Consider the following 57,545-nt stretch of genomic DNA (forward strand, 5'->3'; position numbering starts at 1 on the left):
GACAGCTCCACTCCACAACCGGAGGCCTTCACCCGTCCAGAGTCAGATCAACTCGTCACACCACCTCGACCAACCTCCCTGGACAGCACACCTAGGCCGCCCCGGACCTCGGTCTCCTGACCGAAGAAGTCGCCGGTCAGCATCGGCATGGCCGTCGCGATGGCGGCGCGGGTCTCGGGGAGCTTGAGTGAGTCGTCGTGGTGCTGCTTCGACTCCCAGACCTCGCTCACCCAGATCGTGACGTCGTCGGTGGTGGCGGCGCTGACCAGGTACAGGTGGCAGCCGGCCGCCCGCAGGCCGTCGGCGCCGCCCACGAGCAGGTCGATGACCTCGTCGCGGCGACCGGGCTGGGTCTTCATCGAGGCGATGTATCCGTACGGCATTCCCGCATCCTCACACGTCGGGAAGAGCACGGCCGTGGCGGGTACGCTCCCGGACGAGGCGATGATCATTTGACCGGCGCGCCAACGCCGAGATCGGCAGTGCGCTCTTCCTCAGTCCCCGGACCGTGGCATGGCATCTGCGCGAGGTCTTCGCCAAGCTCGGCGTCACGTCACGTCGCGCCGGGAGCCGGCTTCCGCCCTTCCCTGATCCGGGCCTCGGTCGGCGCGAGGGCCGCGGTCAGCGTACGGGCCGTGTCGATCAGCGGGACGTGGCTGAACGCCTGCGGGAAGTTGCCGACCAGGCGGCCGGCCTCCGTGTCGTACTCCTCGGAGAGCAGGCCCACGTCGTTGCGCAACGCCAGCAGGCGGCTGAAGGTCTCCCGCGCCTGGTCCGCGCGGCCCATCAGCGCGTAGTTGTCGGCCAGCCAGAACGTGCAGGCCAGGAACGCGCCCTCGCCCGGCGGCAGGCCGTCCACGTCCGTGCCGGAATGCTGGGTGTAGCGCTGCACGAAGCCGTCGACCAGCAGGTTCTCCTCGATCGCGGCGACCGTGCCGATCACCCGCTCGTCGTCCGCCGGCAGGAAACCGACCAGCGGAACCATGAGCAACGCCGCGTCGAGCTCGACGGAGCCGTAGTACTGGGTGAAGGTCCGCCGTTTCTTGTCGTACCCCTTGGCCAGAATCTCGGCATGAATCTCGTCGCGGAGCTTCACCCAGCGCTTCAGCGGGCCGGGCAGGCCGAACTCCTGGACCGCCTTGACCGCCCGGTCGGCCGCCACCCAGGCCATCAGCTTGGAGTGCACGAACTGCTTGGGGCCGCCGCGCACCTCCCAGATGCCCTCGTCCGGGTCGCGCCAGTGCTGTTCGACGAATTCCATCAGCTTGCACTGCAGGCCCCACGCCGGGTCGTCGGCCTTCAGCCCGGCGCGGCGGCCCTGGTGCAGGGCGTCCATCACCTCGCCGTAGACGTCGAGCTGGAACTGCCCGGCGGCGGCGTTGCCGATCCGGACGGGATTGCCGTCGTAGCCGGTGAGCCACGTCGCCACGTACTCGTCGAGGCGGCGTTCACCGGCCACGCCGTACATGATCTGAAGCTCGGCCGGGTTGCCGGCGATGGCCCGCAGCAGCCATTTGCGCCAGGCCGTGGCCTCGCTCTGGAAACCCGAGAAGAGCAGGGATTGCAGCGTGATGGTGGCGTCCCGCAGCCAGCAGAACCGGTAGTCCCAGTTGCGGACGCCGCCCAGTTTCTCCGGCAGCGAGGTGGTCGCCGCGGCGACGATGCCGCCGGTCGGCGCGTACGTCAAAGCCTTCAGAGTCAGCAGCGAGCGGACGACGGCGTCGCGCCACTCGCCCTCGTAGGTGCACGCGGAGACCCAGCCCCGCCAGTACCCCTCGGTGACGCCGAGTTCTCTGACCGGGTCGACCGGCTCGGGTGGTGGCAGGTGCGAAGGCCGCCAGGTCAGTACGAACGGGACGGTCTCACCGGGCCCGACGGTGAACTCGGCCCGCGTGGCCATGTTCTCGCCGCGCGTCCGCACCGGCGTCCGCAGCCAGGCGGCGTCCGGGCCGGCGACCGCCACCAGGTCGCCCCGCTCCTGATAGACCCACGGGACGACCTGCCCGTAATCGAATCGCAGGCGCAGCACCATCGTCATGTCGACGCGCCCGCGGACGCCGGTGACGATCCGTACCACCGAAGGCGCCTCGGTGTCGCGGGGCGGCATGAAATCGGTCAGGCGCGCCACGCCGCCGGCGGTCTCGAACTCGGTCTCCAGCACGAGCGTCTCGCCGGCGTAGCGTCGCCGGACCGTGAACTCGCCCTCGGGGGCGATGCTCCAGTGCCCGTTCTCCTCGTCGCCCAGCAGCGCCGCGAAGATCGCCCCGGAGTCGAAACGCGGCACGCACAGCCAGTCGATGGTGCCGTCGCGGCCCACCAGCGCGGCGGTCTGCGTGTCGGCGATGATCGCGTAGTCCTCGATCGGCAGCGCCATGACGACATTGCTTACCCGCGTGCGGCGCCCGCCTACCATGGGCGCGATGACTTCCCTCGGACAGGCCGGCCGCGGCCTGGCGGCGGCGACCCTGGTCTCCCGCGTCGCCGGGTTCGCCCGGATCCTCGTGGTGGCCTCGGCCCTGGGGCTCGGCGGCCGGCTGCTCGACGCGTACAACGTCGCGGGGCCACTTCGCCGCCCCCGCGTGGGCTCCGCTGGCCAACAGCGTCCTCGTGATCGCCGTGGGACTGCTGTACCTGGCGGTACCCAGCCTGACCCTGCTGGCCGCCGGCACCACGGCCGGCGTCTTCGCCCAGATGGCGCGACGGCTTCCCGCTGCGCCCGCGGCTCGACCCGCGCGGCCTCGGCCTGCGCCGGATAGCCCGCCTCGGCGGCTGGGTGCTGCTGTCGGTGGCCGCCGCGCAGGTGCTCCTCGCCGTGGCCACCCGCGCCGCCTCCCTGAGCGGCGACGGCGGCGTCAGCGTCTACCAGAACGCCTCGGCGATCTTCCAGGTGCCGTACGCGGTGATCGCCCTCTCGGTGATGACCGCCATCCTGCCCCGCCTGTCGCGCCACGCCGCCCGCCACGACCTGCCCAGCGTCACCGACGACCTGTCCCGCGCCGTGCGCCTGGCCGTGGTCGTGATGGCCCCGATCGCGGCCGCCATGCTGCTGGGCTCGCGGATCGCCGCGCTGCTGTTCGCCCACGGCAACAGCTCCCCGGCCGCGGTCGACCAGCTGGGCCTGACGGTCGCCGCGTTCGGGGTGGCCCTGGTGCCGTTCACGGCGTACGCCATCCTCCAGCGCGGCTTCTACGCCCTGCAGGACACACGCACCCCGGCCCTGATCACCACCGGCGTCACCGCGGTCGGCGTCCTCGGCTGCCTGGTCGCCGGCGGGACGCTGCCGCCGGCCCGGGTCGTCGTCGCGATCCCGGTGGCGTACGCCCTCGCCTACACCTGCGGCCTGCTCGCCTCGGCCCTCATCCTGCGCCGCCGCCTGGGCCGCCTCGACGGCCACCGCCTGCTGCGCACCCACGCCAAGGTGGCCATCGCCACCGGCGCCGCCAGCATCGCGACCGCGTTGTTGACCGCGGCGGACCCGTTCGCGTGGACGATGGCCGCCGCGGTCCTGTTCCTGGCCGTGGCCAAACTGCTGCATCTGACCGAGATCCGCCAGCTGTACCGGTTGGCCGGCATGTCCTGGCTGCGCGCCTAGCAGTCCCGCCGTTCCCCTGCCGGTCGCTTGGTGTGATGGTTTGTGGCGCAGCGCTACCAGGTCGGACCGGCCGCCGGGTTACGCCTTTCACCTCGAGAAGCTGGCTTCCCGGGACGAGGAGCACTACAGGAATCGCTACGGGACGCCGCACGACGCGTACGAGCGGGTGATGCGGCTCGAGCGCCCTGCCCCGGTGGGCCCGCCCGGGCGGAGGGTTCGTGAACGGGCCTCAACGGTTTGTCAGGCTGAAGTGCATGTAGTCCTTGAGGCTGCGCCAATATCCGCCCCAGTGGTAGCCGTTCCACAGGAACGCTCGGGCCGCGCCCTCCGGGTGGAGCATGCCGACCTGGTACTGGTCGCGGTTCAGGTAGAAGGCGCTGTTGGCGGGGGAGACGCTGGTGCCCCTGATCATCGGGTTCTGGTACGGGTTGATGTCGATCGCCACGCCTGACGCGTGTTCGGAGAGGACCCTGGTGCCGCCCACGTTGCGGCAGCTGTAGGCGGCCGTCACCGTCGCCATGTTCTTCTGGGTGGGGTTGTTGACGCGCATCGGGGCCATGCCGGTGATCCGGAAACGCCAGTTGTACAGGGTGTGGAAGATGTTCTGGACGCGGCGGGCCGCGTCCACGCGGACCACGATGCTGCCGTCGTGGTGGACGCCGGCGAAATCGATGTAGGAGACCCAGACCTTGCGCAGGCTGGTCGGCAGGACCGGGCAGCGGCGCAGCGGGTTCCAGTTCACCATGCCCGGCGACACCGGCTCGATGTGGCTGCGCCACGGTGGGAGCAGGACCTTCGGCGGGTTGAGGCGCATCACCCCGTCCACCTGGACCGTGGTGTCCGGCGGCAGCTGGTTCCACCGGGCCAGGGTGGCCTTCGAGTGGCCGTACATCCGGGCGATGCTCGCCAGGGTGTCGCCGGGGCGGACCACGTGCCAGAGCGGGGACGCGGCGGCCGGCCGCACGTAAACGGTGAGGACGGCGGCGCACGTGAAGGCGACGAGGGCGGCCAGGGATCTCTTCAGCACGGTTTCCGACCGTACGAAGAGATCCCGGCGAGCCGCAGCGAAACGCGAAAAAATGTCAGGCCAAGGCGACGGGGCTGGGGGCCAGCGTGACCCGGACCGGCGCGCCCGCCGGCAGGGTGGCCAGGCGGTCGCTGGCGATCTGGGCCACCACCAGGACCTCGCCCACGGCGACCGTGACCTTGCTGATCGGGCCCAGGAAGCTCGTGGTCACCACCCGGCCCTCGCCCTCGTCGTGGGGTTCGACGGTGACCGATTCGGGGCGCACCAGGGCGGTGGCCTCCGCGGAGGCCGACGGGGCGATCAGCGGCAGCCGGTGGCCCAGGACCTCGATGTGCTCGCCGGCGACCGTACCGGGAAGGCGGTTGGACAGGCCGACGAACTCGGCCACGAAGGCCGAGGCGGGCGCCTGGTAGATCTCGGCCGGTGTGGCCAGCTGCTCGAGCCGGCCGGCGCGCATGACGCCGACCCGGTCCGCCACCGCCAGCGCCTCCTCCTGGTCGTGGGTGACGAACAGGGTGGTCGTGCCGATCTCGGTCTGGATGCGGCGGATCTCGTCGCGCAGCTGCACGCGGACCTTCGCGTCCAGGGCGGACAGCGGCTCGTCCAGCAGCAGCACGCTCGGTTCGATGGCCAGGGCGCGGGCCAGCGCGACCCGTTGCTGCTGGCCGCCGGACATCTGGTGCGGGAAACGGTTCTCGAAACCGGTCAGCCCGACCAGGTCCAGCATGTCGCCGGCCCGGTTGGCGGGGGCCTTGCGGCCGCGCAATTTCAGGCCGAACTTCACGTTGTCCAGGGCCGACAGGTGCGGGAAGAGGCTGTACGCCTGGAACACCATGCCCATGTCGCGCTTGTTGGCCGGCAGCGCGGTGACGTCCTTGCCGCCCACGAGGACTTCGCCGCTGTCGGCGTCCTCGAGGCCGGCCAGCACCCGCAGGGCGGTGGTCTTGCCGCAGCCGGACGGGCCGAGCAGCGCGATGAACTCACCCGGCGCGATCGACAGGTCCAGGTTGTCCAGGGCGTGCACGGACCCGAACGTCCGGCGCAGACCCTTCAGATGTACGGCGACGCCGGTCATGACGTGGATTCCTTACGCGACTTTCGGCGCTCGCCGAAGAGGGACAGCAGCAGGAGCAGGACGAAGGCCAGCAGCAGGGCGGTCAGCGACACCGCGACCGACATGGTCGCGCTGCTCTTGCCGAGGAACGCGATGGCGACCTGGAGGTTGGTCCGGTTGAGCAGCGACGCGATGGTGTACTCGCCGAGCACCAGCGCCACCGTCAGGAACGCGGCCGACAGCACCGCCGAGCGGATGTTCGGCAGCACGACCTTGCCCATCACGGTGGCCCAGCCCGAGCCCATGCTCCGGGCCGCCTCGGCCAGGGTCTTCACGTCGATGGCGGACAGGCCCGCGTCGATCGCGCGATAGGCATAGGGCAGGACGAGAATGGTGTACGCGAACACGAGCGTCACCGAGGAGCCGCCCAGGAAGTAGTTCACCCAGGCGTAGACCGGCGCCAGCCCGACGACCAGCACGATGGCCGGAATCGTCAGCGGCAGCAGGCACAGGAACTCGACCAGCCGGCGCAGACGGGGCAGCCGGAGCCGTACCCACACCGCGGTCGGTACCAGCAGAACCAGCATCAGCACCGCGGTCAGCGCCGCCTGCAGCAGCGACGCGACGATGCCGTCGGACAGGTCCGGATAGGTCTCGCTCAGCCGGGGCCAGTCGACCAGCAGCGACCACGTGTTCGCGTCCCGGGTGGAGAACTCCACCATCGCGACCAGCGGGAGCAGGAAGAAGACTCCCAGGACGGCCAGCACGGCCCAGCGGAACACGCGCTGCTTGCGGGCGCGCCGCGCGATCACCCCAGCCATTTCGCCGTCCTCTTCTGCAGCAGGGCGTACAGGCCCATCACGACCGACACCACGATCACCATGCCGAGCGCCATGGCCTTGCCGACGTTGGCCTGCCCGAGGATGACCTCGCTGGTCAGGGCGCTGCGGATCTGGAGCGGGACGATCGGGTTGCCCTGGCTGACCAGGGCGGCCGCGGTGGCGTACGCGGAAAACGCGTTGGCGAACAGCAGCAGCGTGGAACCGAGGAACGCCGGGCCCAGCAGCGGGCCCGCGACCTTGATCCAGTACTGCCAGGTGGTGCCGCCCAGGCTCTCGGTCGCCTCACGCCACTGCGGGCGGATGCCGTCGAGCGCGGGCAGGAAGACGATCACCATGAGCGGGATCTGGAAGTACGTGTAGACCAGCGTCAGTCCCGGCAGTTCGAACAGCCACACGCCGCCGGAGTAGATGTCGATCCCGTGGTCCTGGAGGAACACGGTGACGAAGCCGGACAGGCCGATGGTGGCCAGGAAGGCGAAGGCCAGGGTGACGCCGCCGAACTGGGCGAGCACGCCGGCGGCGGCGGTCACCACGCGGCGCAGGATGCCGTCGGGACGGGCGGTGACCAGGGCGTACGCCAGGACGGCGCCGAGCACGGCGCCCACGACGGCGCTGATCGCCGACAGCGCGATGCTGCGGCCGAAGGCGTCCAGGATGTACTCGTTGCCCAGCGCCTTGATGTTCTCGAGAGTGGCCCCGCCGTCGTTGCTCGCGAACGCGCCGATCACCACGACCAGGGTGGGGATGATCAGGAAGACGGCCACGTAGGCGAAGAACGGGAGCGTGCCCAGCAGGGCGGTGCCCCGCAGGCGCGGCCGGGTGGCCACGCGCTGCGGAGCGGCCGCGACGACCTCAGCCAATGGCCTTGGCCCAGCTCGCGGTGAGGGCTTCCTTGGCCTTGGTGTTCTGCGCCTCGGTCGGGATCACCGGGGTGCCCTCGATCGTGGGGAGCGCGTCGTACAGGGTCTTGTCGATCGTGCCGGCCTTCTGCATGGCCTCGGCGCGCACCGGGCGGGCGCCGCCCTTGAGCCACAGGTTCTGGCCCTGGTCGCTGTAGAGGAACTCCTGCCACAGGCGCGCGGCGGCCGGGTGCGGGGCGTCCTTGTTGATGGCCTGCACGTAGTAGGAGCCGAGGACGGCGCCGTTCGGCACGAAGGTCTTCCAGGTCTTGGTCTTGGCGGCCTGGGCGGCGTTCAGGTAGTCCCAGTCGAACACGACAGGGGTCTGGCCCGCCTCGATGGTGGCCGGGGTCGGGTCGACCGGCAGGAAGTTGCCGGCCTTCTTCAGCTTTCCGAAGAAGTCGACGCCGGGGGCGATGTCGTCGGCCGAGCCGCCGTCGGCCAGGGCGGCCATCTGCACGCCGCCGAAGGCGGAACCGGCCTGGGTCGGGTCGCCGTTGAGCGCGACCTTGCCCTTGTACTCCGGCTTGAGCAGGTCGGCCACGCTGGTCGGGGCGGGGACCTTGGCGCTGTCGTAGCCGATCGACATGTAGCCGCCGTAGTCGTTGGTCCAGGCGCCGTTCGCGTCCTTGAGGCTGTCCGGTACGTCGGCCCAGGTGCTGACCTTGTACGGGGCGAACAGCGCGGTGTTGGCCGAGGCGACCGAGCCGCCGAGGTCGAACACGTCGGGCGCCTTGTCCTGGCCCTTGAGCTGCTTGGCCGCGTTGATCTCGTCCTGGCTGGCCGCGTCGGGCTGGGCCGAGTTGACCTTGATGCCGTACTTGTCGCCGAACGCCTTGATGATCTCGCCGTAGTTGGCCCAGTCCGGCGGCAGCGCGATGACGTTGAGCGCGCCCTCCTTCTTGGCCGCGTCGACCAGGGCGTCCATTCCGCCGAGGTCGGCGGCGCTGGCCGCGGACGCCGCGCTGCTCGACTTGGCCTCGCTCTCCTTCTCCGGCGGCGAGCAGGCCGCGATCGCGGCAATCGTGGTGGCCGCCAGCGTGACAGCGACCGAGCGCTTGAATGTACGCACCGTTTTCCCTCTCTGGGCGCACCGTGCCGGTGCGCGCCGGGTGATCATGAGAGGGGTTGATGAACGGGCGGGAACGATCAAGCGCCCGGCCGACGATCAGAATTTGAAGGTGCTCACCAGCTGGCGGAGCTCGTCGGCGGTCCGCGCGACCTCGCCCGAGGCGTGCCGGGTCTGCTCGACACCCTGCACCGACGCGGCGCTGGCGGCCGAGACGTCCGAGATGTTGGCGGCGATCCGCGAGGAGCCGTTGGCGACCTCGGCGATGCTGCGGCTCATCTCGCCGGTGGTGGCGGTCTGCTCCTCGACGGCCGAGGCGATGGTGGTCTGGAAGTCGTTGATCTGCGCGATGACCTCGGAGATCCGGGAGATGACCTCGACCGCGCCGCTGGTGTCCTGCTGGATGGCGGCGACCCGGGCGCCGATGTCCTCGGTGGCCTTGGCGGTCTCCTGGGCCAGGTCCTTGACCTCGGAGGCGACCACGGCGAAGCCCTTGCCGGCCTCGCCGGCGCGGGCGGCCTCGATGGTGGCGTTCAGCGCGAGCAGGTTGGTCTGCTCGGCGATCGAGGTGATCAGCTTGATGACGTTGCCGATCTCGGCCGACGAGTCGCCGAGCTGGCGCACGGTCTCGGTGGCGCGGGCGGCCTCGCTCACGGCGACGGCGGCGATCTGCGCCGACTCGCTGGTGTTGCGGGAGATCTCGCGGATGGCCAGGCCCATCTCGTCCGAGCCGGCCGAGACGGTCTGCACGTTGCGGGAGATCTCCTCGGCCTCGGCGGCGGCCGACGAGGACTGCGCGCTGGTGTCGCCGGCCGCGTCGGCGATGGTGCCGGAGATCGCGGAGAGCTCGGCCGACGCGCCGGCCAGCTTGTCGGCGTCCGTGGCCACGGTCTCCAGCGAGACCCGGAACTTCTCGAGGGCGCCGTCGAGGTTGGCCGCCATCACGCCCAGCTCGTCGCGGCTGGTGATGCCGCTGCGCTTGGTCAGGTCGCCGTGGGCGAGGGCGTCGGCCACCTCGCCGAGCTGGCGGACCGGCTTGAGGATCGAGCGGACCAGCGGGATCGCGAGACCGATGAGCAGGATCAGGCCGCCCGCGGCGACGAGGAGGGCGAGCAGCTGGGTCGATTCTTTGGTGTCGGCCATGTCGGAGCGCTCCTGGCCGGCCGCCGCCGTGACCTTGTCCACCAGCGCGCCGAGGGCGTCGTCGGTGGTGCCGTTACGCTCGGCGATCTCCCCGATGCGCGATTTCACCGCGGCCGGGTTCGCAACCGCGTCGGCGACGAAGGACTCGATGAAGTCGGAGAAGTCCGAGAAATCGGACTGTGACGATTTGAAGGTGGCCAGCAGGTCGGCCGGCAGGCCGGAGGCGAGTACCGCCGCCTGGGCGTCCAGCGACGACTGGATGTCGTCCTTCGTGTCGGCGGAGGTGTCGATGCCGAGGGCGGCCCGGTACGCGTCCGCCTTGAGCTCGCTCTGGCGCGTGTCCAGGTGGTTCAGGGCGCCCAGCCCCGCCTCGAGGCCGGTGACGCGGTCGCTCTGGCCGGACAGGCTGTTCTCGCCGGCCAGGGTGAGCCCGGCCAGGGCGCTCATCAGCACCGCGCCGGTTCCGACGATCAGTCCCAGCCTCTTGGCGACGCCGATGTCCTGAAGTTTGCGCATGTGCCCTCCGAGCTCCCGATGTTGCCCGGAAGATCGGCTGCCCCGAAACGGACATGAGATCTATCGGGATGCTTTCTCCCGATACATCGCAGCGTCCGCCCGAATAGACAATTCGGAAAAGTCGGACAGATCCGCGGCCGTACGGGTGGCCGCTCCGATGCTGACGCCCACGCTCACGACCTGACCGTGCACGGTGATCGGCTCCCGGATCGCGGCCCGGAGCCGCCCGGCCAGGCCGTCCGCCTCGGCCAGGGTGGCGTCGGGCAGCACGACCATGAACTCGTCGCCGCCGAGCCGCCCGGCGAGATCGCCCGCGCGCAGGTGGGATCTCAGCCGCGCGCCCACCACGCGGAGCAGTCGTCGCCGGCCGCGTGCCCGAGCGTGTCGTTCACCGCCTTGAACCCGTTGAGGTCGAGCAGCAGCACGGCCATCGCCCGCCCGTCCAGTCCGGCCGCGTACGTGGTCAGCCGCTGCCGGTTGGGCAGCCCGGTGAGCGAGTCGTGGGTGGCCTGGTGGTCGAGTTGCCGGCGGATCGCCTGCAGTTGCCTGACCTGCCGCCCGTACGCGGTGGCCAGCGTCCCGCCGAGCGCGGCGATGAGCAGGTTGAGCAGGATCGCCATGGTCACGTCGCCCTCGTGGAACGATTGCTCGCCGTACCGGGCGGCCGCGAAGATCAGGATCAGGCTGGTGGCCAGCCAGGCGGCCAGCGCGCCGGGCAGGCGCCGGCGCAGCGCCGCCACCAGCACCGGCAACGCCAGCAGGGGCCAGGTGGTCTGCATGCTGTACGCCTGTACGCCGACGACGATCCCGCCGATCGCGATCACGTCGCACACGGTCTGCACGGTGCCGAGCGCGCCGTACCACCGATCGCCCGGCCGGTGGGAGTTGACAGCGGCGAGCACGTTCGCGAGCAGCATCAGCACGATGCCGGTGACACAGGAGAGTCGCATCGCCGGGTGCGCGTGCGCCTCCGGCGGTAGCCCCGACCGGCCGGACAGGAACGCCGCCGTCGCCACCACGCCGGCCACCCGGGCCAGGAAGGCACTGGCCTCGACGGTGCGCCGCCGCTGCCAGGCGGAGTGGTCCGTGGTCGCGTTCATTGGCCGCTGAATCGGCCGCCGCGCCGCACCCCTGAGCGATCACCGAAAGGTCATAGCGTTCCCGTCCAGCCCCGAAGAACATCGGCGACGGTCACGGCCGTCTCGGGCGCCGGATCCTTCGCGGCCGTACGCGAGAAGCGCGGCGCCGGCGCCGGCTGGCGGATCCCGTCGACCTCGACGAAGGCGCCCCGCGCCACATGGTGCGGATGATCCGGCGCCTCGAACGGCGACAGCACCGGCGCCACGCAGGCGTCCGAGTCGGCGAAGGCGGCCGCCCACTCGTCCCGGGTCCGCGAGGCGAACACCGACGCGAACCGCTCCCGGAGCACCGGCCAGCCCGACTTGTCGTACTGATCGGGCAGACCGGACGAGGACAGCCCGAGCCCGTCGAGCAGCGCCTGGTAGAAGGCCGGTTCAAGGGCGCCGACGGCCATGAACCCGCCGTCGGCCGTCTCGTACGTGTCGTAGAAGGGCGCGCCGCCGTCGAGCAGGTTCTCGCCGCGCGCCGTTCCCCACTGCCCGATCGCGGCCAGGCCGTGCACGAACGTCATGAGCAGCGCCGACCCGTCCACCATGGCGGCGTCGACGACCTGGCCCCGCCCCGACCGCGACCGCTCGAGCAGGGCGGAGAGCACCCCGACGGCCAGCAGCATGCCACCGCCGGCGAAATCCCCGAGCAGGTTGACCGGCGCGTGCGGCCGCTCACCGGCCCGCCCGAGCGGTTCGAGCGCACCGGCGACCGCGATGTAGTCGATGTCGTGCCCCGCCCGCGCGGCCAGCGGCCCGTCCTGCCCCCAGCCGGTCATCCGCGCGTACACCAGCCGGGGGTTGACCCGCTCCAGGGCGTCCGGCCCGAAGCCGAGCCGCTCGGCCACGCCCGGCCGGAACCCCTCGACGAACACGTCGGCCGGCTCGACCAGGCGCGTCAGCGCGGCCACCCCGTCCGGCGACTTGAGGTCGAGCTCAACCGTCCGCCGCCCACGCCCGAGCGGCCCCGGCGGCGGAAACTGCCCGCCGGGCCGGTCGACGCGCACGACATCCGCCCCGAGGTCGGCCAGCATCATGCACCCGAACGGCCCCGGCGCCAGCCCCGCCAGCTCGACCACCCGCACACCCTCCAGCGGCCCGCTCACGCCGCGCCCGGGGTGAACCTGTCGCCGTAGCGCTTGGCCAGTTCGGTGGCGCGGGCGCGGAAGTCCTCGTGCTGGTGGGCGAAGCGCAGGACGCCGCCGGTCCAGGCCGGGTAGCCGATGCCGAGGATCGAGCCGACGTTGCCGTCCTCCTCGGTGCGCAGCACGCCCTCGGCCAGGCACTTCTGCGCGTCCAGCGTCTCCGCGAACAGGAACCGGTCTTGCAGGTCCGCCACCGGCACGGCCCGGCCCTCGGCGGTGGCCAGGCTCGCGAGCCCGGGCCACAGGCCGGCGCGCTTGCCGTTCTCGTACTCGTAGAAGCCCTGCCCGGCCGCGCGCCCGGGCCGGCCGTGCTCGTCCACCATCGTGTCGACCAGCTCGTGCGACGGCAGCCGCTCGAACGCGTCGTCGGCGGCCGCCTCGAACTGGCGCCGGATCCGCTGGACCAGCGACAGGCTGACCTCGTCGGCCAGCGCGAGCGGCCCGGTCGGGTAGCCGGCCCGCAGCGCCGCGTGCTCGATCGAGGCCGCCGGGACGCCCTCGGCCAGCATGCCGATCGCCTCGTCGATGAACTTGCCGATGACCCGGCTGGTGAAGAAGCCCCGCCCGTCGTTGACCACGATCGGCGTCTTGGCGATGCGCCGGCCCAGGTCGAAGGCGCGGGCCACCGCCTCGTCGCCGGTCTTCTCGCCGACCACGATCTCCAGCAGCGGCATCTTGCCGACGGGGGAGAAGAAGTGCATGCCGATGAAGTCGGCCGGCCGGGACACGCCCTCGGCCAGCCCGGTGATCGGCAGCGTCGACGTGTTCGAGGCGAGCAGCGCGCCCGGGGCCAGCACCGGTTCGACCTCGGCGAAGACCGCGTGCTTGAGCTCGGGGTCCTCGAAGACCGCCTCGATCACCACGTCGCAGCCGGCGAGGTCGTCGACCCGGGCCGTGGTGGTGATGCGGGCCAGCACGGAGGGGTCGCCGTCCTGCTTGGCGCGGGCCGCGGCTTGTTCGCTGACGTCCTTGACGACCACCTCGAGACCGGCCCGGGCGCACGCGTACGCGATGCCCGCGCCCATCATGCCGGCGCCGAGCACCGCCACCTTGGCCGCCGGGGGAACCTCGACGCCGGGCCGGGCCAGGCCGCCGTTGATCGCCCGCATGTCGAAGAAGAGCGCGCCGATCATGTTCTTGGCGATCTGCCCGGTGAGCAGCGTGATCAGATGCCGGGTCTCGATGACCTGCGCGGTCTCGAAGTCGACCTGGGCGCCCTCGACAGCAGTCTCCAGGATCTTCTCCGGCGCCGGCAGCGACGCGCCCTTGAGCTGCTTGCGCAGGGTGGCCGAGAAGGCCGGGAGCTGCGCGGCGAGCTTGGGAGTCGACGGCGAGCCGCCGGGGATCCGGTAGCCCTCGCGGTCCCACGGCTGCCGCGCGCCGGGGTTGGCCGCGATCCAGGCGCGGGCCTTCTCGAGCATGTCCTCCGGCGTGGCCGCGATGTCGTCGACCAGGCCGTTGTCGCGGGCGTCGGCCGGCTTGTAGCGACGGCCGGTGAGCAGCCAGTTCATTAGCGCGGGGGCCAGGCCGAGCATGCGGACCGTCCGGGTGACGCCACCCGCGCCCGGCAGCAGGCCGAGCGTGACCTCGGGGAAGCCGAGCCGGGTGCCTTGGGCGTCCAGCGCGACGCGGTGGTGACAGGCCAGCGCGATCTCCAGGCCGCCGCCGAGCGCGGCGCCGTTGACCGCGGCCACGACCGGCCGGCCGTACGTCTCCAGCCGGCGCAGGTCGCGCTTGATCGTGCCGAGGAGCTCGAAGAGGGCGGGTGCGTCCTCCCGGCGGGCCTGGATCATCGAGGGCAGGTCGCCGCCGGCGAAGAACGTGCTCTTCGCGCTGGTGACGATGACGCCGGTGACCTGGTCGCGCTCGGCCTCGAGCCGGTCCAGGGTGGCGCTCATCGCGTCGACGTACCGCTGGTTCATGGTGTTCGCGGACTGGTCCGGGTCGTTGAGGGTCAGGGTGACCACGCCGGAGTCGTCCCGCTGATATTCGATCATCACAGCCTCTCGATGACGGTCGCGACGCCCATGCCGCCGCCGATGCAGAGCGTGACCACGGCCCGGCGCTGGTCGCGCCGTTCGAGCTCGTCGAGCGCGGTGCCGAGCAGCATCGCGCCGGTCGCGCCGAGCGGATGGCCGAGGGCGATGGCGCCGCCGTTGACGTTGACCGTGTCGGGGTCGAGCTCCAGGTCGCGCTGGTATTTCAGCACCACCGACGCGAACGCCTCGTTGATCTCGAAGAGATCCACATCCGATGTGCTCAGACCGGCGGTGCGCAGGGCCTTCCGGGTCGCGGGGATGGGCCCGGTGAGCATGATCGTCGGATCCGAGCCCGTCACGGCGGCCGCGGAGATGCGGGCGCGCGGGGTGAGGCCGAGTGAACGCCCGATTTCTTCGGATCCGATCACCACCAGCGCGGCCCCGTCCACGATGCCGGAGGAGTTGCCCGCGTGGTGGACGTGGTTGATCCGCTCGACCCAGTGGTATTTGCGCAAAGCGACCGCGTCGAACCCGGCCGCGGCGCCGATCGCGGCGAACGACGGCTTGAGCCGGCCCAGGGCCTCCCGGGTCGTCTCGGGGCGCGGATGCTCGTCGGCGGTGAGCACGTCGAGGCCGTTCTCGTCGCGGACCGGCACGATCGACCGCGCGAAGTGCCCGCCCGCAATCGCCTTGGCCGCGCGGTCCTGCGAACGCAGCGCGTAACCGTCGACGTCGTCGCGGCCGAAGCCCTCGATCGTGGCGATCAGGTCGGCGCTCACTCCCTGCGGCACGAAGTCGGTCGCCAGCGCCGTCTCGGGGTCGAGGAACCAGGCGCCGCCGTCGGAGCCCATCGGGTTGCGCGACATCGACTCGACGCCGCCGGCCAGGATCAGCTGGTCCCAGCCGCTGCGCACACGGGCGGCGGCCTGGTTGACCGCCTCCAGGCCGGAGGCGCAGAAGCGGTTGAGCTGCACGCCGGCGGCCGTGTCGGGCAGTCCGGCCAGCAGCGCCGCGGCGCGGGGCAGGTCGCCACCCTGCTCGCCGACCGGGGTCACGATGCCCATCACGATGTCGTCGATGCGGGCCGGGTCGAGGCCGGGGTTGCGCTCGCGCAGGGCGTCGATCAGGCCGGTGACCAGCGAGATCGGCTTCACCCCGTGCAGCGCGCCGTTGCTTTTGCCTCGTCCGCGCGGCGTGCGCACCGCGTCGTACACATAAGCCTCAGAGGACACGGGCGATCAGCTCCTTCATGATCTCGTTGGTGCCACCGTAGATCTTCTGCACGCGCGCGTCGGCGTACATGCGCGCGATGGGGTATTCGGTCGTGTAGCCGTACCCGCCGAAGATCTGCAGGCAGCGGTCGACGACCTCGCACTGGCCCTCGGTGAGCCAGTATTTCGCCATGGCGGCGGTCGCCACGTCGAGCTCGCCCCGGACGTGCCGCTCGATGCAGTCGTCCAGGAAGATCCGGGCCACCCGGGTCCGCGTGGCGCACTCGGCCAGCACCATGCGCGTGTTCTGATGCCCGATCAGCGGCTTGCCGAAGGCCTTGCGCTCCTTGGCGTACGCGGTGGCCAGCTCCACGGCCCGCTGCATGACGGCCACGGCGCCGACCCCGATGACCAGCCGTTCCTGCGGGAGCTGGGCCATCATCTGGAAGAAGCCGCCGCCCTCGCCGCCGAGCAGGTTGGCCGTGGGCACCCGGTACTCGTCGAAGAACAGCTCGGCGGTGTCGTTCGCGTGCAGGCCGATCTTGTCGAGCAGGCGGCCCCGGCGGAAACCGGGCGCGCCGTCCTCGAGCTCGCAGACGATCAGGCTGATGCCGCCGGCCCCCTGGGTGGTGTCGGTCTTGACGGCGAGGATCAGCAGGTCGGCCAGGCCGCCGTTGGTGATGAACGTCTTGGCGCCCGTGACGACGTACTCGTCGCCGTCCTGGACCGCCCTGGTGCGGATGGCCTGCAGGTCGGAGCCGCCGTCGGGCTCGGTCATGCCGATCGCGCCGACCAGCGAGCCGTCGCACAGGCCGGGCAGCCAGCGCCGTTTCTGCTCCTCGGTGCCGTACGCGGTGATGTAGCCGGTGACGATGCCGCTGTGCACGGCCAGGCCCAGGCTGCCCTCGCCGCTGAAGGTCTGCTCGGTGAGCAGCACGGCCTCGTGGGTGAAGTCGCCGCCGCCACCGCCGAACTCCTCCGGGACCGACAGGCCGAGAAGGCCGAGCTCACCCGCCTGGCGATAGTGCTCACGGTCGGGATGGCCCTGCGCTTCGAGACGTGCAGCGTGGGGCACGACCTCCTTGGTGAAGAAGGCGCGGGCCAGCTCGGCGAGGTCCTCGTGCTCCGGTTTGAGCCACGCCGGGGTGTATCCGTCCAGTCCTGGGGTCGGCATGGGCCAACTCTTCCGGCTTGTTGGCGGCCTGTCAATAAGCTCGTGGCTTAAGGTCAACGGGTGAGCATCGACGTGGGACAGCGCCGCCGGTTCTCGCCGGACGCCCGGCGGGAGCAGATCCTGTCGGTCGCCGTGCGGTTGTTCGGCGAGCGCGGGTACGCCGAGGTCTCGACGACCGACGTGGCGCGCGAGGCCGGCGTCGCCCGCGGGCTGATCAACCACTACTTCGGTACCAAGAAGGACCTCTACCTCGAGGTCATCCACGTGATGCTGACGGTACCCCCGGTGGCGCTCGCCTCGCTGCCCGGCGGCGACCTGCCCACCCGGATCGACGCCATCGTCGGCTGGTTCCTCGACGTGGTGTCGCGGCACAGCCAGTCGTGGCTGGCGGCGATCACGGCCGGCGGCATGGCCGGCGACGCCGAGGTCGACCGGGCCATCTCCTCGGCCATCGACGCCGCCGCCGACGCCGTGCTGACCGCCGTCGGCTTCACCGCGGTCACCCCCGCGATGCACGCCATGGCCCGCTCCTATGTGGGGCTCGCGACCTCGACCGCGCGGGAATGGCTGGAGCGCGGCCTGCTCACCCGCGCGCAGGTCCACCGGCTGCTGTCGCTGACGTTGCTGACCATGGTGACGTCGGTCTTCGCCGACGAGTAGGACCGTTCGGCGACCGGCACGTTCTGACGGTCGCCGACGCCGGCGCCGCGTCCGCGCTGCGGGTGCTGGCGGAGGCCGGCGTGGCCGACGTGCGGCCCGACCCGGTGCTGATCAGCGGCACGGCCCGGACCGGCCCCGCACGACGAACCGAGAGGCCGCCCTGGCAACCGCCGCCGCCCGGACTGCGCCGGCCGGTGATCGCCCTGCTCGACACCGGCGTCGACGAGCTGCGAGCTCGGGCTCAGCGAGGTGCGGCCCGGCGACGAGACGTTCGGCCTGGCCTCGGCCCTGCTCGCGGCCGGCACCACCACCGTCGTGGCCAGCGTCGCCCGCGTGGCCGACGACGTCGCGCGGGACGTCATGGTCCGTTTCCACCGCGCGCTGGCCGCCGGCCCCGGCACCAGCTTCGTCTGCCTGGGCTGCTGATCGGAGAAGGCCGCCAGCGGGAGGACGCTGGTCAATCGAACGCGCTGTTGACCTGGGCCGCGATGCGGGCCTGGGCGTCCGGCTCCACGTCGATGAGCTGCATGCCCAGCTCCGCGCCGTCGGGGCGCGGTGAGCGGCGTACCACCTGGGCGTTCACCGTGCACGGGCCGCCGGCGAGCTGGAGGGTGGCCGTTACCCGGTCGCCGACCGCGACCGGGGTGGTGGCCGGCAGCAGGCAGCCGATTCCGTCCGTCGACACGTCGATCAGGGTGCCGGGCTGGTCGGGGCGGCCCGGCACGCGGACCGTGACCGGGCCGGTGGTGGCTATCCGGTCGTGGCGGCGGCGTTCCAGGCGTTCGGCCACCTCCGACAGGTCCTGGATGCTGGCCATCGTCGCGTCGACCGTGCTGTTCAGGCGTTCGACGATCTGGTGCTGGTCGTCGGCGATGCCGCTCAGCGTGCCCATGGCCGACTCGATGTCGGCGACCTCCTGGACGATCGCGCTCAGCGTGCCGCTCATCTGGGCGATGTCCGCCTCCAGGGTGCCGATCGTCGCCGTGATCTGCTCCGTCGAGCTGGCCGTGGTGTCGGCCAGGCTCTTCACCTCGTCCGCGACCACCGCGAAGCCCTCGCCGGCCGCGCCGGCCCGGGCCGCCTCGATGGTCGCGTTCAGGGCCAGCATGCGGGTCTGCGACGCGATCTCGGAGATCACCCCGGCGATGCCGGCCACCTGCCGCAGGCTCGCGTTCAGGGCGGCCGCGGCCTCGTCGGCGCTGCGCGCCCGGCGCACCATCGACCCCGCCGCCGCGGCCGTCTCGGCGACCCGGTGGTGGGTGGCCGTCGCGGCCTCCCGGGCCGCGCCGACCTGGGAGACCACGTCGCGCAGGCGCTCGTTGATGACCTCGCCGGTGTCGTCGATGGCCTCCTTGGCCCGCCGGCGCAGGCGCTGGTTGACGCGGCGCTGTTCCTGCTCGGTCTCCTTCAGCCGGGTCTCGCGTTCGGTGCGCATGCCTTCGAGTTCGGCCCGCCCCTCGCCGATGAGCGCGGCCAGCGCGCCGAGCTGGTCGTCGAAGGTGCGGGCGCCGAACGGCCGCTGCGCGGCGAAGTCGCCGGTGGGCAGCAGGGGTGAGGACGGCTGCACGGCCAGCGGGGCGGAGGCCGAGTCGAGCAGGTCGCCCAGGGCCTTGCGGACCGATTGCTGGTCGCGCTGTTTCTGCCGGCGGGCGCCCACGACGTACGCGGAGGCGGCGGCCAGCAGCAGCGCGACGACCCAGAGCACGATCACGCGTCGCGGCCGACCTCAACCAGCAGCACCACGCGGTTAGGTTTCCACCGTCGGCCGCCGGGCGGGGCGATTCGCGGAATTCAGGCCGTTCGGACGCGGGAGACGGCGATCAGCGCGTCGGCGAAGGTGCGCCGCCAGCTCAGGTAGTCGTGGCCGCCGGTGAACTCGGCGTAGGCGACGTCGTAGCCGCGGGCGCGCAGCGCGTCGCGCATGGCCCGGTTGACGGTGAGCTGGGCCGGGGCGCCGCCGGGGCCGGGCCGGGTCTCGCCGGAGCCGACGTCGAGGGCGAAACGCACGCCGGCGCGGGGGCGCCGGGCCACCTCGCGGATCAGCCAGCCCGGTTCGCCCTGGTCGGGGCTGGGCCACCAGAAGCTGCCGGACTGGGCGACGACCGCGCCGAAACACTCGGGGGCGGTCAGCGCGATGTGCGCGGCGGCCAGCCCACCGCGGGAGACCCCGCCGATGATGTTCCCGCCCGGGTCGGTGCCGGCGCCCAGCTGGGCCCGGGCCCACGGCAGCACCTGGCCGGTGACGAAGCCGGGCATGGCCGAGGTCGGGCTGAGCTCGGCGTCGCGGTGCGCGCCGGGGCTGCTGACGAAGATGGCCACGGTGGGCGGGATCCGGCCGTACGCGATGAGATTGTCGAGGGTCGCCGGAACGCGCTGGACGGTGCGGGCGAGGAAGCCGTCGAACAGCACGAGCACCGGCAAGCCGCTGGTCGGGACCCCGGCCGGCCGGTAGACGAACAGGCGGCGTGACCCGCCGAGGGGGCCGCCCGGCACGGTGTGCGGGGTGACGGTTCCGGCGGCCACGCCCGGGCGCGGGACGATCCAGGGCTCGGCCGGAGCTCCGGGCATCTCCAGCACCGAGGCCCACGCGTCGCGGTCGCCGGCGTCGTCCGGGTCGGCGGGGAACAGCAGCCGCCGCCGGTTGAACGCGTCGAGGTGGGCCGGTCCACGCCCGCCGGGCTCGCTCGGCAGCTGCTCGGTGCCGTCGTGCACCAGGCAGTACATCGTGCGCAGGCCGGCCGGCAGCACCCGGGTGGCCCACCACAGGTCGGTGCCGGGGATCCGTTCGAGGTCGATGTCGACGCCCCACCAGGCCCGCGTCGAGCGGGCCGTCCCGCGCCACAGGAAGGTCACGAGGCGGTGCCGGTCGTCGTACGGCTCGATCAGCGGCGTGCCGCGCTCGGTGGCCCGCCGCCAGAACGCGTCGACCGCGTGCGGGGTGGGGTCGGCGAGCAGCCGGGCGATCTGCGGACTCTGCACGGCACGCATCCCATCGATCGCCGCTGATGGTAACCGAACCGCCACCGAGCGTCGCAATTGGAGGGTGAAGTGTCAAGCGTAGGCGTGCAGACCGGCCAGCAGCGCGGCCAGGCCCGCTTTGGCGTCGGCGAACAGCATCGCCGTCCGTGGGTCGGTGTAGAGCTCGTTGTCGATGCCCGCGTAGCCGTGCCCGAGCGACCGCTTGATCACGATCACCGAGCGTGCCCGGTCCACGTCGAGGATCGGCATGCCGGAGACCGGGTTGCCGGGCCGCCGCGCGGCCGGGTTGGTGACATCGTTGGCCCCGATCACGAGTGCCACATCCGTACGGGCGAAGCCGGGGTTGCTCTCTTCGAGATCCCGCAATTGCTCGTACGGGGCGTTCGCCTCGGCCAGGAGCACGTTCATGTGCCCCGGCATCCGCCCGGCCACCGGGTGGATGGCGTAGCTGACCTCCACACCCCGCTCGGTCAGGGCCTGGGCCAGCGCCACCGCCTCGTGCTGGGCCTGCGCCGCGGCCAGCCCGTAGCCGGGGACGATGACGACCTTTCCCGCGTACGCCAGTTGGATCGCCGCGTCGTCGACGGTGACCTCGCGGACCGCCTGGGCCGTTCCCGTGGTGACCGCGACCGCGTCGCCGGTGCCGTACCCACCCGCGATGATCGCGCCGATCGGCCGGTTCATGGCGTCGGCCATCAGCTTGGTCAGGATGGCGCCGGCCGCGCCGACCAGCGCCCCCGCGATGATCAGCGGCGTGCTCTCCAGGACGAAGCCGGCCATCGCCACCGCCGTGCCCGTGCACGCGTTGAGCAGCGAGATCACCACCGGCATGTCGGCGCCGCCGATCGGCAGCGTGAGCAGCACCCCGGCGACCAGGGCGGCCACCGCGATCCCGATCAGGACCCAGGCCGAGGGTTCGAAGCCGGTGAAGACGACGCCGAGGACCACGGTCACCACGGCCAGGATCAACGACAGGAGGCGGCCGTACGGCACCACGAGCGGCCGCCCCGGCACGCGCCCGGCCAGTTTGCCGGCCGCGATCAGCGACCCGCTGAAGGTGACCGCCCCGATCAGCACGTCGAGCACGCCGGTCACCTCGGCCGCCGTGGTCGCCGGGTGATGGCCGAGCGCGATCAGCGCCGCCGCGCCCCCGCCGACCGCGTTGAACAGGCTCACCAGCTGCGGCATGGCCGTCATCCGGACCACCCGCGCGGCGACGAGACCGGCCACCGCGCCGCCGGCCGCGCCGATTCCCAGAGCCCAGGCCGCGTACGCCTCGACCCCGCCGCCGCGCACCAGCACCACCACCGTGGCGAGGATCGCGACCGCCATGCCGGCGGCCGAGATCTGGTTGCCGCGCCGGGCCGTGGCCGGGGTGTTCATCAGGTGCAGGCCCACCACGAACGCCGTCGCGCAGGCCAGGTAGACCAGGTGCGTGACGGTGTCGAAGGCGCTCACGACCGGCTCCGGAACATCGCCAGCATCCGGTCGGTGACCAGGTAGCCGCCGGCCACGTTCATCGCGGCGAAGAACGCGGCCACCGCGAGCAGCACGTATCCGGCCGCCGTGTCGACGGTGGCGGCCAGCAGCATCACGCCGACGATCACCACGCCGTGGATGGCGTTGGCGCCGGACATCAGGGGGGTGTGCAGGGTCGCCGGCACCTTGCTGATCACTTCGAAGCCGACGAGCAGGGCCAGGGTGAACACGGTCAGGTCGGCGAGCAGCAGCGCGCTCATGAGCGGATCTCCTTCGGCAGCCGGGGATGGACGACCTGCCCGTCGCGGCAGACCAGCACGCCGGCCCGCACCTCGTCGGCCGGTTCGAGCGTGAGGACCCCGTCGGGCATGAGGTGGGTGAGCAGGGCGACGGCGTTCCGGGCGTACGCCGTGGAAGCCGCCACGGGCACGGTGGCGGCCAGATCGGGGGCGCCGATCACGGTGACGCCCCCGCCGGTGACCAGCCGGGTGTCGGCGACCGAGCCCGCGACGTTGCCGACCGCCATGTCGATCACCACCGAGCCGGCCCGCATCTTGTCGAGGGCCGTCTCGGTGACCAGCAGTGGGGCCTGAGCCCCCGGCACCTTCGCCGTCGTGATCACCACGTCGAAGCGGGGGATGGCATCCTGCAGCGCGCGCTGCTGAGCGCCCGATTCGTCAGCGCTCAGCCGCTCGGCGTACCCGTCGTTCCGTGACTTGTCCGCATCATCGGAGAGGACGCTCGCGCCGAGCGAGGCGATGTCAGCCCGCGCCGCCGCGCGGACGTCATAGCCGGTGACCAGCGCGCCCAGCCGCCGCGCGGTGGCTATCGCCTGCAGCCCGGCCACGCCCGCGCCCAGGACCAGCACCTGGGCCGGCCGCGACGTCCCGGCCGCCGTGACCAGCATCGGGAAGAAGCCGCCGTACGCCTCGGCCGCCAGCAGCGCCGCCTTGTACCCGGCCACGTTGGCCTGCGACGTCAGCGCGTCCATCGCCTGCGCCCGGCTCAGCGTGCGCGGCAGCAGGTCCAGGCTGAGCGCGGTGATCCCGGCCGCGGCCAGCCGCTCCGTCCGCCCCGGATGGCTCAGCGGGTCGAGCAGCCCGATCAGCACCCGCCCGGCGGGCAGGGCCGCCACGTCGTCCGGTGGGTGGACGCACAGCAGGATGTCGCTTTCCTTGTACACCTGGGCCCGGGTCTTGATCTCGGCCCCGGCCCCCTCGAAGTCGGCGTCGCCGAACCAGGCCCGCCGGCCGGCGCCCGCCTCGACCAGGACCCGGATCGACCGGGATCGCAGCCGGCCGGCGGCATCCGGGGTCAGGGCCACCCGGCGCTCGCGCCCCGGGGTCTCGCTGAGTACTCCGACGATCGTCATCGGCATCCCCTCGCATCGATATCGATGCTGTATCACCTCGACCCTCGGCTCGGCCACCCTTCGGCGGTAGGGTCGGCCGCATGGCGGAACGGATCGGCTCCGGCGTGTGGTCCCTGCAGGGTGAGACTGTGACGCTTCCGGTGACCATCACCGACGCTCAGATCACGGCGTCGGTCTTCACCTCACCGGCCGCGGCCGCGCGCGAGCTGCTGGCCGGGCTTCCGCTGACGCCGTTCACGGCCTTCGGTAAGGCTTTCGGGCTGCTCATGTGCATTCATTACGGTGAGTGGGCGCTGAAGACGTACGACGAAGTGGGTGTGGGTCTTCTGGCCCTCGGTCCCGGCCGCCGTCCCGGGCTGTTTCTGCTGGACCTGCCGGTGACCGGCGCCTTCACGCGGGAGGCCGGGCAGGACTTCTGGGCCCTGCCGAAATGGCTCATGACATCCACGCTGCGTTTCGGCGACACCGGCACCGACGTGACGGTGAGCGACGGTGAGACGTCAGTTCTGGCGGCGTCCTTCACCCACGGCCGGGTGCGCCTGCCGTTCGGCGTCCGCTCGTCGCTGCCCGCCTGGTCCTATCTGGATCACGGGGCCCAGGCGGGCCGGCTGCTGCGCGGCCGAGTGCCGATGCGGTTGTCCGGCGTGCGTCTGGGTCGCGGTTCTTTTTCCGTACGCCTGGGGGAGCACCCGATGGCGCGGCGGATGGAGGCGCTCGGCATGCTCAACCGGCCGCTCCTGACCGTGCACGCCTCGTCGCTGCGCGGCCCGCTGGGGGAGTGGCGCGCCACTTAGTCAAGAATCTGGACTATATTCGCGGCATGACGACGATCGAACTGACGCGCTTCCGCGTCGATCCTTCCCGGGTCTCCGAGTTGCTGAGCGCCCGGCCGGCCATGCTGGCCGACTTCCAGGCCGACCGGGAGGGTTTCATCGACGCGCGCCTGGTCCGGCTCCCCGGCGGCGAATGGCTCGACATCGTGACCTGGCGCAGCGCTCCCGACTTCGCGGCGTCCCGGGCCAAGGGGGCCAACCGCCCCGGCATCGCCGCCTTCTTCGCCGCGATCGACTCCCTGATCAGCGCCGAGGAAGGCGCCCTGGCCTAAGCGGTGATCGCCCTGAGCGTTTCCAAGAATCGGCCGTACGCGTCGTGGCCGACCTTCGCGGCGTACTCGGCCTCGAGGTCGGCCACGACGCGGTCGGAGAGCGCCATCAGCTCGCGCCCACGCTCGGTCGGCACGACCAGCTTGGCCCGGCGGTCGCTCGGGTCGGCCACCCGGGTGAGGTAGCCGAGCGCTTCCAGCTCGTCGACGATCGTGGCGATCGTCTGCTTGTTGCGCCCGGCCAGCCGGACGAAGTCGTTCTGCCGCAGGCCGTCCTCGTCGAGGTAGGCCAGCACGGCCCCGTGCCGGGGCCGCAGATCGTCGAAGCCCGCCTCGGCGCTGCGCCGGAACAGCTCGGCCTGCAGCCCGAACAGCAGCCGGGTCGCGAGCATGCCGAGATCCGCCGGCCGGGCGCTGCGTGCCATGACGGCACTTTATCGGTCGAAGTAGTGGACCTTCTCCAGGTCCTCGATCAGGCCCGGCTGCTCGGGCGCCCAACCCTGGCCGAGGCCACGACCACCCTGACCTGATCGTGCCTTGCCTTCCTGGCCGGCCCGCGTCCCACTGCCGCCGCCCCAGTCGGTGCCGTACCGGCCCTTCGGGTCGATGTGCTCTTTCTCCCGTGCCCACGGCCGGCCCGTCGGGTCGATGTGCTCCTTCCCCGCGTGCCCATGGCCCGGCCTCGTCCGTTCTCGCTGGCGGGTTCGGTTTCGCTGCGGTCAGGCGAGTGTGCGGGCCAGGCGGGCGGCCTCGTTCTTGAGGCGGGTGCGCTCGGGAAGGGCGGCCGCGGCGGAGACCTCGGGCAGGTGGGCGCGGGCGCCGATGGCGGCGGCGACGGCCGAGGCCAGGGCCAGCAGGTCGGGTAGGCCGGCGGGTGGCCGTTCCAGGCGCAACAGCGCCGGGAGGACGGCGTGCAGGACCGCCCACACGGCGTGCTGGGCGCCGCCCCGGGCCAGATCGGCCAGGGCGTCGGCGGCGGCGTGGAGGTCGTCGTGGTGGGCGGCCAGGAGCAGGGCGAGCTCGCGGCCCAGCAGTCCCGCGTCGAGGCCGCCGCAGCGGGCCAGGTGGGCGACGGCGGTCACGGCGTCCCGGCGATCGGATTCGCTTCCGGTGGTCAGGGCCTGAGCCAGGGCCAGGGCCATCGCGGGCCCGAAGGGGCCGGACGAGCGGGCCAGGGCGGACAGGACTCCGGAGTGGACATCCGCGCTTCCGGCCGCCCCCTCAGGCTTCTCGGCCGCCTCCTGTGGCTTCTCGGCCGCGGCCGGTGACGAGGAACCGCCACCGCTGTGCTGGGCGAGCGCGACCCCGGCCTCGTGGAGGGCGCCCGCCGAGCCGCTCCGGCGGGAGTGCAGGACGTGGGCGGCGATGATCTCCCGGTGGCTGGGCAGGACCAGAGGCCAGAAGGACTGATCGCCGGGGGTGGCGTGGGCCCGGCCGGCGGGTACGGCGAGCAGACCGGGCGGAAGGGCCAGGCCCGAGGCGTCCAGCGGGGCGAACGTGACGGTGCGCTCGGCGGGGCCGGTGGGCGGGCCGACCATGGTGATCGCCGGGTCGGGGAGGCCGCCGGCGCGCAGCCAGGCGGCGAAGCGGCGGCCCGCGGTGGAGTTGAGGCGGGCGGCGGCGGTCAGCACCGACGGCGGCGTCTCGCGGGGGAGGCGCAGCAGGGCCTGGGCCAGGTCGTACGGGCCGGGCTGCCAGCCGGCGCGCTCGGCCGAGGCCAGGCGCAGCAGCAGGCGTGCCGGGTCGACGTGACCGTCCCTGGTGGCCGGCGTGGCCAGCAGGGCCGGTGGGCCTTCGCCCCGGCCGAGCTGGCCGGCGAGCTCGTGGATCCGCAGGCGCAGCATCTCCTGCGGCGGGGGAAGCGGCCGGCGTGCCGCGGAGGCGGACCGTGGGCCGGCCGGACCGGAAGCGTCGGCGGCCGGTCCCGCGCTCCGGCCGGCCGCGGTGGCGGCTGGTCCCGGTGTTGGGCCGGTCGTCGTGGCGGGCTGGGCGGAAGCGGGGCCGGACGTGGCGATTGCTGGGGAGCGGGCGGGCAGGGTGGCGGCCCGCCCGGCCGGGTCGCCGGTGGACGGTGCGGGACCAGGGCCGGTCGGTGCGGCGGAGCGGCGGCTCCCGGCCGGGCGGGCGCCCAGCGGGGCGTACCGGCGAGTGGGGGTGCCGGCGGTCGGCCGGGTGGCCGCGGCTTCGGCCAGTTCGGGTGGGACCAGGGTCTCGATCAGTTCGGCCAGGGGAGAGGTTCGGTCCGCGGCCAGGGGGGCCAGGGCCCACGCGAGATCGGGCCGGGCGGTGACGGCGAACTTGGCCACCGCGGCCAGGACCCGTTCCAGGTCGAGGGGTGACAGCGGGGTGTGGGCGAGTGTCGCGGTCAGCTCCGGGAGGGAGCCGATGGCGGGTGGCATGGGCTCCGGGACGTACACCGAAGGAGAGGGAGGGAACCGCGGACCTGGCGGAATCGACGGCTGGCCGATGATCTCATCGGCCTGGCGGCGGAGATCGCCGGCGAGGGAGCCGGCGGCGGGGCGGAGGGCTTCCGGGCCGGCCGAGTGGTGGCCGACGACGCGCAGGGCACGTTCCGCCACTTCCGGGTCGTCGCTGTTCAGGACCGAGGTCGCGGCCTCCAGCAGGGACGGCGCGGCGTCCGGGTGGCGGGCGATGGCGCGGTCGAGCCAGGCGAACTGGGCGCGGATCAGCTTCTTCTCGGTGCGGGCGAAGGCGGCCCGGGTGGCGGCGGCGACCGTGTCGGCGTCGAGGTGGCCGGCGTCGTCCAGGGCGCGCAGGACGCGCTGGGCCAGCTCGGCCACCGGGCCGTTGGGCTCGGCCAGCATGGCCAGGAAGTCGGCGCGGTGGGCGGCCCGCTCGTCCAGGGTGGGGTCCAGGTGACGGAAGGTTTCCAGTACGGGACGCAGCGCGGCGCCGCGGTCGCCGGAGCGGAGCCGGCCGACCAGCAGGGCGATGAGCTGGCGGCGGTCGATGCGCTTGCCGGCGGCGAGCAGGGCCAGGGCGGCGGGCCAGAGGTCGTCGAGGTCGGCCGCGACCTTCGGGGTGGCGAACAGGGCGGGCAGCTGCGTCTCGAGCCACGGGTCCTCGGCCAGGCGCGCGGCCAGGGCGCCGGCCGAGCCGGCGGCGGAGAACTGGCGTACCCAGCCGCGCAGCATCGGTTCGGTGGCGGGCAGGGGAAGCCCGGCGGCGCGCAGCGCGGCGGCGGTCAGGGCCCATTCGCCGCGGTCGTGGTCGCGGTGCTTGAGCTGGGCGGCGAGGTCGGTGGCGACGGTGGCGAGGCCGGGACGGCCGGGCGCCTGCAACACGCGGATGACGGCGGCGATGGTACGGGCGGGGAGCTCACCCTTGAAGCGCGGCGACCGCAGCCACGCGACGACGTCGTCGCCGGTCGGCAGGCATCCCGCCCCGGCCACGAGGAGCGCGCCCTCACGCCGCACGCGATCGTCCGGGTCCGGCTTCGCACCCCGGCGCAGCCGTCCGGCCGGCGCACCGTCTCCGTGATCCGCTGGAAGAGCGCCGGAGGCGGGCCCCGTGCCGGACTCTCCGCCGGCACCGGTTCCGAGGCCCGTGCTCGTGCTCGTGCCCGTGCGGGATCCCATGCCACTGCCGGTTCCGAGGCCCGCGCTCGTGCGGGATCCCATGCCACTGCCGGTTCCGAGGCTCGCGCTCGTGCGGGATCCCATGCCGCCGCCGGATAGGCCCGCGCTCGTGCGGGATCCCACGCCACCGCCGGATCCGAGGCCCGTGCTGGGGTCGAGACCCGCACCCGGCAGCGGGTGGCTCCCGGGTTCGGCGAGGGCGCCCGGCACGGGGCGGCGGCGACGGGCCGCTCCGGCGGAACCCGGGGCGGCGGCCGGGTCGGTGGCGCGGATGCGGGGGACCAGGGCGCGCCGGCGCTGCTCGTCGAGGTGCAGGAGGGCGTCGGCCATGTCGTCGGCGTCGCCCTCCTCCAGGAGCTGGAGGAACTGGTCGAAGGCCGGCTGGCGGGTGGGCGCCGGCCGGGTCCGGGCGGCGGGTTTCTCGGTAGCCGTGGCCATGAGGGGAAGGTAGCGACCACTTACGCCTCTCCGCCCCGATTCCGCCACATTCGTTCGCCGGCTCCCCAATAGACCTAGCCTCCTAGGACGCAGTAGACGCCGTACGGCGGGGCACATGCGGCGAAATCGCGCTCGTTCCCCCGGAAGGGGCATTACCGTGATCGTGAAACATTCTCGGCGGAACCTGCCCGTGACTTCTTATCCACACCGCCCTGGATGCCGATTTGCGCGGTGGCTGAATACGGACAGGAGAGGCATCGGGGATGGGACTGACATCAGCGTTCGACAACCGGTCGCTGCGGACGAAGATCGGCGCGGCGGTGCTGGTGGGCACGGTCAGCGGCATCGTCGTCGGCGGCGTCGCGCTGGCCACTTTGCGTACGCAGAACGCGGACGCCGCCGACTCCCAGCGGCGCACTGTGACGCTGGAGAGCGCGGTCGGCACGTTCAGCAAGAGCATCGAGGCGTACAGCGGCAACACGTCCGCCCTGAAGCTGTACCCGAGCCTCAAGGACGCGCTCACGAAGGGCCGCGAGGCCAACGCCGACGCGGTCGACCAGTCCCTGAAGGACCTGGACGCGGCCTTCGCCGGCGACGCGACCGGCACGGCCGCGGTCGACAAGGCGCAGAGCGACTGGAAGGACTACGTAGAGTTCAACAACAGGGACTACACCGGCTCCAGCGCGGCCGATTTCCAGCAGGCTCTCGCCGACTACAACAAGATCTACTCGGCGCTCGGCGAGGACCAGACGGTGCTGTCCACCCGGGCTGAGCAGCTGTCCGAGCAGGCCATCGCGGACGCGGAATCGGCGGCCGGCAAGGCCACCTGGACGGTCGGGATCCTGCTGGTCGTCGGCGTCGTGGTGAGCACGCTGCTCGGGTTCCGGGTGGCCGGCCGGGTGCGCGGCACGGTCCGCGAGGTGTCCCGGGTCGCCGAGGGCCTGGCCGAGGGCGATCTGACCCGTACGTCGGGAGTTACCACCCAGGACGAGGTCGGCCGGATGGCCGTCGCGATGGACCAGGCTGTGGCCCGCCTGCGCGAGGACGTCGTGCAGCTGGCCGGCAACGCCACCACCCTCAACGCCGCCGCCGGTCAGCTGACCAGTGTCTCGGGTCAGGTCGAGTCGGCCGCCAACGAGGCGTCCTCGCAGGCCGGCACGGTCGCCGCCGCGGCCGACGTGGTCTCCCACAACCTTCAGGTGGTCTCGGCCGGTTCGGAGGAGATGGGCTCGGCGATCCGCGACATCAGCGTCTCGACGACCGAGGCGTCCGAGGTGGCCGTGCAGGCGGTCGAGGTGGCCTCGGCGACCAACGCGATCGTGGCCCGGCTCGGCGAGTCGTCCTCCGAGATCGCCTCGGTGGTCAAGGTGATCACCTCGATCGCGGAGCAGACGAACCTGCTGGCGCTGAACGCCACCATCGAGGCGGCCCGGGCCGGTGAGTCGGGCAAGGGCTTCGCCGTGGTCGCGGGCGAGGTCAAGGACCTGGCTCAGGAGACCGCGAAGGCCACCGAGGACATCTCCCGCCGGGTGTCGGCGATCCAGGCCGACACCGACGGCGCGGTCACCGCGATCGGCGAGATCTCGGCCATCATCGAGCGGATCAACGGCATTCAGATGACGATCGCCTCGGCCGTGGAGGAGCAGACCGCCACCACCCAGGAGATGAACCGCACGCTGTCGGAGGCGGCCGCCGGCGCCGGCGACATCGCGGCCACCATCGGCACGGTCTCCGACGCCACCCAGCGGACCACGGCCACCGTCGGCGACACCCGCCACGCGGCGGACGACCTGGCCGTCACCGCCGGTCAGCTGCAGGCCGTGGTCTCCCGGTTCCGCTACTGAGCCGTACGGGAAAGGGCTCGTCCTTCGGGGCGGGCCCTTTCTCCGTTCACGGGCCGTCGACGGCGTACGAGATGCGGCGCGCGTCGACCTTCCGGGCGAGGCGTTCGGCGGCCAGGTAGGCGCGGGTCAGTCCGATGCGGACGGTGTCGGCGTCGGTTCCGCATTTGGTGAAGGTGAGCAGGCCGACGTTGACCACGGCGACGACCGTGGCGTACGCGATGACGTCCTGCAGGACGCCGAAATAGATCATGATGGTGAAGCCGAGGCAGATCAGGCAGTAGGCGAGCATCGACGGCGTCCAGACCCGGTATTTCTCGAGGCCGACGATGCGCGGCGGGATCGTCGCATTGGCCGGTACGCCGTCGGCCCGGGCCGTCTCGCGGGAGAGCTCGACCGCGCGGTCGGAGAGGACCCGGCCGCCGAGGTTGACCAGCAGGCTGTTCACGAGCAGCAGGGTCGTCGCGGCGGCCCACCACATCGGGGCGATCAGGTTGACCGCTACCGCCACGAGCGGCATGAGGACGGAGTTCGCCCGGTCGAGGACCTCGATGGACCACCGCGCGGTGCCGCTCAGCCCCGGGAATCCGCGGACCGTGCGGGCGCTCAGCCCCGCGTAGATGTTCTGGTAGTACTTGACCGAGGCCCAGGCCATCGAGAACATCGCGATCCGGCAGGGCAGCGTGTCCTCCAGGGAGGCCGGCGGCTCCCGGTACCCGTCGGCGCGGAGCTTGGCCAGCTGGTCCTCGAGCACCCCGCCCGGGAGCACGTTCAGGTCGCGCAGCAGCAGGTACGCGGTCACCAGGACGGTCAGGTACCACCCGGCGGCGCACGCCCGCGACCACCACATCAGGGAGGTCGCCAGGGACCGGCGGTCGTAGACGTCCTGGCCGGACAGGCCGGTGGCCGCGCGGTGGCCCGGGAACTCGTACCGGTCGACGGCGAAGACCGTCTCGCGCCACAACCGGGTGAGGCGGCCGGGCGAGCCCGAGTTGGGCGCGAAGTTGAGCACGAACCGGCGGCCCCGGCTCGGCGGCCCGAACAGTCCGTCGCGCCGGTCGACCTTGTGCGACAGCGCGGCCTCGGCCAGATACGTGTCCTTCAGGTCCGCCCAGTCCTCGGGGGAGAGCCGGGCCTCGGGACCCATGTCGGCTTTGCCGAAGAGCAGCAGACGGCTGCCCGGGTCCTCGTCGATCAGGTCTTCGAGGAACCGGCCGAGGTAGTGGGTGCGCCGGTAGAACGCGTCCGGTACGACCGAGTCCCCTTCGCGGCCGACGCCGCTCAGGCCGATGATGAGCTGGCCGACGGAGTACAGGTCGGCCCGCCACGACGGTTTGTCCTCGCGCCGGACCTCGGGCGCGATGTAGCGCGCGTCGCTGGCCTGGCGGCCCAGGCCGGACTGCCCGTAGAGGTAGTTGCGGCCGAAGTCGACCAGGGTGAGCCGTTTCCGGTCGCCGCTCCCGGTGACGATGATGTTCGACGGGTTGAGGTCACCGTGGACCAGACCGTGTTCGCCGATGTCCGCTATCGCGTCGAACAGCAGCGGGCCGACGGCCTCCAGCGTCTCGCCCCGGGCGTAACGGCCGCGGTCCTGCCTCGAGCGCCGCCGGCCGGCGGGCCCGTCCGGCGCGGTGACGGTGTCCCGGCCCTGGACGAACTTCTCCAGGGTGACGCCGTCGACGAAGTCCATCGCGATCCACCGGGAGGCGCTGAACCACACCCGGGCCGCCACCTTGCTGTGCCAGGTGTTCTGGTACTTGAGGGCGTATTCGCGCGTCGCGGAGGCGATCACCGGGACCTCGGTGTACGGCATGAGGACCAGCTTGACGGCGAGCTGGCCCGGTGGCTGCTCGGCATGGTCGCGTAACCGGGGATCGTCGGCCAGGGAGGCCGGGGCGGGGCCGCGGAGGATGAACGACGTCGTGCCGAACTCGTGGAATTCGTACTGGCCCAGGTCGAGCGTCGGCCAGAAGTCGGCGGCCGCCGACGCGCGTTCGCCCTTGTTCCGGTCGGATTCCGCCTCGGCCAGCGCTTTCCGCGCGGTTTCGGGGTCCTCGACATAGCCGAACCGGAGCTCCTTGCGCTGGACCGCGATGGACGACTTGACGGATTCGAGCTCGTTCGCGTCCTGTTCGGTGAAGTCCTGCCGGTACAGCTCCTTCAGCACCGTCGTCACGGCCGTGTTGAGGATCAGGCGCCGGGCGACCGCAAGCCGGTCGGCCTCGGACAGGTCGGGCCGGGCCGCTTCAGGGGCCGGCGGGCCGGGCGGTTCCGGTTCGGTGCTCTCCGGCGGCGGGACCTGATCGACCGGCCGGTCGGCGATGTCGTCGAACCGGCCCCGGTCGGCGTGTTCCAGCGTCGACACGGTCAGGAGCAGCACGGCCAGGTACCCGAACTCGGTCCACGCCGAGACGTCGCGTTCGCCCAGGCGCGGGATGTCGAGCACCCGTTCGCACCAGGCGGTCAGGTCGCGTTCGAAGGCCGCTCGTGGCACCTCGTACAGGACGTGGAAGGAGTTCGCCTCGAAGGGCAGGTTGACCAGGGCGGTGCGCAGCGCCTCGATCGGCTCCCCGGGCTGGCGGGTGAGCACCTCCCAGGTCGTCTGCAGGTTCTCCAGGTCACGGTCGGGCGCCTGCATCGCCTTGACGACCGACTTGATCCATTCGTTTTCGCTGATCACCGTTGCTCGCCGTCGTCGAGGTCGACCGGGAAACGGAAGTCGTGCCGGCCGTGGTCGGGGATGACCAGGCGGGGCATGGCCCGCCGGTACCGCCCCTCCAGCGCGAAGTAGGCGACCTCGTAACCGTCGCGGGCGCCCTGGAACAACCGCCAGGGGTTCATCTCGTGCCGTACCACCTCGCGCTGCGCCGGCAGCGGGGCCAGATCGAGGATGTACGGGCCGGGCACCGGTTCGGCGCGCTGCCGTTCGAGGGCGACGCGCGCCTGTTTGTACTCCTGGACCGAGCGCAGGTGGCCCGTGCCGAGTCCGGGACGGATGCGGTTGAGCCGGGTCCCGACGTAGCGGTTGAGCCAGGAGACCCCGGGGCGCATCGAGCCCATCGGGCGGGTGCTCAGCGACAGCACGTGGGTGGGCGGAGCGTCCTCGGTCCGCTGCGCGACCAGGAACGGGTGGGCGGTCAGGACGCCGCCGTCGACCGCCCGGAAGCCGCGGAAGCTCGTGGTTCCGGGTACCGCTATGGGCAGCCACATGCTGGCCCGCAGCGCGGCCCGCAGGTCGTCGTCGGAGGTGAAGTCCCGGGCCAGGACGGTGTCCAGGTCGTCGACGTTCGTGACCATGATGCACAGCGGGATCGGCGACGATCGTACGGACGCGTAATCCATGGGTTTGGTGAAGTGGACGATCTCGTCCAGGGCGAAGTCGAGGTCGATCAGCGGCCGGCCCCGCAGGCCGCGGCGGAAGTCCAGGAACCGCTTGCTGGCCAGATCGTCGAAGTAGATCGACAGCGGGTACCAGGTGTCGCCGACCAGGAAGTAGGCGGAGTTGACGGCGCCCGAGGAGCAGCTGTAGACGACGTCGAAGGTCTGCGTGTACCCGAGGTCCTCCAGGGCGGTGAGCATCGCGGCGGAGACGATGCCGCGCAGGCCGCCGCCCTCGACGGCCAGCGCCACCCGGTACCCGTCCGAGCGCGATCCGGGCCGGCTGTCCTCGGCCCGGCGCCGGCGGAGCACGTCGAGGACGGGGTGGTCGGCCGCCCAGGCGCGCCGCGGGCTCGGTAGTCGCGTGACGGACATGTCAGAACTCACCTTCAGCAGCGGACCGGACGCGGAACAGGAACGTGCCCCCGTCACCCGCGACGGCGATGTGCTCGCCGTCGGGCAGCCACGCGCAGTCGTTGGCCGGCGTGGCCAGCCGGACGGCGGCGACGGGCCGGGGATCGAAGGGGTCACCGGTGAGGCGCCACACCCGCAGGAGGCCGTCCGAGTCGGCGGTGGCGAGCAGGGCGCCGCGGGGATCCACGGCACAGCCGCGGATCGCGCCGTCGTGGGCCCGGACGGCGCGGGTGAGGTCGGCGTACCGGGGTGACAGCCGGATGATCCCCAGCCGGCCGGACTCGGTGCCGAGGAAGATCAGGTTGCCGTCCGCTGTCTGGGCGGCGCACAGCGTGGCGCCGCGGTCGCCGGAGGCCGCCGGCGCGACGCGGTCGGCGTCGCCGGTGTGCGGCCAGTGGGTGACGGTGCCGTCGGCCTGCGCGAGCGTCAGCGACTCGGTGCCGGGGAGGTAACCGCACCAGCGCACCGCGCCGTGCGCGGCGAACCGTGAGCTGCTGACCGTTCCCAGGCGGGTGTCCCAGCGGCGGACGCTGCCGTCCTCGTAGCCCGCGGCCACCCGTGTGCCGTCCGGGCTCACCGTGCAGCAGGTGACCGGCTTGCCCTCGGTGCCGAGCCGGCGGCGCCCGTCGCGCGGCGAGGTCACCAGGATCCGGCCGTCCGGGTGGCCGGTGACGAGATGACCGGCCTCGCTCATGGCCGCGCAGGTGGCCGGAGAAGCGGGGAGGCTCGGCCCGGGTCCGGCGTCCGGGCCGGTGGACCACTGGCGTGGCGCCTCGAAGCCGCCGCTGATGACGCGGCCGCCGTCGCCGGAGACGCAGCAGTACGAGGCCGGCGCCGAGAGGGCCGGTGGTTCCCAGGACGCCGCCGCCGGGCTGGTCGAGAAGAGCCGTACCGTGCCGTCGGCGTTGCCCGTGACGACCTGGGACCGCCCGCCCGCCCGGGTGCCGGTGACCGGGACGACCGCGCAGCAGCGCACGCCGGCGCCGTTGCCGGGCATGCTGATCAGGTCGTTGACCTTCGGCCACCACAGCTGGATCTGGTCGTCGTAGCCGGCCGAGACCACCAGCCCGCCGCGGGCGGCGTCGTCGCCGGCGGCGGCCGCGCAGGCGAGGACGCGCCCGGCGTGCAGGGTGCGGGCGGCGACGAGCGCCTCACCGCTGTGCACCGCGACGGTGCCGTTGCGGAAGCCGATCACCAGCCACCGCTCGTCCGGGTCGCCGGCCTGGAACGAGCAGCAGTCCACGGGGGAGCCGTATCCGGGGCCGACGAAGGCCGCCGGTTCCGGCCCGGGCCGGGCCATCCGCCAGATCGAGACGCGCCCGTCCTCGGAGCCGACGGCGAACCGGTCGCCGGCGGGATCGGCGGCGCAGCACGTGATCACCTTGGAGTGCCCGCGCAGCCGGGCCGGCGCCGGGTGGCCCGGATCCTCGCCCGCGAGGTCCCACAGCCAGGGCTGGCTGTCCGCGGTCACGGCCAGGACCCACCGGCCGTCGGCGGAGATCGCGCAGCGGGTCACCGGCCGGCCGTGCTCCAGGTCGAGCCGCGGGCCGCCGCCCGTCTCGGCGCGGACGTGGGCGCGGCGTCTCGAGCCCAGCACCAGCCGCCCGGCCGCGCTGTGGGCGATGGACTCCAGCCCGGCGGCGGTGCCGTCCGGGGTCAGCAGGGCGTCAGTCATGTCGTGACCCGCGCCGGCCGTGGTGGGCGCGACGCTCCAGCGCTTGACCGTGTCGTCGTGCCCGACCGTCCACACGGCGAGCGGATCGCCGCCGGCGGCGCAGTCGCGGACCGCTGCGCCGTGCGCGCCGAGCACCCGGACGAAGTTGGGGTGCGGCATGTCGGCCAGCGGCCAGACCCGTTCGAGGAAGGGCCCGGCCGGCGTCGCCCGGAATCGTTCCACCAGCGGCCGCAGCGTCGGTTCGTGATCGATGCGGCTCAGCAACGTGTCGGTGAACGCGTCCGATCGCGGGTCCAGCAAGTGGGCGCAACGGGCGAGGGCCTCACGCAGCAGGACCGCCACGGGTGAGCCGTCGGCCAGCAGGCCGGCCTCGGCCGCCGCCGTCGAACCGGTCCACCGGATGGTGGCCTGGATCCAGCGCAGGTCGAGGACGAGGTCGTGCCGTTCGCCGTCCAGTCCGGCCGCGCGCAGATGCCCGGGCAGGTCCACCCCGACGGCGGACAGCTCCGCCGGGAGCCGCCACCACTCGCCGCCCGGGACTGTTCGCCGGAGGCTTTCGACGAGCGACCGGTGGGCGCCGGGTGCCGACGCCCGCAGGTCACCGTCGGCGGCGATCAGCTCCCGGGTGCCGTCGGTGAGCCGGGCGGCGCCGCCGGTCACGGCCACGAAGCTCCAGCGGTCGGCGAGCTCGCTCAGCGCCTCGCGGACCTCGGTGGTGTCCCACCACCGGCCGAAGACGTCGAGGGACACCGGGCCGGGGAAGATGGACAGGTCGCGCAGCCGGTCCCGGTCGGCGGCGTCCAGCCGGCTCAGGCCGGCGCCGCCGGGCCGGGGTCCGACGGCCCCGGCCGCCTGGGCCAGCGCGTCGGACCACCATCGCTCCTGCCACGGCGCCGGGTCGTCGTCGCGGAAACGGGCGACGACGATCTCCGCGCTGCTGCCCGTTCTCCTCTTGATCTCGGGCCGGACGCCGCTGAGGAAGGCCCACAGGCCGTCGGCGGTGATCGCCGGGCGGGTGCCGGCCGCGCCGAGCAGCCCCCGCGCCAGTGCGGCGGTGAAGGGGCTCGGTTCGCCCGGGCCGCCGTCCCGGGCGGTGCGCGAACCGATCGCACTGGTGATGAGGTAGGAGTTGTCGACGACCAGCTGGTCCATCTCGTACGCGCCGGAGTAGCACGCGTCCAGCACGACCAGGATCCGCCGGGCCGGGCAGCGGCGGAGCACCGCGTTGAGCGTGCCGGCCGACACGGCGGTGCCGGCCAGCCGGCGCCGGTCGGTGTCGCGTCCGGCCAGGTAGAGACCGCCGCCGCGTTCCCGGAAGCCGTGGCCGCTGTAATACAGCAGAAGCGTGTCATCCCTTTCGGTGACATCGCATACGGCCTCGATCACCCGGACGATGGCGGAATGATCTTCATTGAGCACCATCTCGACGGCGGCGGGGTCGCCGGCGCAGATTCCGCTGCGCGGATTGGTCAGCGCCCATTTGATCAATGCGGCGTCGAATGGCGGTGAGCTCAGATCGGGGATTTCTCCCGCGGGATCGTGAACGTCGAAGATCGAATTGGCGATGATGACGGCGCGGTGCATGCCTCACCCGTCGATGATTCGCTTCACCAGGTCCCAGGTTCCGGGGTCGTCGACTTTGTCGGCGGGAATCTCGACCTGCAGATCTTGACCGGTGCGCTTGATGACGACGGAAGTGCCCTGGGTGGGACTCTCACCGCGCGCTTTCAGCCAGGTGGTGACGATGTCGCGGAAGGCCGTGAACGCCCCGGCCGAGCCGAGCGCGACGATCAGCGTCTCGGCCAGCCCGCGCTCGCCGGGTGCCGGGGCGCCCGGCACCACGAGACGGTTCCTCGCCAGCTCGTCGTACAGCTCCCCGGCCTCGGCCTGCCACCGCTCGTCGGCGGGGTCCCAGCCGTTCGAGACGGCCTCCACCGTGAATTGTTTGTCCGCCATTTCCGTCTTTCGCTAAAGGTGTCGGTGCCGGTGAGCATGACACCTTGCCGGATGGCAAGCAACAACCCTGGGTGCGGTATAAATGCCGAGATCGCCTCTTGCAGTCTGCCTGGCGAACGGGGAGCGAGAAAATCTCGCGGGATAGCGTCAGGAGGCTTCCAGCGCGTGGGCCATCGTGGCCTGTTCCTCCAGTACTTCGCCGATGCGGGTCTGCACCGCGTCGAGCTGGTGAATGGTTTCGCTGGTGTCGCGGATGCCGCCGGCCACCGATTCGGCGCTCTCCTGCAGGGCGGCGATTTGTTCCGAGACCTTCTTCGTCGCCTCGGCGGTCTCGCGGGCCAGCTCCTTGACCTCGCCGGCCACGACCGCGAACCCCTTGCCGATCTCGCCGGCCCGGGCCGCCTCGATGGTGGCGTTCAGCGCCAGCAGGTTGGTCTGGTCGGCGATCGAGGAGATGATCTGGATGACGTCGCCGATGGCGGCCGAGGCGTTGCCCAGGGAGTTGACGTCGCCGGTCATGGCCGACGCGCGGCTCACCGCCTCGTCGGCCACCCGGGTGGCGTCGGCCGTGGCGGCGCGCAGACGGTCGACCGTGTCCAGCAGGGCGCGCGCGTTGGCGGCGGCGGTCTCGGCCGCGCGGACGACTTCGAGGCGCTGGGAGACGAGCTGCTGAACGTTGCGCAGGGCGTCGGCCCGGGAGTCGGAGAGGTCCACGTACTCGGTGGTGAAGAAGTCCATCGTGCCGATGATGCGGTCGCCGCTGACGATGGGGAAGCAGACGCCGGAGCGGACGCCGGCGCGCTGGGCGGCGGGCGCGCGGACGCAGTCGGTGAGCTCGCCGATGTCGCGGACGAAGACGAGGTCGCGCTGGCGCCAGGCGCGGCCGGACAGGCCGACGCCCTCGGCGAAGGTGGCGGCCAGGGTCACCTTGCGGAATTCCTCGCCGGCGTTGCCCGACTCGACCTGGAACTTGAGCACGTTCTCCTCGGGGTCGACCTCCCAATAGGAACCGTAGGCCCAGTGGAAGGCGGTGCGGACCGCGTCGAGCGCCGCCTTGAGGGCCAGCGACGAGCTGGCGGTGTGGCCGAGCGCGGTGACCACGCTGGTGACCGCGAGGCGGTCGTCGGCGACCTGCCGGGTGTTGTACGCGGCGAGGGCGGCGACCCGGATCTGCTCGGCGAGCCGGCCGATCGCGCCCCACTTGCTGATCAGGGCGGCGTCCATGGCGAGCGGGTTGCCGCCGTAGTACTCCATGACGGCGATGACCTTGTTACCCCGGACCGCCGGTACCGCGATCCCGGCCCTGGCGCCGGCCCGGATCGCGCTCTGGAAACGAGGGTCGGGGCTCGCCTGGTCCGCGTTGATGTACACCGGCTTCACGGTCCGCATCGCCTGCTGGGCGAGCGCGGAGGGGCCGCCCAGCTGGTCCTTGATGCGCCCGAGCTCGAACTCGAGTCTGAGCCCGCCGTTCTCGACGCACCAGACCGCCCCGTACTCCATGTCGTAGTACTCGACATAGGTGGAGACGTAGATGCGCCAGGTGCTGGCCTCGCCAGTGGCGCTTTCCAGGTTGGTGGCCAGCTCCTCGAGAGCCTCGATGTCGCGCGGGGGTTCCCTGCGCACCACTGGAGCGGACTGCTGTTGCCGATTGCCGAACAGGCCCATGGCCTCAGGCTACGGAGTGAAATGCCGGTTTTCCGGGTGTTTAGGACGCAAGTTCGTGCAATGCCTCCGCGAAAATCCCGTGGTGGCGCTCGACGTCCTCGATCGTCGTCGCCGGCGACATCAGGGCCATGTTGTGGAACGGCGTCAGCAGGACGCCGCGGTTGGCCAGGTAGACGTGCAGGAAGTCCTCCAGCTCGCCGTCGGCGACGGCGGCCGACTCGGTGCCGTTGCGCGGCGCGGGATCGGCGAAGCGGTACTCGACCCGGGCGCCGAGCTGGCTGACCGACCACGGCAGCCCGGACGTCTCGATGATCTTGCGGATGCCGGTGGCGAAGGCCGTCGCGGTGTCGATCATGCCGGCGAAGGCGCCGTCGGTCAGGACCTCCCGCAGGCAGGCGCGGGTCGCGGCCATCGAGACCGGATTTCCGGCCAGGGTGCCGCCGACGCCGCCCATGTCGACCAGATCCAGGTCCGTGCGGCCGGTCAAGGCCGTCGCGAGATCTTCGGACAGGCCGTACGCCCCCACGGGTATCCCGCCGCCGATGGCCTTGCCGATGGTCACGACATCCGGCGACAACCCCCAGAACGCGGTGGCGCCGCCCGGCCCGGCCGAGAAGGTGTGGGTCTCGTCGTTGATCAGGTACGTGCCGTACTTGCGGGTCAGCTCGCGGACCCCGGCCAGGTAACCGGGCTCGGGCAGCACGATGCCGATGTTGGTCAGCGCCGGCTCCATCAGGACCGCCGCCACGTCGCCGTGGGCCAGTTCGCGCTCGAGGCCGGCCAGGTCGTTGAACTCGGCGACCCGGCTGGTGTTCGTGACGTCGGTCGGCGCGCCCACGTTGCCCTCGCGGCTGCGGCCGTGGCCGTCCGGGCCGACGACGATCAGCGACTCGTCGACCGAGCCGTGGTAGCAGTAGCTGTGGAACAGGATCTTCGGCCGGCCGGTCACGGCCCGCAGCAGGCGGATGGCCCAGCGGTTGGCGTCGGTCGCGGTCAGCGCGAAGCTCCAGTACGGCACGGTGAAGCGCCGGGCCAGCTCGGCCGCCACGATCGCCGCGTCCTCGGTCGGCATCATCGTGGTGGCGCCGCCGAGGGTGGCCAGGCGGCGGGTGACCGCCTCGACCACCGGCGCGGGGGAGTGCCCGGCCATGGCCCCGGTGTCGCCGAGGGCGAAGTCGAGGTAGTCGTGGCCGTCGACGTCGGTGATCCGGTTGCCGCGGGCCGTCGCGACGTACAGCGGGAAGCCGGCCGCGGTCTTGTTCATCCAGGTCATCGGCACGCGGCCGAACAGGTGGCCGGACCGCTGGTAGGCCGCGGCCGAGCGGGGGTTGCGCTCGGCGAAGGCGGCCCGCTCACGGGTGGCCAGCTCGGCGAGACGACCGCGATCAACTCCGGATTCCGTCGACATGGCGCGATGCTACTAATGATCTGCTCTTTAAGCGATACTTCAGCCGCTGATTCCGTTGATCCGGTCCAGGATGATCTTCTCGGCCGGCTCGTCCACTGAGAAGACCGTCCTGACCGGTTTGTCGCCGGTTTCGGAAATATGGCCGTCCGGGCCCACCCGGAGCGGAAGCTCGGGCGACCCCACCGCGGAGATCTCGCCGACGGCGATCGCGGCGGCGAGCGGATCGTGCAGCGGGACCGCGCGGATACCCGTACGGCCCTCGTAGAAATCGAGATAGGCCGGCAGCATGCCGGCCAGCGCCCGGGTCAGCGGGGTGCCGCCGAGCCGGGCCCGGTCCTGTTCGGTCCAGCGGTGCCGCAACGTCACGTCGAGCGGCACCAGGGTGACCGGCCACGCGGCCCGCAACACCTCGTCGGCCGCGGCCGGGTTGTCGGCGATGTTGGCCTCGGCCCGCGGTGTCACGTTGCCCGGCACCCGCACGGCGCCGCCCATGACCGTGACGCTCCGGATCCGGCCGGGCAGAGTGGGGTCCTGCCGCAACGCCAGCGCGAGGTTCGTGCACGGTCCCGTCGCCAGAAGGTGCAGCTCACGGGCGTACTCAAAGGAAAGGTCCAAGAGAAGTTCGACGCTGGTACGGGGGTCGGGCGGCTCACCCAGGGGCAGCACCGCCCCGCCGACGCCGTTGTCGCCGTGCACCGCCTTGGCCCCGCGCTTGATCTCGCCCTCGCCGACCGCGACCGGGATGTCGTCGCGGCCGGCCAGAGCGAGCAGCCCCAGGGTGTTCCGCGCGGCCTGAGCGGCCGCGGTGTTGCCGTTGACCGTGCCGATGCCGGCCAGCCGCACCCCGGGATGGGCCAGCAGGTAGGCCACCGCGATCGCGTCGTCGATGCCGGTGTCACAGTCGAGATGGAGGATCATCGGTTCATGATGCGGCAGCCGGCGACCCGAACGCGGTGAAGAACCGGTCCCGGAACGCGTTCATCGGCCACACCGGCGTCGTGGCCCGCGGCCTCAGCCCGTCGGCCCAGTTCCAGTCGGTGATCCGGTCGAGCACCCTGGGGTCCTTGGCCACGATGGTGATCGGCACGTCGTGGCTGGCGTTCGCGCCCGCCGCGATCGGCGAGGGCTGGTGGTCGCCGAGGAACACCATCACCAGGTTCTCGTCGCCGTACCGCTCGATCCAGTTGATCACGCTGGTCAGCGAGTACTGAATGGACTTGCCGTACTCGGCCCGGACCTTCTTCGGCTCGGCCCACAGCGCCTTCGGTTTCGTGCCGTTCTCGACCATCGGCCCGTAGACCGAGCCGTCGCCGACCTCCCAGTCGGGCAGATAGCCGGGGATCGGCGCCCACGGCGTGTGGCTGGAGACCAGCGGCATCTCCACCATCAGCGGCTCCCGGCCCGCCTTGTCGTACTCCAGCGCGCTGAACTGCTTGAGCGTGAACTGGTCGGGCATCGGCGCCCAGCTGAACTTCGGCCCGTTGTAGCCCAGGTTGCGCGAGTCCCACACCTGCTCGTAGCCGTAGAAGTTGCCCTCCGGCCAGGCCCGGGTGGCGCCGGGCATGACGCTGACCGTGCGGTGCCCGGCGTCGCGGAAGGCGCGGGTCAGGGTGAGCCGGTCGGTCGAGACGAGGTTGCGGTACCGCTGCTCGTTGTTGATCCACAGCCCGGACAGGAAGGTCGAGTGGGCCAGCCAGCTGCCGCCGCCGAAGGTGGGCGAGGTGAGCCAGCCGCTGCGCGCGCCGTAGCCGGCCCTCTTCAGCTGGGCGGTGCCGTCGTCGAGGACCGGGTCGACCAGGGCGGCCAGGGCCGGCGTCTCGACGGCGCTGCGCCCGTAGCTCTCGATGAAGGTGAACATGACGTCCTTGCCCTTGAGCGCGGACAGCATCTGATCCGGCGCGACGCCCTTGAACGCGTCGTTCTCGACCTCCTTGGCGAAGGCGGCCTCGTCCCGCAGGCCGGCGCGGGCCTGGTGGGCGCGGTCCCACGCGTACGTGGCGCTGCTGCGCGCGGCGACGGGCACCGCGCCGTACACCGAGACACCGAGAGTGAAAGTCAGAGCCCAGGCCACCGCGACCCCACCGGCGGCGACCGCCGAACGGCGGCGATGACGGGCGGCGAGCGCGCCCACCCGCAGCACCGACCAGCAGGTGAGCGCGAGGACCGCGGCGACCAGCAGCAGGACCGCGGCGACGGCGGCGATCGCGGCGACCCGGCCGTACGCCTCGGCGGCGAAGCCGTACGCGTCGTCGAGCAGCACCCAGTCCAGCACCGGGTTGAACGGGCGGTTGAGCTCCTCGAAGAACCCCATGTCCAGGCACTTCTCGATGACGATGAGCCCGACCAGCACCCCGATGACCACGCCGGCGACGCGACGGGCCCTCGGCGGCAGAACGGCGAGGAGGGCGAGGACGACGGCGGCCTCGATCGGGATCCGGGCAAAGCCCAGCGGCGTCAGCCGGGACAGCACGTTGGGGAAGATCAGAGCGGCGAAAAGAATCACTCCGGCCAGGACCGTGAACGACAGCTGGACCCGGGGGCGGCGGAGGAAGGCACGAACGCGTTGCGGCACGTGAGAGGGAACGGATTCACAGTGCCGGACGGTTCACCGACATTCCAAAGTCACTTCGGAGAGGTACCAAAGACTCTATGGCCGCCCAGTGGGTAGGCCTAGGTTCAAGTCAACGACCGCGAAGTGAGAGGACATGCCCCGTGCCGACGGCGACCTCGGACCTGCCAGCCGTGCCCACTGAGGCGGAAATCGCCCAGCTGGACGCGTGGTGGCGTGCCGCCAACTACCTGACCATCGGCCAGATCTACCTGCAGGCCAACCCTCTGCTGACCGAACCCCTCAAACCCGAGCACATCAAACCCCGGCTGCTCGGTCACTGGGGCACCAGCCCCGGCCTGTCGTTCGTGTACGCGCACGTGTCCCGGCTGATCCGGCACACCGGGCAGGACGCGCTCTACCTGACCGGTCCCGGCCACGGCGGGCCCGCCCTGGTCGCCGCCGGGTACCTCGAGGGCACGTACAGCGAGATCTACCCGCAGGTCAGCCAGGACGAGGCGGGGATGCTGAAGCTGTTCCGCCAGTTCTCCAGTCCCGGCGGCATCCCGAGCCACGTGTCGGTGACCACACCCGGCTCCATCCACGAGGGCGGCGAGCTCGGCTACGTGCTGGTCCACGCGTTCGGCGCGGTGATGGACAACCCCGACCTGCTGGCGATCGCCGTGGTCGGCGACGGCGAGGCCGAGACCGGCCCGCTCGAAGGCTCGTGGAAGGGCATCTCGTTCATCAACCCGAAGCACGACGGGGCGGTGCTGCCGATCCTGCACCTCAACGGGGCCAAGATCTCGGGGCCGACCGTGCTGGCCCGCAAGGACCCGGCCGAGGTACGCGAGCTGCTGAGCGGCCACGGCTACGAGGTCATCGAGGTCGAGGGCTCCGACCTGCCCGGCATGCACACCCGCTTCGCCGCCGCCCTCGCCGGCGCGTACTCGCGCATCCGCTCCATCCAGCAGGCCGCGCGGTCCGGCGGCGACGGCGACGGCACCCGGCCGCGGTGGCCGCTGATCGTGCTGCGGACCCCGAAAGGCTGGACCGGGCCCGAAGAGGTCGACGGCGTCCACGTGGCCGGCACGTTCCGGGCCCACCAGGTGCCGCTGGCCGGGGTGCGGGAGAACCCGGAACACCTCGCGCTGCTCGAGCAATGGCTCAAGTCGTACAAACCGGAGGAGCTGTTCGACTCCTCGGGCGCGCCGGTGCCGGTGGTGCGCGACGCCGCGCCGGCCGGCGACAAGCGGATGAGCGCCACCCCGCACGCCAACGGCGGCCTGATCACCCGCGACCTCGACCTGCCCGACTTCCGCGACTACGCGGTCAAGGTGGGCCAGCCGGCCACCGAGCGGGTCGAGTCGACCCGGCGGCTCGGCGAGATGATGCGCGACATCTACAGCCGCAACCCCGACCGGTTCCGGCTGTTCAGCCCCGACGAGACCAACAGCAACCGGCTCGGCGCGGTCTTCGAGGTCTCCGACCGGGCCTTCATGGAACACGTCACCCCGGACGACGTGGCGATCGGGCCGGACGGCCGGGTCATGGAGGTGCTCTCGGAACACAACTGCCACGGCTGGCTCGAGGGTTACAACCTGACCGGCCGGCACGGCATGTTCGCCACGTACGAGGCGTTCGCCATGGTCAGCGCGTCCCAGACGGTGCAGCACAGCAAATGGCTGGAGGAGGCCAACCACCTGCCGTGGCGGGCCAAGGTGCCCAGCCTGAACGTGCTGCTGACCTCGACGGCGTGGCGCAACGACCACAACGGCTTCAGCCACCAGGGGCCCGGCCTCATCCAGGTGGTGCTCACCGCCCGCGGCGACGTCAGCCGCATCTACCTGCCGCCGGACGCGAACTGCCTGCTGTCGGTGGCCGACCACTGCTTCCGCAGCCGCAACTACGTCAACCTGATCGTCATCGACAAGCAGCCGCAGCTGCAGTGGCTGACCATGGACGAGGCGATCGACCACTGCGCGCGCGGCGCCGGCGTGTGGGACTGGGCGGGCACCGACGACGGCCACTCCGACCCGGACATCGTGCTGGCCTGCGCGGGCGACGTGGTCACGATGGAGACGGTGGCGGCGGCCCAGATCCTGCGCGACAAGCTGCCGGGGCTGCGCGTGCGGGTGGTGAACGTGGTCGACCTGATGGCGCTGCCCCGCCCGAAGGACCACCCGCACGGCATGAGCGAAACCCTGTTCACCGAGTTGTTCACGGACACGGTGGACGTGGTGTTCGCCTTCCACGGCTACCCGGGGGCGATCCACCAGCTGGTGCACGGGCGGCCGGACGCCGACCGGTTCCGGGTGCGCGGGTTCATCGAGCAGGGGACCACCACTACGCCGTTCGACATGACGGTGCGGAACAAGGCGTCCCGGTACCACCTGGTGATGGATGCCATCAACAACGCCAAGCGGCTGCCGCGGGGGGCCGAGGATCTGAAGAAGTGGTGCGAGGCCCAGCTTTCGCGGCATGCGGAGTACGTGGTGGAGCATCTGGAGGACATGCCCGAGGTTCGGGATTGGACGCTGGGGGATTGGGCCACTCGGTCCTGACCTCGAGGGAGAGGGCCGGCGATTGTTGCCGGCCCTCTTTCGTGGGGTGGACTTGGTTGCGGCCTTGCCGGGTGTCACGTGGCGGCCAGGGGAGTGGTCACCGGTCGCTGAGCGCAGGGCGAGGTGGGGGAATCACCTCGCCCTGCTGGGTGCTTGGGGTTCGCTGCCGCGTTGTGGTCCGGCGAGAAATTCAGCCGGGCGGGCCGGGCTGGGTGGTGGCTTGAGCGGCAATTCCAGGCCGGTCGCGCGGGTTGGGTGGGCTGTCCTGGCCGATCGGGTCAGTAGCGGCGCCGGTTCTGCAGGCGGTCGAACAGGCCGCGCAGGCGGCGCTGGTTCTCGGGCTTGGCCAGCTGGCGGCGGCCCTGGTCTACCAGCCGTTGGCCCTGCGGGCTTCGCAGGAACGAACGGACGCGCTGGGCGAGAGTCGCCATCGTGGTGCCTCCTCGAATCGCGAGCCATGGACATACCCGCCGGCGAAGTCCCGCAATCGACTCGCCGGCTCCGGGATGCCGAAGCTGCCTGGTCGGTGCTGAGCCCAGTCGGTGCTGAGCCCGGTCGTCATGCCGGAGCGGGCCGGCTGGATCTTCGGTACTGCGCGAAGCCGCGGTCATTGACTGATCCCCCACCGGTTACGGTGGGTTGTTGGCGATCCGAGGATGAGGCTGCAGATGATCAATGCGCAAGAGTTCGCACGACGGTTGAGCACTCTCGGAGCTCATGCGTTCACCAGCGACGACATCGTGGATCTGGCGACCGCGGCGGAGGTGCGCATCAGCGCCGACCTCGAGATCGACGCCACGGTGGCGCAGCGCCTGCTCGACCAGATCTCGCCCAAGGTCCCGGTGACCGGGGCGCAGATGGTGGCGTCGCAGTGGCCGCCGCCCCAGTCGTCCCGGCCCGCGGTGCCGTCGGTGTCGTTCTCCAGCCCGGGTGCCGTCGACGCGCCGGCCGACCAGCCGGGCCGGCCCCGCGGTTCCCGGCCCGCCCGCAGCGGCCGCCGCCACGGCCCCGGCAAAGGCGGCAGGTGAAGCGGCTGACCCTCGGGGTCCTGGTCGGGCTGCCGGGTCTGGCGGCGGCCGTTGCTGCCTAGCGCTTCGCCGGGGTGGTGGTGGCCACCGCTGTGGAGAGGGCGAAATTGGGGTCGGCCACCGGGCGGCCGAAGTAGTAGCCCTGGAGCAGGCGGTAGCCGAGGCGGTGGAGGGCTTCGGCCTGGGCCGCGGTTTCGACGCCCTCGGCCACGGCGGCCAGGCCGAGGCCCTGGCTCACCTGGATCAGGGCCTCGGCGATGACCGTGTGGCGGCCGGCCTCGGTGATGTTGTCGACGAAGGACTTGTCGACCTTCAGGATGTCCACCGGGACCGTCTGGAGCAGGTTCAGGGAGCTGTGGCCGGTGCCGAAGTCGTCCAGGGCGATCCGGACGCCGAGCGCGCGCAACTCGTTCAGGGTCACGACTGCCTGGCCGCCCTCGAAGACCGCCGTCTCGGTCATCTCGACGGCCAGGCACGGGGCGGGCAGGCCTGTCTCGGTCAGGATCCGGGCCACCGTGTCGGCGAAGCCGTGGCGGGCCAGCTGGCGGGCCGACACGTTGACGCTGACCCGGTCGGGGGCCTGCGGGCCCAGTGCCGCGCGCCAGGCCGCCATGCGGTGGCAGGCGGTGCGCAGGATCCATTCGCCCAGTTCGACGATGAGGCCGTTGCGTTCGGCGACCGGGATGAAGTCGGCCGGGCTGACCATGCCGCGCTGCGGGTGCTCCCAGCGGACCAGGGCCTCGACCGCCGCCACGCGGCCCGAGGGCAGTTCGACGATGGGCTGGTAGACGACCCGGAACTGGGCGCTGTCCAGGGCCACCCGGATCTCGCCGCCGAGGCGGGCGTTCTCGCCGGCCCGCTCGTCCAGGGCGGGCGTCCACCGGCGTACCGGATCGCCGGTCTGCTTGGCCGCGTACATCGCGGCCTCGGCCTGGCGCAGCAGTTCCTCGGCGTCGACGCCGGTGCCGCCGGCCAGGCCCAGGGCCACACCCACGTACAGCTCGTGGCCGCCCGCGGTGAGCGGGTGGCGCAGCCGGCCCGACAGCTCGGCGGCCAGGGCGCGGGCCTCGTCGGCCGTGGCGTGCGGCAGCAGGACGCCGAACTCGTCGCCGCCGACGCGGGCCACCACCGCGCCGGCCGGGGCGCCGGTGCGCAGCCGGGCGGCCAGGCCGGCCAGCACCCGATCGCCGACCGGGCGGCCCAGCTCGTCGTTGACGTTCTTGAAGCCGTTGAGGCCGAGCAGGGCCAGCTGCGGGTGGGCCGCGTCGCGCAGCGCCTCGGTGAGGCGGCGCCGGCTGGCCAGGCCGGTCAGCTCGTCGGTCCGGGCGGCCCGGTCGAGCTGCTTCACGAAACCGGCCATCCTGGCGATGACCAGCAGGAACAGCACCGCGTTGGCGACCGCGACCGCGAGCAGGTCGGCACCGTCGTCGCGGACCGTGGGCACGAACAGCAGGGCGGGGGAGAGCAGCGAACAGGCGCCGAACAACAGCAGGCGGCCGCGGCCCACCCCGGGGGTCTCGCTGCCGTCGTACCCGCGCCGCATGGACGGGTGCAGCGCGGCGGCGGCCCACACGACGTACGACCCGAGGAAAGCCGGATCGGCCGGGTGCGTGTCGCTGAGCAGGGCGAAGCCGGTGTCGGCGGCGAACATCAGGGTGACCGCCACGGCCAGCATCCACACGCTCGGGCTGGCGATGCGGGCCCCGGTCAGCAGGCGCGCGAGCAGGGTCAGCAGCAGCACGTCGGCGGCCGGGTAGGCGGTGCTGGTGAAGCGTTCCAGGGCCGAGTCGGCGTCGCCGACGACGACCGGGTAGATGATGAAGATCCAGTAGACCAGGCCGAGGCCGATGGCCACGATCGCGGCGTCGATCAGGTTTCCGCGGCTGCCCCGCACGAGCAGGAGAAGACCGACGGCGAGCATGGGGTACGAGGCCAGGTAGAACACGTCGGCCAGGGACGGATACGGCTGCTGGTGCAGGACGAGCTGATAGAAGCCGTACGTGATGTCGCCGAACACGAACGTGAGCTGCCCCGCCGCGAACCAGTACCACATGGCCGGCCGGGCCGGGCGATGCAGGCGTACGGCCAGAAGCACCACCAGGGCCGAGACCAGCCCGATCGCGTCGTAGGCCAGCGACGCGGCGACCCCGTCGGCGGGCAGCACGTACTGCCCGATGATCGCGAGCGCTCCGGCCGCGAGCCACCAGCACCACACCCGTTCCCGCCTCACTCCCCGCCTGTTCGGCCGGAGGTAACGGAAGCTGAGACTTGTCGGGGCGGCAGCGCGAGGGGGCGGTCTCCGAGATCTCAGCGCCGAAGGAAAACGAGCCGGAGCGGGTCGTCGACGAGCTGCTGGTCACGACCACGTACGACGACGCGGACCGGGTCCGCTCGGTCGAGCCGGCGAAGGACTGGAGCTGAAGCCCTCGAAGAGCCGCCCGCCGTAACGGTCGAGAACGCCGTCCGCGAACGCGGCGGGCTCGTCCCGGGCCGCCAGCCAGTCGCCGGCCAGCGCCGGGTCGTACTCGCGGAGCTCCCGCAGCAACCACTTGCCGCCGCTGACCCAGCGCCCGGCGAAGGCCAGCGCGGCCCGCCCGGCGTCGGTCCAGACCGCCGCGGCGATGACGAGCCGCTCGCCGGGATCGGTTACGTGCTCGAGGTCGTCGAGCAGGTCGGTCAGGCCGTACCGAAGCCGGTCCTTCTCCTCCTGAGGCAGCGGCCCGGGCCCGTCGGCGAGAACGCGGGCGCAGCGCGCGGGCAGGTCACCCGGGTCGCCGAACAGGACGGCGCCCCGGGCCAGCATGCGATGGGTGCTGGGTTTGCGGGCGGCCAGCTCCCGCTCGAGAAACCCGGCCAGCCGCTCCGGGTTCTGCACGAACAGCTCCACCGGCCAGCCCCGGTAGCGCAGGCTCTCGCGAAACGCCGGCCCGCCCGGCCGCATCACGACGATGTCGAGATCGGACCCGGCGGTCCGCGCGGCGCTCAGAACACTGCCGGTGAGCATGGCCCACGAGGCGCCGGGAAAGCGTTGCCGCACGAGCTCGCGCGCGACGTCCACCGGTTCCATCGGGCAACTCTGCCACATGCTCGGCGGGAACACTCTGGTCAAGCAGGCACCGCTCGCCGCGTCATGTACCGGATCACGCTGGGGGGTGACGTCCCGCTAGGACCCATGGCCTGATCTCCGATATCCTCTCCAGGTGGCTGATGCGGCCCACCCGCCGCCGGTCCGGTTCCCGGCCCGGCGGCGGTCGCATTCTCGCTCCGCCTCCCCGTGTCCCGGCCCACCGTCGGCATTTTTTGCCTTCCGCTTTCTCGGCTTGCCCTTGGTGGTACGGCGGTAGCTTTCCGCCTGTCGCTGTTCACCTGCGCCACATCCGGAGCCGGCTTTGTTGATCTAGCGTTCGAGCCTCGCGGGTCCGTGATGCGGGGGAGGAACGGCGGATGAGGCGCTGGATCGCCGGGGTGGCGGTGGCGACGATCGGGGGCTGCGCCGGTCCGGGGAGCCCGGGCGCGGGGTACGGGCTCCGACGCCACCGGACGAGCGGGCCCGGGAGATCCTGGCGCGGTACGACGAGGCGGTCCGGGTGAGCGGTGGCCGGCCCCGTCTAGTTCCGGCCGAGCCGCTGACCGGCTATGCCGGCCGGCTGGAGGAGCGCCACGAGCAGTACCAGAACGGCATCGACGCCGGACGGCTCGAGGCCGTGTCCAGCCTGCCGCCCGCGCGAACGGGCTCGGTGGTCTGGCGATCCGGTGGAAAGATCACCGTGCCGCTCCTCGGGGCGGCCGAAGCCCTGGCTGCGATGACGTCGGCTGGACCCGTACCGCCGCCGTGGAACTCGCCGGGCCGCTGGGCGGACGGGCCGTGCTGGACGTCGAGACCGGCACCCCCGTGCCCGTGGAAACCGGGCCTACGCCGGCCCGGTCGCGGTGACCGGGACCCGGACGGCCGCGTCGAAGAGATAGCCCAGGGTGTTGAAGCGGGCCACGTCCGGCTGGGTGTTGCCGCGCACGTCGGTGGCCCGGGCCAGCAGGACGTGGTCGCCGGCGGCGGGACGCCAGTCGAGTTCCCAGCGCTGCCAGGCCGCGTCGAGCGAGGGGCCGGTGAAGCGGGCCCGCCGCCACGTCGTGCCGCCGTCCGTGGACACCTCGACGCGCCGGATCCGGCCCGCCGCGGACCACGAGCGGCCGGTGAGACGGACCGGTTTTCCGGCCGGGAAGGCCGCGCCCGGGTCGAGTTCGAACGCGCTCTTGATGGACTGCCGGTCGAACGGCAGGCCCTCGGCCGGGAACTCGGGGCCGAACAGCCGGTAGAACTGGGTGTTCCAGGGCGAGAACAGCGGCACGTCGGAGACTTCGATCCGGCCCACCCACTTGATCGAGGCGATGCCGATCCAGGACGGGACGATCAGGCGTACGGGATACCCGTGATCCGGCGGCAGCGGCGCGCCGTTCATCTCGTACGCCAGGATGACGTCGTCCAGCGCCTTGCCGACCGGCAGCGGGCGGCGCACCGGGCCGAGGTCGACCCCGCCGGTCACGAAGGTGGCGTCCAGGCCGGAGGCCTGCACGTCGACCGCGTGGCGGCCGATGCCGGCGTGGCGCAGGACCGTCGACAGCCGTACGCCGCGCCACCGGCCGACGCCCACCGCGCCCAGGCCCCAGGCCGTGCCGGAGACGGTCTGGCCCTGTTGGGAGGTGAAGTAGCCGCGGCCGTTGCCGGCGCACTCGACGGTGACCGACCGGGTGACCGGCGGGAGGCGGCGCAGGTCGGCCAGGGAGAACGTGCGCGGGCCGCCGCGCAGGCCGGCGCCGAAGACTTCAAGCGCCCAGGTGGCACTGTCGATCAGCGGTGTACTCGTGTGGTTGCGGACGAAGAAGCGATCCACCGGCACGTGGTAGCCGACGTCCTTCAGCGCCGGCCAGCGGGTCTCCGCGTTGGTGCCGAAGACCTTGAACAGCTCGGGCGGCAGCGCCTTCACGATGGGCCCGGCCCCGGCGGCGGCACCCGGGCGGGCACCGGGGTGGGGCACTGCGGCGGCACCCGGGCGGGCCTCGGCGGCGGCCCGGGCGGGGGAGGGCACTCCGGCCAGGGCGGCCGAGGCGGCGCCGGTCAGGGCGAGAAACGTGCGGCGAGAGAAGCCCCGGGCCTGCCCGGAGCGCCACTGGCGCAGCCGCGTCGAGTCGTATTCAAGCTCATCCATGACGCGTACCCTATCGGCTTGATAGGAGATGGGGATAGGGTGGCGCCCATGGACTTTCACTGGTTTCTGCCGACCAACGGCGACAGCCGCGACATCGTCGGCGGCGGCCACGGCGTGCCCGTCGGCGCCGCCGGTGGCGTGCGGCCCCTGACCATCGGCTACCTGGGGCAGATCGCGCGCAGCGCCGAACAGCTCGGCTTCGTCGGCGCGCTCACCCCGACCGGTGCCTGGTGCGAGGACGCCTGGATCACCACAGCCATGCTCAGCGAGGTCACCGAACGGCTCAAGTTCCTCGTCGCGTTCCGGCCCGGCCTCATCTCGCCCACCCTGGCCGCGCAGATGTCGTCGAGCTTCCAGCGGCTCTCCGGTGGCCGCCTGCTGCTCAACGTGGTCACCGGTGGGGAGTCGAAGGAGCAGCGCCAGTTCGGCGACTTCCTCGACAAGGATTCCCGGTACGCCCGTACGGCCGAATTCCTTCAGGTCGTGCGGGCGTTGTTCCGCGGCGAGACCGTCGACTTCGCCGGCGACCACGTGCGGGTCGAGGGGGCGAAGCTGACCAAGCTGCCCGGCACCACCCCGGACATCTACTTCGGCGGTTCCTCGCCGGCGGCCGGCCCGGTCGCGGCCGCACACGCCGACGTCTACCTGACCTGGGGTGAGCCGCCCGCCTCGGTCGAACAGAAGCTCGACTGGATCAGGCAGCTCAAGCCGGACATGCGCTTCGGTATCCGGCTGCACGTGATCAGCCGGGACACGTCCGGGGCGGCGTGGCTCGAGGCGGACCGGCTGCTGAAGAACGTCGACGAGTCGGCCATCGCGGCCGTGCAGGCGGGCCTGCGCCAGAGCGAGTCCGAGGGCCAGCGCCGGATGCTCGAGTTGCACGGCGGCAACCGCGACGGCCTGGTCGTGGCGCCCAACCTGTGGGCGGGCGTCGGCCTGGTCCGCGGCGGCGCCGGCACCGCCCTGGTCGGCAGTCACACCGAGGTCGCCGACCGCATTCAGGAGTACGCGGAGCTGGGCATCAGCGAGTTCGTCCTGTCCGGCTACCCGCATCTGGAGGAGGCGTACTGGTTCGGCGAGGGCGTCCTGCCCGAGCTGGCCCGCCGGGGCGTGTGGCACCACCCCGGCGGACGCGACGTCAGCGCGACGACGGCGATCCCGTTCGCCGGCGTGCCCACCGCCACCCCGGCGGGCAGGGCTTAGCGGGACACCTTCTCCTTCGGGGCGATCGCCGCCGGGCGGCCGGGCCACCAGAAGCGGTCGCCGCAGATGGTGGCCAGGGCCGGGACCAGCACCGTGCGGACCAGCAAGGTGTCCAGCAGGACGCCGATGCCGACGATGACGCCGATCTGGGTCAGGGTGATGACCGGGAGGACGCCGAGGACCGCGAAGACCGCGGCCAGCAGGATGCCCGCGCTGGTGATCACGCCGCCGGTGACGGCCAGCGCGTGGACCATGCCGTCCTTCGTGCCGCGGGCCGGCGTCTCCTCGCGGGCCCGGGTGACCAGGAAGATGTTGTAGTCGACGCCCAGGGCCACCAGGAACAGGAACGACAGCAGCGGTACGCCGGTGTCCAGCGCCCCGTAGTCGAGCACGTGCCGGAACAGCCACGAGCCCGCGCCGAGGGCGGCCGCGAAGCTCGCGATCACCGTGACGAGCAGCAGCACCGGGGCCACCAGCGCCCGCAGCAGGCCGATCAGCACCAGCAGCACCACGGCCAGGACCACCGGGACGATCACCTTGAAGTCGCGGCGGGCCGCGTCGCGGTCGTCCAGGTTGGCCGCCACGCTGCCGCCGACCAGGGCGTCCTCGGGGCCGACGCGGTCACGCAGGGCGGTGATCGTGTCGTACGCGGCGCCGGTGTCGGGCGCCGCCTCCAGCACGGCCGAGATGCTGGTCAGTGAGGACGTCTGCTCGCCGACGCGGGCCGACGCGACGCCGGGCGTCTTGGTGACCAGCGCCAGGACCTCCTCGGCCCGGGCCGGGGTGGTGATGATGGTGGCCGGGTCGGTGGCGCCGGCCGGGAAGAACTTGCCGACCGTCTCCAGGCCGTCGACCGACTCCGCCTCGACCCGGAACTGCTCGGTCTGCGAGAGTCCCAGCCGGGTACCGAACAGGCCCGAGGCCAGCGCGCCCAGGATGACCACCGAGACCATCAGCACCGCGACCGGCCGCTTGGCGACTCCGCGGCCCACCCGGGCCCAGACGCCGCGCTCGGCCTCGACCCCGAGCTGGCCGACGCGCGGGATGAACGGCCAGAACAGGCCGCGCCCGCAGACCAGCAGGGCCGGCGGGAGCACGAGCAGAGCGAAGATCGCCGCGATGGCGATGCCGGCCGCGCCCGCGACGCCCAGCGCCACGTTGTTGCCGAGACTGGCCAGCAGCAGGGTGAGCAGCGACAGCACGACCGTGCCGGAGCTGGCCAGCACCGCCGGGCCGGCGCCCTTGAGCGCCTGGCGCATGGCCTCGAACCGGTCCTCGTACCGGTGCAGCTCCTCCCGGTAGCGCGAGATGATCAGCAGCGCGTAGTCGGTGCCGGCGCCGAACACCAGGACCGTGATGATGCCGTTGGTCGACGCGTCGATGGCCAGGCTCGTGTGCTGCGACAGCAGCGCCACGACCGAGCTGCTGAGCCGGTCGGCCAGGCCGACGACGGCCAGCGGCACCAGCCACAGGATCGGGCTTCGGTACGTCACGAGCAGCAGCAGAGCCACCACGACGACGGTGACGATCAGGAGCCGGGTGTTGGCGCCGGAGAAGCTGTCGGCCAGGTCGGCCGTGAAGCCGGCGCCGCCGGTGACCTGCGCGGTCACGCCGGGCGGAGTCTCGGCCTTGAGCTTGTCGCGCAACTGGGTGACGGCGTCGACCGTCTGCTCGGCCGAGTAGGAGGCGGGCAGCGGCTTCGAGACCAGCGCCGCGTCCTTCGCGGGGGCCAGGATCGGCGTACCGAAGCTCTCGATGGTCTTGAGCTCTTGCTCGGTGAACGCCCCGGAGTCCTTGGCGAACACGATCAGGGCCGGGTTGACCTGGCCGGACGGGAGTTGTTTCTCCAGCTCGGCGACCTTCGTCGACTCGGCGGAGGAGGGCAGGGTGGCGGTGGGGTCGTTGGCCGTCTCGAGGGGGCCGGCGAACCCGAGGACGGCACCCCCCAGCAAGACCGCGACCACGAGCGTCAGCCAGGCGCGTCGCATGAATCCTCCATGGTTAAGTATCTCGACAATCGAGAGTCTTACCCACCCGAGGGAAATCTGCAACACTGACACGGTGGAAGATCGGAAACAGCTGCAGGCCGAACTGGTGGATCTGCTGCGCCTCTACAGCATCGAGGCGCAGCACGTGGCGAACGCCTTCGCCCACCTCCAGGGCCTGCATCACACGGACCTGCAGGCCCTGGCCGCGGTCATGCACGCGGAGCGCCGTGACGACCCACTGACCCCGGGCCGCCTCGGTCAGCAGCTCGGGCTCTCGTCGGGGGCCACCACGGCGGTCATCGACCGCCTGGAGAAGGTCGGTCATCTGCGGCGTACGAGGGAGAGCGCCGACCGCCGGGTCGTTCATCTGCGCTACTCCGCGCCGGCGATGGCCCTGGCCCGGCAGTTCTTCGAGCCGCTCGGCGCCCGCAGCCACGCCGTGATGGACCAGTTCAGCGTGGACGAGCTGGCGATGGTCAGGCGGTTCCTGGCCGGGATGCTGGAGGCGGTCTCGGAGCATCATCGCTCCCTAACTCCTACCGGCGACGCCTGACCTGCACCCGGCCCGCGGCCGATCAGTCACACGGTCACGTCGAGGTGATTCTGCAGCGTGCGGCGGCTGTCCATGACGGCCGCCCGGTCGGCCGCGATGACCTTCTTGTCGGCCCGGGCGACCACGTCGGTGGTCAGTTGCAGGCAGTCCTTGCGCAGGTGAACCAGCGTCGCGTGGGTGGCCCAGGGGGAGGGGCCGATGCTCATGCTCATGGCGATTCCTTTCGCTCCACATTTGCAACCGCCTAGATCGGACGCCGTCCGCCCCGGTTGAACCCCCGCGCTCGTGGTCTGTGCCACTTTCCGGCTCGCTATATACCGGGTGTATACCCTCGGTGTAGATTTCGTGGGTATGAGCGTTCCATTGACGTTGCTGGGTCTGCTCGAACGCGAGCCGAGCCACGGATACGACCTCAAGCGCGACTACGACACGTATTTCGGCCGCGGCAAGTCCCTGCCGTTCGGCCAGGTCTACTCGACGCTGTCCCGGCTCGCCCGCGACGGCAAGGTGGTGATGGACGAGATCGCGGCCGGCGGCGGCCCCGACCGCAAGCGCTACGTCATCACCGAGTCCGGCGCCACCGAGGTGAACGCCTGGCTCACCGAGCCGGTCGCGGCCGAACCCCACCTGCAGAGCGTGCTGTTCGCCAAGGTGGTGCTGGCCCTCATGCTAGACCGCCCGGCGCAGGAGTACCTCGACACCCAGCGCCGGGCCCACCTGGCCCGGATGCGCGAGCTCACCGAGATCAAGCGGTCCGGCGGCCTCGTCGACGGCCTGCTGGCCGACCACGGCCTGTTCCACCTCGAGGCCGACCTGCGCTGGATCGACACGACCGCGGCCCGCCTGGACGCGCTGCGCGAGCAGGTGAGGTCGTGACGGCGGCACTGCGCGCGGAACGCGTGTCGCTCTCCTTCGGCGACACCCCGGCCCTGCGCGGGGCCGAGTTCGCGGCCGACCCGGGAGAGATCGTCGCCATCATGGGGCCGAGCGGCTCCGGCAAGTCGACGCTGCTGCACTGCCTGGCCGGCATCCTGGTGCCCGACGAGGGCGAGATCCGGGTGGACGGGCAGCGCCTCGACACCATGAGCGAGGCGGACCGCAGCGCCTTGCGCCGCGACCGGTTCGGCTTCGTCTTCCAGTTCGGCCAGCTCGTGCCCGAGCTGACCGCCGCCGAGAACGTCGCGCTTCCGCTGCTGCTGTCCGGGACGCGGCGCGGTGAGGCGGTGAAGCGCGCGGAGAAGGAGCTGTCCCGGCTCGGTCTGGACGGGCTGGGCGGGCGCCGCTCGGGCGAGCTGTCCGGCGGGCAGGCCCAGCGGGTGGCCCTGGCGCGAGCGCTCGCCGGATCGCCCCGGGTGATCTTCGCGGACGAGCCGACCGGATCGCTGGACTCGCTCACCGGCGAGCAGGTGATGGACCTGCTGGTCGGCGCGGCCCGCGAGCAGGGCACCACCGTCGTCATCGTCACCCACGACGCCCGGGTGGCGGCCTACGCGGACCGCGAGGTGATGGTCCGCGACGGGCGCGTGACCTCACCGGTGGGGTTGTCGTGATCCGGCTCGGCCTGCGGATGGCGCTCGGCCGCGACGGCCTGGGGCGTCTCGGACTGATCGGCGGGGCCGTCGCGACCGGCGTCGCCATGCTGCTCGGCGTGCTCGCGGGGGTCAACGCCGTGCAGGCCCAGAACCTGCGCTACTCGTGGCTCAACAGCGGCGT

44 protein-coding genes and 3 pseudogenes (1 of these 47 running past the window's edge) are annotated in these 57,545 nt (G+C 72.1%); 13 read left to right on the forward strand and 34 right to left on the reverse strand.

Annotated elements, in window-relative coordinates; translation table 11 throughout:
* Positions 1–47: 47 nt before the first annotated feature.
* Together ACGFJ7_RS10765 and ACGFJ7_RS10770 are read right to left on the reverse strand one after the other, a co-directional pair.
* Positions 48–383, reverse strand: a complete 336-nt coding sequence (locus ACGFJ7_RS10765; RefSeq protein WP_392642001.1) for a putative quinol monooxygenase — start codon at positions 381–383, stop codon at positions 48–50.
* A gap of 170 nt (positions 384–553) precedes the next feature.
* Complete coding sequence (locus tag ACGFJ7_RS10770; protein WP_360249730.1) at positions 554–2,374, reverse strand: glycoside hydrolase family 15 protein; 1,821 nt, start codon at positions 2,372–2,374, stop codon at positions 554–556.
* A 182-nt stretch (positions 2,375–2,556) separates the two neighbouring features.
* Here ACGFJ7_RS10770 and murJ point away from each other — a divergent pair.
* Positions 2,557–3,592: pseudogene (gene murJ, locus ACGFJ7_RS10775) on the forward strand (murein biosynthesis integral membrane protein MurJ); the annotation flags it as partial.
* A 229-nt stretch (positions 3,593–3,821) separates the two neighbouring features.
* Here murJ and ACGFJ7_RS10780 read toward each other — a convergent pair.
* The 11 genes and pseudogenes from ACGFJ7_RS10780 to ACGFJ7_RS10830 all read right to left on the reverse strand — a co-directional run bounded on the left by ACGFJ7_RS10780 (position 3,822) and on the right by ACGFJ7_RS10830 (position 16,778).
* The gene (locus tag ACGFJ7_RS10780; RefSeq protein WP_392642003.1) at positions 3,822–4,619 is read right to left on the reverse strand and encodes a M15 family metallopeptidase; all 798 of its coding nucleotides are present in this window, start codon (positions 4,617–4,619) and stop codon (positions 3,822–3,824) included.
* Between the two features lie 55 nt (positions 4,620–4,674).
* Entirely contained in the window at positions 4,675–5,694 is a 1,020-nt protein-coding gene (locus tag ACGFJ7_RS10785; RefSeq protein ID WP_360249724.1) for an ABC transporter ATP-binding protein, read from the reverse strand.
* Positions 5,691–6,494, reverse strand: coding sequence for an ABC transporter permease subunit (locus tag ACGFJ7_RS10790; protein ID WP_360249720.1), 804 nt, complete (start codon positions 6,492–6,494; stop codon positions 5,691–5,693). The genes ACGFJ7_RS10785 and ACGFJ7_RS10790 overlap by 4 nt, the downstream gene beginning before the upstream one ends.
* Positions 6,482–7,375 (reverse strand): ABC transporter permease, encoded by an 894-nt coding sequence (locus ACGFJ7_RS10795; RefSeq protein WP_392642006.1) that lies wholly within the window; start codon positions 7,373–7,375, stop codon positions 6,482–6,484. Before ACGFJ7_RS10795 ends, ACGFJ7_RS10790 begins: the two co-directional genes overlap by 13 nt.
* The gene (locus tag ACGFJ7_RS10800; protein ID WP_360249714.1) at positions 7,368–8,486 is read right to left on the reverse strand and encodes an ABC transporter substrate-binding protein; all 1,119 of its coding nucleotides are present in this window, start codon (positions 8,484–8,486) and stop codon (positions 7,368–7,370) included. Before ACGFJ7_RS10800 ends, ACGFJ7_RS10795 begins: the two co-directional genes overlap by 8 nt.
* A gap of 96 nt (positions 8,487–8,582) precedes the next feature.
* A complete protein-coding gene (locus ACGFJ7_RS10805) occupies positions 8,583–10,142 on the reverse strand; it encodes a methyl-accepting chemotaxis protein (protein ID WP_360249711.1) in 1,560 nt (519 codons plus the stop codon).
* A gap of 60 nt (positions 10,143–10,202) precedes the next feature.
* Positions 10,203–11,242, reverse strand: a pseudogene (locus tag ACGFJ7_RS10810) (diguanylate cyclase).
* Positions 11,243–11,292: 50 nt separating this feature from the next.
* Positions 11,293–12,375: a CaiB/BaiF CoA-transferase family protein gene (locus ACGFJ7_RS10815; protein WP_360249708.1), complete on the reverse strand. Its 1,083-nt coding sequence runs from the start codon at positions 12,373–12,375 to the stop codon at positions 11,293–11,295.
* Positions 12,372–14,411 carry a 3-hydroxyacyl-CoA dehydrogenase NAD-binding domain-containing protein gene (locus ACGFJ7_RS10820; RefSeq protein ID WP_360250015.1) on the reverse strand — a complete coding sequence of 680 codons (2,040 nt, stop codon included), beginning with the start codon at positions 14,409–14,411 and terminating at the stop codon, positions 12,372–12,374. Before ACGFJ7_RS10820 ends, ACGFJ7_RS10815 begins: the two co-directional genes overlap by 4 nt.
* Positions 14,411–15,625 (reverse strand): acetyl-CoA C-acetyltransferase, encoded by a 1,215-nt coding sequence (locus ACGFJ7_RS10825; RefSeq protein ID WP_392642009.1) that lies wholly within the window; start codon positions 15,623–15,625, stop codon positions 14,411–14,413. The genes ACGFJ7_RS10820 and ACGFJ7_RS10825 overlap by 1 nt, the downstream gene beginning before the upstream one ends.
* Entirely contained in the window at positions 15,615–16,778 is a 1,164-nt protein-coding gene (locus tag ACGFJ7_RS10830; protein ID WP_392642011.1) for an acyl-CoA dehydrogenase family protein, read from the reverse strand. Before ACGFJ7_RS10830 ends, ACGFJ7_RS10825 begins: the two co-directional genes overlap by 11 nt.
* Before the next feature lie 60 nt (positions 16,779–16,838).
* On the opposite strand from ACGFJ7_RS10830, the gene ACGFJ7_RS10835 reads away from it, so the two are divergent.
* On the forward strand, positions 16,839–17,438 hold the full coding sequence (locus ACGFJ7_RS10835; protein ID WP_360249699.1) for a helix-turn-helix domain-containing protein: 600 nt from the start codon (positions 16,839–16,841) through the stop codon (positions 17,436–17,438).
* Between the two features lie 237 nt (positions 17,439–17,675).
* Positions 17,676–17,864, forward strand: a pseudogene (locus tag ACGFJ7_RS10840) (CHAT domain-containing protein); the annotation flags it as partial.
* Positions 17,865–17,895: 31 nt separating this feature from the next.
* On the opposite strand, the gene ACGFJ7_RS10845 reads toward ACGFJ7_RS10840, so the two are convergent.
* From ACGFJ7_RS10845 to ACGFJ7_RS10865, 5 genes are all read right to left on the reverse strand, one after another.
* A complete protein-coding gene (locus tag ACGFJ7_RS10845; RefSeq protein ID WP_392642013.1) occupies positions 17,896–19,149 on the reverse strand; it encodes a methyl-accepting chemotaxis protein in 1,254 nt (417 codons plus the stop codon).
* A gap of 80 nt (positions 19,150–19,229) precedes the next feature.
* Entirely contained in the window at positions 19,230–20,417 is a 1,188-nt protein-coding gene (locus ACGFJ7_RS10850; RefSeq protein ID WP_360249693.1) for an alpha/beta hydrolase-fold protein, read from the reverse strand.
* Positions 20,418–20,489: 72 nt separating this feature from the next.
* The gene (locus ACGFJ7_RS10855) at positions 20,490–21,875 is read right to left on the reverse strand and encodes an NAD(P)(+) transhydrogenase (Re/Si-specific) subunit beta (RefSeq protein WP_392642015.1); all 1,386 of its coding nucleotides are present in this window, start codon (positions 21,873–21,875) and stop codon (positions 20,490–20,492) included.
* Positions 21,872–22,156: an NAD(P) transhydrogenase subunit alpha gene (locus ACGFJ7_RS10860; RefSeq protein ID WP_360249687.1), complete on the reverse strand. Its 285-nt coding sequence runs from the start codon at positions 22,154–22,156 to the stop codon at positions 21,872–21,874. The genes ACGFJ7_RS10855 and ACGFJ7_RS10860 overlap by 4 nt, the downstream gene beginning before the upstream one ends.
* On the reverse strand, positions 22,153–23,268 hold the full coding sequence (locus tag ACGFJ7_RS10865) for an NAD(P) transhydrogenase subunit alpha (protein WP_360249684.1): 1,116 nt from the start codon (positions 23,266–23,268) through the stop codon (positions 22,153–22,155). The genes ACGFJ7_RS10860 and ACGFJ7_RS10865 overlap by 4 nt, the downstream gene beginning before the upstream one ends.
* A gap of 80 nt (positions 23,269–23,348) precedes the next feature.
* On the opposite strand from ACGFJ7_RS10865, the gene ACGFJ7_RS10870 reads away from it, so the two are divergent.
* Positions 23,349–24,062 (forward strand): acetoacetate decarboxylase family protein, encoded by a 714-nt coding sequence (locus tag ACGFJ7_RS10870; RefSeq protein ID WP_360249681.1) that lies wholly within the window; start codon positions 23,349–23,351, stop codon positions 24,060–24,062.
* 26 nt (positions 24,063–24,088) lie between these two features.
* A complete protein-coding gene (locus tag ACGFJ7_RS10875; RefSeq protein WP_360249678.1) occupies positions 24,089–24,373 on the forward strand; it encodes an antibiotic biosynthesis monooxygenase in 285 nt (94 codons plus the stop codon).
* Here ACGFJ7_RS10875 and ACGFJ7_RS10880 read toward each other — a convergent pair.
* Both ACGFJ7_RS10880 and ACGFJ7_RS10885 read right to left on the reverse strand, forming a co-directional pair.
* A complete protein-coding gene (locus tag ACGFJ7_RS10880; protein WP_360249675.1) occupies positions 24,370–24,795 on the reverse strand; it encodes a MarR family transcriptional regulator in 426 nt (141 codons plus the stop codon). The genes ACGFJ7_RS10875 and ACGFJ7_RS10880 overlap by 4 nt on opposite strands.
* Positions 24,796–25,089: 294 nt before the next feature.
* Positions 25,090–28,407, reverse strand: coding sequence for a hypothetical protein (locus ACGFJ7_RS10885; protein WP_392642019.1), 3,318 nt, complete (start codon positions 28,405–28,407; stop codon positions 25,090–25,092).
* Positions 28,408–28,670: 263 nt separating this feature from the next.
* Between ACGFJ7_RS10885 and ACGFJ7_RS10890 the strand changes: the two genes are divergently transcribed.
* Positions 28,671–30,251: a methyl-accepting chemotaxis protein gene (locus ACGFJ7_RS10890; protein ID WP_360249669.1), complete on the forward strand. Its 1,581-nt coding sequence runs from the start codon at positions 28,671–28,673 to the stop codon at positions 30,249–30,251.
* Positions 30,252–30,297: 46 nt separating this feature from the next.
* Here the strand turns inward: ACGFJ7_RS10890 and ACGFJ7_RS10895 are convergent, their stop codons facing one another.
* The 8 genes from ACGFJ7_RS10895 to ACGFJ7_RS10930 form a co-directional block, all read right to left on the reverse strand.
* A complete protein-coding gene (locus ACGFJ7_RS10895; protein ID WP_360249666.1) occupies positions 30,298–32,928 on the reverse strand; it encodes a hypothetical protein in 2,631 nt (876 codons plus the stop codon).
* A complete protein-coding gene (locus ACGFJ7_RS10900) occupies positions 32,925–34,001 on the reverse strand; it encodes a patatin-like phospholipase family protein (RefSeq protein ID WP_360249663.1) in 1,077 nt (358 codons plus the stop codon). Before ACGFJ7_RS10900 ends, ACGFJ7_RS10895 begins: the two co-directional genes overlap by 4 nt.
* A 1-nt stretch (position 34,002) precedes the next feature.
* Positions 34,003–37,299 carry a caspase family protein gene (locus ACGFJ7_RS10905; protein ID WP_392642021.1) on the reverse strand — a complete coding sequence of 1,099 codons (3,297 nt, stop codon included), beginning with the start codon at positions 37,297–37,299 and terminating at the stop codon, positions 34,003–34,005.
* 3 nt (positions 37,300–37,302) lie between these two features.
* Positions 37,303–37,671 (reverse strand): hypothetical protein, encoded by a 369-nt coding sequence (locus tag ACGFJ7_RS10910; protein WP_360249657.1) that lies wholly within the window; start codon positions 37,669–37,671, stop codon positions 37,303–37,305.
* 147 nt (positions 37,672–37,818) lie between these two features.
* Positions 37,819–39,336, reverse strand: coding sequence for a methyl-accepting chemotaxis protein (locus tag ACGFJ7_RS10915; RefSeq protein ID WP_360249654.1), 1,518 nt, complete (start codon positions 39,334–39,336; stop codon positions 37,819–37,821).
* Between the two features lie 40 nt (positions 39,337–39,376).
* Entirely contained in the window at positions 39,377–40,744 is a 1,368-nt protein-coding gene (locus ACGFJ7_RS10920; protein ID WP_360249651.1) for a transaminase, read from the reverse strand.
* A 39-nt stretch (positions 40,745–40,783) separates the two neighbouring features.
* The gene (locus ACGFJ7_RS10925; protein WP_392642024.1) at positions 40,784–41,662 is read right to left on the reverse strand and encodes a nucleoside hydrolase; all 879 of its coding nucleotides are present in this window, start codon (positions 41,660–41,662) and stop codon (positions 40,784–40,786) included.
* Positions 41,663–41,666: 4 nt separating this feature from the next.
* Positions 41,667–43,316: a sulfatase-like hydrolase/transferase gene (locus ACGFJ7_RS10930; protein WP_392642025.1), complete on the reverse strand. Its 1,650-nt coding sequence runs from the start codon at positions 43,314–43,316 to the stop codon at positions 41,667–41,669.
* 140 nt (positions 43,317–43,456) lie between these two features.
* On the opposite strand from ACGFJ7_RS10930, the gene ACGFJ7_RS10935 reads away from it, so the two are divergent.
* The gene (locus ACGFJ7_RS10935; protein ID WP_360249639.1) at positions 43,457–45,856 is read left to right on the forward strand and encodes a phosphoketolase family protein; all 2,400 of its coding nucleotides are present in this window, start codon (positions 43,457–43,459) and stop codon (positions 45,854–45,856) included.
* A 278-nt stretch (positions 45,857–46,134) separates the two neighbouring features.
* Here the strand turns inward: ACGFJ7_RS10935 and ACGFJ7_RS10940 are convergent, their stop codons facing one another.
* Positions 46,135–46,287 carry a hypothetical protein gene (locus ACGFJ7_RS10940; RefSeq protein ID WP_360249636.1) on the reverse strand — a complete coding sequence of 51 codons (153 nt, stop codon included), beginning with the start codon at positions 46,285–46,287 and terminating at the stop codon, positions 46,135–46,137.
* A gap of 267 nt (positions 46,288–46,554) precedes the next feature.
* Here ACGFJ7_RS10940 and ACGFJ7_RS10945 point away from each other — a divergent pair, with 267 nt between their 5' ends.
* Complete coding sequence (locus ACGFJ7_RS10945; RefSeq protein WP_360249633.1) at positions 46,555–46,884, forward strand: hypothetical protein; 330 nt, start codon at positions 46,555–46,557, stop codon at positions 46,882–46,884.
* Between the two features lie 58 nt (positions 46,885–46,942).
* Here ACGFJ7_RS10945 and ACGFJ7_RS10950 read toward each other — a convergent pair whose 3' ends face one another.
* From ACGFJ7_RS10950 to ACGFJ7_RS10960, 3 genes are all read right to left on the reverse strand, one after another.
* Positions 46,943–49,114, reverse strand: a complete 2,172-nt coding sequence (locus ACGFJ7_RS10950) for a bifunctional diguanylate cyclase/phosphodiesterase (protein ID WP_360249630.1) — start codon at positions 49,112–49,114, stop codon at positions 46,943–46,945.
* A 126-nt stretch (positions 49,115–49,240) separates the two neighbouring features.
* Entirely contained in the window at positions 49,241–49,951 is a 711-nt protein-coding gene (locus ACGFJ7_RS10955) for a nucleotidyltransferase domain-containing protein (RefSeq protein WP_360249627.1), read from the reverse strand.
* Between the two features lie 844 nt (positions 49,952–50,795).
* Positions 50,796–52,088 (reverse strand): sulfite oxidase, encoded by a 1,293-nt coding sequence (locus ACGFJ7_RS10960; protein WP_392642026.1) that lies wholly within the window; start codon positions 52,086–52,088, stop codon positions 50,796–50,798.
* A 48-nt stretch (positions 52,089–52,136) separates the two neighbouring features.
* On the opposite strand from ACGFJ7_RS10960, the gene ACGFJ7_RS10965 reads away from it, so the two are divergent.
* Positions 52,137–53,291, forward strand: coding sequence for an LLM class flavin-dependent oxidoreductase (locus ACGFJ7_RS10965; RefSeq protein WP_392642028.1), 1,155 nt, complete (start codon positions 52,137–52,139; stop codon positions 53,289–53,291).
* Here the strand turns inward: ACGFJ7_RS10965 and ACGFJ7_RS10970 are convergent.
* Positions 53,288–55,279, reverse strand: a complete 1,992-nt coding sequence (locus ACGFJ7_RS10970) for an MMPL family transporter (protein WP_392642030.1) — start codon at positions 55,277–55,279, stop codon at positions 53,288–53,290. The genes ACGFJ7_RS10965 and ACGFJ7_RS10970 overlap by 4 nt on opposite strands.
* 73 nt (positions 55,280–55,352) lie before the next feature.
* Here ACGFJ7_RS10970 and ACGFJ7_RS10975 point away from each other — a divergent pair, with 73 nt between their 5' ends.
* Positions 55,353–55,832 carry a MarR family transcriptional regulator gene (locus ACGFJ7_RS10975; protein ID WP_360249615.1) on the forward strand — a complete coding sequence of 160 codons (480 nt, stop codon included), beginning with the start codon at positions 55,353–55,355 and terminating at the stop codon, positions 55,830–55,832.
* A 26-nt stretch (positions 55,833–55,858) separates the two neighbouring features.
* Here ACGFJ7_RS10975 and ACGFJ7_RS10980 read toward each other — a convergent pair whose 3' ends face one another.
* Positions 55,859–56,044 carry a hypothetical protein gene (locus ACGFJ7_RS10980; protein ID WP_097321446.1) on the reverse strand — a complete coding sequence of 62 codons (186 nt, stop codon included), beginning with the start codon at positions 56,042–56,044 and terminating at the stop codon, positions 55,859–55,861.
* A 139-nt stretch (positions 56,045–56,183) separates the two neighbouring features.
* Between ACGFJ7_RS10980 and ACGFJ7_RS10985 the strand changes: the two genes are divergently transcribed.
* The 3 genes in view from ACGFJ7_RS10985 to ACGFJ7_RS10995 are tightly spaced (each overlapping or abutting the next) and all read left to right on the forward strand, a layout consistent with a single transcriptional unit that may run on beyond the window.
* A complete protein-coding gene (locus ACGFJ7_RS10985; protein WP_360249611.1) occupies positions 56,184–56,708 on the forward strand; it encodes a PadR family transcriptional regulator in 525 nt (174 codons plus the stop codon).
* Positions 56,705–57,382, forward strand: a complete 678-nt coding sequence (locus ACGFJ7_RS10990; RefSeq protein ID WP_392642033.1) for an ABC transporter ATP-binding protein — start codon at positions 56,705–56,707, stop codon at positions 57,380–57,382. Before ACGFJ7_RS10985 ends, ACGFJ7_RS10990 begins: the two co-directional genes overlap by 4 nt.
* Positions 57,379–57,545 carry the start of an FtsX-like permease family protein gene (locus ACGFJ7_RS10995; RefSeq protein WP_392642035.1) on the forward strand. The gene runs 2,008 nt beyond the window's last position, so 167 of the gene's 2,175 nt are visible here — the first part of the coding sequence; the start codon lies at positions 57,379–57,381; the stop codon falls past the right edge of the window. The genes ACGFJ7_RS10990 and ACGFJ7_RS10995 overlap by 4 nt, the downstream gene beginning before the upstream one ends.

Source organism: Actinoplanes sp. NPDC048988, assembly GCF_043197815.1.
Taxonomy (GTDB): domain Bacteria; phylum Actinomycetota; class Actinomycetes; order Mycobacteriales; family Micromonosporaceae; genus Actinoplanes.

What these genes read in the sequence shown, in the direction of transcription:
- ACGFJ7_RS10765 (WP_392642001.1), bottom strand. Translation starts at nt 383, where the DNA reads ATGCCGTACGGATACATCGCCTCGATGAAGACCCAGCCCGGTCGCCGC.
- ACGFJ7_RS10770 (WP_360249730.1), bottom strand. Translation starts at nt 2,374, where the DNA reads ATGGCGCTGCCGATCGAGGACTACGCGATCATCGCCGACACGCAGACC.
- ACGFJ7_RS10785 (WP_360249724.1), bottom strand. Translation starts at nt 5,694, where the DNA reads ATGACCGGCGTCGCCGTACATCTGAAGGGTCTGCGCCGGACGTTCGGG.
- ACGFJ7_RS10790 (WP_360249720.1), bottom strand. Translation starts at nt 6,494, where the DNA reads ATGGCTGGGGTGATCGCGCGGCGCGCCCGCAAGCAGCGCGTGTTCCGC.
- ACGFJ7_RS10805 (WP_360249711.1), bottom strand. Translation starts at nt 10,142, where the DNA reads ATGCGCAAACTTCAGGACATCGGCGTCGCCAAGAGGCTGGGACTGATC.
- ACGFJ7_RS10820 (WP_360250015.1), bottom strand. Translation starts at nt 14,411, where the DNA reads ATGATCGAATATCAGCGGGACGACTCCGGCGTGGTCACCCTGACCCTC.
- ACGFJ7_RS10830 (WP_392642011.1), bottom strand. Translation starts at nt 16,778, where the DNA reads ATGCCGACCCCAGGACTGGACGGATACACCCCGGCGTGGCTCAAACCG.
- ACGFJ7_RS10860 (WP_360249687.1), bottom strand. Translation starts at nt 22,156, where the DNA reads ATGAGCGCGCTGCTGCTCGCCGACCTGACCGTGTTCACCCTGGCCCTG.
- ACGFJ7_RS10865 (WP_360249684.1), bottom strand. Translation starts at nt 23,268, where the DNA reads ATGACGATCGTCGGAGTACTCAGCGAGACCCCGGGGCGCGAGCGCCGG.
- ACGFJ7_RS10870 (WP_360249681.1), top strand. Translation starts at nt 23,349, where the DNA reads ATGGCGGAACGGATCGGCTCCGGCGTGTGGTCCCTGCAGGGTGAGACT.
- ACGFJ7_RS10875 (WP_360249678.1), top strand. Translation starts at nt 24,089, where the DNA reads ATGACGACGATCGAACTGACGCGCTTCCGCGTCGATCCTTCCCGGGTC.
- ACGFJ7_RS10880 (WP_360249675.1), bottom strand. Translation starts at nt 24,795, where the DNA reads ATGGCACGCAGCGCCCGGCCGGCGGATCTCGGCATGCTCGCGACCCGG.
- ACGFJ7_RS10885 (WP_392642019.1), bottom strand. Translation starts at nt 28,407, where the DNA reads ATGGCCACGGCTACCGAGAAACCCGCCGCCCGGACCCGGCCGGCGCCC.
- ACGFJ7_RS10890 (WP_360249669.1), top strand. Translation starts at nt 28,671, where the DNA reads ATGGGACTGACATCAGCGTTCGACAACCGGTCGCTGCGGACGAAGATC.
- ACGFJ7_RS10900 (WP_360249663.1), bottom strand. Translation starts at nt 34,001, where the DNA reads ATGTCCGTCACGCGACTACCGAGCCCGCGGCGCGCCTGGGCGGCCGAC.
- ACGFJ7_RS10905 (WP_392642021.1), bottom strand. Translation starts at nt 37,299, where the DNA reads ATGCACCGCGCCGTCATCATCGCCAATTCGATCTTCGACGTTCACGAT.
- ACGFJ7_RS10910 (WP_360249657.1), bottom strand. Translation starts at nt 37,671, where the DNA reads ATGGCGGACAAACAATTCACGGTGGAGGCCGTCTCGAACGGCTGGGAC.
- ACGFJ7_RS10915 (WP_360249654.1), bottom strand. Translation starts at nt 39,336, where the DNA reads ATGGGCCTGTTCGGCAATCGGCAACAGCAGTCCGCTCCAGTGGTGCGC.
- ACGFJ7_RS10920 (WP_360249651.1), bottom strand. Translation starts at nt 40,744, where the DNA reads ATGTCGACGGAATCCGGAGTTGATCGCGGTCGTCTCGCCGAGCTGGCC.
- ACGFJ7_RS10925 (WP_392642024.1), bottom strand. Translation starts at nt 41,662, where the DNA reads ATGATCCTCCATCTCGACTGTGACACCGGCATCGACGACGCGATCGCG.
- ACGFJ7_RS10940 (WP_360249636.1), bottom strand. Translation starts at nt 46,287, where the DNA reads ATGGCGACTCTCGCCCAGCGCGTCCGTTCGTTCCTGCGAAGCCCGCAG.
- ACGFJ7_RS10955 (WP_360249627.1), bottom strand. Translation starts at nt 49,951, where the DNA reads ATGGAACCGGTGGACGTCGCGCGCGAGCTCGTGCGGCAACGCTTTCCC.
- ACGFJ7_RS10960 (WP_392642026.1), bottom strand. Translation starts at nt 52,088, where the DNA reads ATGGATGAGCTTGAATACGACTCGACGCGGCTGCGCCAGTGGCGCTCC.
- ACGFJ7_RS10965 (WP_392642028.1), top strand. Translation starts at nt 52,137, where the DNA reads ATGGACTTTCACTGGTTTCTGCCGACCAACGGCGACAGCCGCGACATC.
- ACGFJ7_RS10970 (WP_392642030.1), bottom strand. Translation starts at nt 55,279, where the DNA reads ATGCGACGCGCCTGGCTGACGCTCGTGGTCGCGGTCTTGCTGGGGGGT.
- ACGFJ7_RS10980 (WP_097321446.1), bottom strand. Translation starts at nt 56,044, where the DNA reads ATGAGCATGAGCATCGGCCCCTCCCCCTGGGCCACCCACGCGACGCTG.
- ACGFJ7_RS10985 (WP_360249611.1), top strand. Translation starts at nt 56,184, where the DNA reads ATGAGCGTTCCATTGACGTTGCTGGGTCTGCTCGAACGCGAGCCGAGC.